The organism is Acinetobacter sp., assembly GCF_036659555.1.
Classification (GTDB): domain Bacteria; phylum Pseudomonadota; class Gammaproteobacteria; order Pseudomonadales; family Moraxellaceae; genus Acinetobacter.
Genome location: NZ_JAVXCI010000012.1, coordinates 1 through 46,284 on the forward strand (window position 1 = coordinate 1; position 46,284 = coordinate 46,284).

Genomic DNA, 46,284 nt, shown 5'->3' on the forward strand with positions numbered 1-46,284 from the left:
ATCCATGCCCATCCCCTGATTTATGCCCGCTGGCGCAAGGCGGGCTGTGCAGGCCCTATGGCCGGCTGTATGTGAATCTGGATGAGTCGGATGAGCTGGGCGCTTTTATTTTCAGAACGGCGGGATTCAACAGCATCCGCACTCTGGCTGCGCGGCTCAGCTATTACCATGCGGCGTCGGATGGGCTGCTGTCATGCCTGCCGCTGCAATTGATCTTAAGAGGAAAGTCCACAACACAAAGCTATCGGACTCCGGTGTATTACGTAGACTTGACGCTGCGTGACGGCATTAGCCTGCAGAACGCAATTATTTCAGCGAAGGAGATTGATCAGCAAAGTAAAGACGCAGGCTTTAATCAGGATGCTTTAGATCAGATGGCAAGGCAGGGTTATGATAATGCACAGTTTGAGGTGAATGCAGATGAGGGGTTGGATGTGGTGGAGGAGTTTTATGCGGATGAGCTTGTTGAGTCTGAACAAGTACAAGCTGAGCCCAAAGGCAAAGCAAAGCCTAAGTTCCATCGGGGGGAGGGCTTTGTACAGGATATTCAGCAAGATTTGCAGGGGAGTGTGAGGGCTGTGAATTAAAAATAGCTAAATATTTGAATAAAGTTATAACTAGGATTAAAGCGACATCAAATGTCGCTAAATCTTAATTACGAAGACATTATTGATGAGTTTAGTGATAGTGTTGAGTAATAAATCACCGTGAGTTAAATACAATGAAAAGAGATTGGGATGTAATTCGTAATTTGTTAATAGATATAGAGGCATTAACTTATTCAGATAGTTTTGATCTCGATACTCATGAACTTGATGATCCACAAGAAAAAATAAAATTGGAAATGGCGGACTTATTACTCGCTAAAGGTTTCTTTACTGGAGAACGGGTACCATATCTTGATGGTGGATTAGGTTTATATAATTTAAAGCTTACTTGGGATGGGCATGAATTATTAGATACGCTTAGAGATCAGAATGTTTGGAACCGGATTAAAGAAATTTCTAAAGAAAAAGGTGTCGATCTAACTTTCGAATCTATTAAGGTTATGCTTAGTTTAGCACTCAGTAGCTTATTGGTTTGAGTTATATCAGATTATGAAAAATATTAAATTTGTATGAATCTAAATGTGTTGTATGTATAATTATTGAACTCTTTTTTTGGATTTGGTATTGCTTTTTTAAATTCATTTAACTAACAGTGGTTTAAGTAAAGTGTGTTCTTTAAAAATAAGAAAAATAGTAGAATACTACGTGGATAAATAATTATCTAAATTTTGTCAATATCACATGGAGGAATTAAGCATGGCTATCTCAGCTTCGCAAGTGCTTGCATTAGTCGAAAGTCATGCAGAGGGTGATGATCATCGTTTTTATACTACAGTTCTGCAAATGGCAGCAAAAGAAGCAAGAGCAGGGCATAATAAAATAGCTCAGGATTTATCAGATAAAGTAAAAAAATATCAATTTAAGAAAAAAGTACATACAAATCGCTATGAGCAGGGCTTATCTACTGATAAGGACTTGCAAGGGCTTATTGAATTATATTTACCTCATCATCGTATGAGTGAACTCTTTTTAAATAACCAAACTAAGACTAGATTGAATTTGATTATAAAAGAGCATAGACAAAAAGATAATTTAAAAAAATATGAGCTTTCTCCTAGAAAAAAATTGTTATTTGTTGGACCACCAGGTACAGGGAAAACACTATCAGCATCCGTTTTAGCATCTGAGTTAAGATTACCACTATATAAAATTGTATTAGAATCTGTCATTTCAAAATATATGGGTGATACAGCGACACACCTCAAAACTATCTTTAATTTCATAAATCATAATCATGGTGTTTATCTTTTTGATGAGTTCGATGCGATTGGTTCTAATAGAACAGCAAAAAATGATGTAGGTGAGAGTCGTAGAATATTAAACTCTTTTTTAATCTTGTTAGAGCAACTTCAATCTGAAAGTATAGTTGTGGCAGCAACAAATCATCCTCAACTTTTAGATAGTGCGTTAAATAGGCGGTTTGATGATATAATATCCTTCGAATTACCAACTTTTGATGAAGTGAAAAGTTATTTAGAAAATAGAATCTCAATATTTCCTGATACTAAACTTGATTGGAAAACAGTAGTGGGTTTTACTTCGAATTTAAGTTTAGGGGACATAGAGAAAGCATTCGATGATGGCGCTAAAGATGCAATTTTTAATAATCAGGGGATCATTACTACTGAATATATTTGTAATTCATTAAGGCGTCGGAAAGAAAACAAAATGGAATAATTAATGAGTTTAGAGCATATTTACCTAAAATACTTTACTACAAATCAGGCATATAAGACAAAAGTAGGAGGAGGTAGTAGTAGACAGTTGCGTAGTCGGAACCATACAACCCATGGCGTGTTTCTTCTAGAAAGTATAAGTTCTGCTTTTCAACGTTTTAGTGAGGTACGAAGTGTTTCAACAATAAGCCCTTTGTTAAATCAAGATGATGGAGTCTATTTAGAAATTTATGGTGATAAAAATTCACCATTTCCAATTGAATCTTTAGATAATACCCAAATTCACTTCAGAAATATTCGTGAATCTGAAAGTGATAATAATTTAATGGCTACAGTCTTTATTCCAATGGATCAAAGACAAAAATTTATAAAAAAAATAGAAAAGTATATTGAAACAGCGGATGCTGATAGGCCTAAAAACTATATTCTAATAAATTCAATTGATCATATACGTTTAGCAACTTTAAAATCATTTTGGACAGATAAAAGAGATTTCCCAGAAAATATTGTTGAACCTATTTGGTTTGAATTATGGCTTCAGAATGATCGAATTGATGATGAAATAATAGGTAGGTTCTGTCGTGCAACAAATGCAGAGTTTAAGGGGCAGAAAATTGATTTGCCAAATACCAGTATTATTTTAGTAAAAGCATCAGTTCAAAGTTTAGAAAAATCACTATTTCTAATTTCAAGTTTATTAGAAATGAAGTATCCGACGACCACTGCAAATGATTTTTTAGATTTAGAAACTACTGAGCATAATGATTGGATCGATGATTTAGAATCAAGGGTATCAAGTTCAAACTCTTATGATATTCGAATCACCATACTTGATACTGGAATTAATTTTAATCATAAATTGCTAAGTCCATTTATCTCACAAAATAGTAGTTCTTCTTATGGCGATGATATTGTAGGCACTTGGCCACTGTATTCTATTTTAGGGAATCACCATCATCATGGTTCATTACAGGCTGGTCTAGCTATATATGGAAATTTGGTGGGCTGTTTAGAAAGTACTGATCCTTTATGTGTAAACTATTCTCTGGAATCAGGGCGAATATTGCCAGAATATGGTAATAATGATCCGTTACTATATGGATATGTGACTAAGAGTGTTTGTTTGGATTTAGAGATTAGGCAGCCAAATGCTAAAAGAATCTATAGTCTAGCCGTCACAGCAGAACCTACGGAGGGAAAACCGTCTTCATGGTCTGCTTCAATTGATAATTTTGCTTATGAAGAATCTAAAAGATTATTTGTGATTTCTGCTGGAAATAATCCTGAAATTTCATCAAGTTTAGACGCGTGGGATAATGCAAATCTTAGTAAAATACAAGATCCAGCTCAAGCATGGAATGCCATTACAGTTGGGGCTTACACTGAACTTTATAGTCTAAAAAATACTACTTATGCTGGATGGAGAGTATTTAGTGATATTGGAGAGGTGAGCCCAGCAACTTCAAGTTCGGTAAGATGGATATGGGGAAAAAATAGTCCTATTAAACCAGAAGTAGTATTCGAGGGTGGAAATTATGCTATCTCACCTTGTGGAACAGATTATGATTATCCAGAGGAGCTTTTGTTATTAACAACTTCTGGAGTAAGAAATGATTTGACTGTTCATAAAGATACTAGTGCTGCAACTGCGTTAGCAAGTAAATTCTTAGCAGAGATAACTCAAAAATATTCAGATTACTGGCCCGAAACACTCAGAGGTTTATTGATTCATTCAGCAGAATGGAATGATAAAATGAGAGACTATGCTGCTAGGACAAATGTTATGGTAGCTTTACGGACATTTGGTTATGGTGTTCCACATTTACAGAAAGCTTTGAATAGCCAAAATAATTCAGCAACCATAATTATTGAGCGTGAGATAAATATACTTAAAATTGACGAAGATGGGGAAATCAGATTTGATGAGTTACATCACCATAAAGTGCCTTTGCCAAAAGAGTTGATTTTGAGGGCTGCAGTAGAAAATCCAAATTCATTAGGGCGTTTGAAAGTTACTCTTTCGTATTTCATTGAGCCTAATCCAACAAGTAATAAATACGCTACTAAGTATGCATATAGATCATTTGGTTTAGGATTTAATGTAAAAAGTCCTGCACAAAGCGAAGAAAACTTTTTAGCAACTATCAATAGTCTAGCGGTTGATGAAAATTATACAGGTTCTCAGAACTCTTATGATGGGTGGTCATTTAAAGATGATCTTCGACGTTTAGGTTCAATTCATTCTGACTCTTGGGAAGGAGCTATTGCAGATCTTGTTTCAATGGATACTATAGTAGTGTTTCCTATTTACGGGTGGTGGAAGAACACTAAGTTTGTACGAGAAGACTATAAAGTAAGATATAGTTTAATAATAAGTGTGGAAAGTGATTCTGATATTGATATTTATAATGGTATACAGAGCCTTGTTGCTGTCGAGCAGCAAGCATCAACTTTAATTTCTGTTGAAGCGTAAGATTTCTTAAATGATAAAGTAAAGGTATTATGGGACTTTACTTTATCATCTTATTATTAATTAAGAATAATTGAACATTTTATATAATTTTTATTTTAAATTATATAAAATTACGCCAAATTTACACCATAAATTATTTTATAGAACTTAAGTTATTGATATTAAATTATTATTTTATTTTAAGGGTCCAATCCATCATCGGCGCAACGCTGATACGCGGTTGAAGTTTATTTTCAATGGTATTGAGATCAGTCATTAAAAAATCACGCCTTGATTAACTGTGGAGCTGGACAGAAATGCAGATTGCCCGGCACAGGGCAAGGAATTTGACCCGGAGGAGATGCGCCGCTGCAAAATCGGAGGCCATACTATCATAAAACCGCCAAATGCCATTCAGATTTCTTGCCCGCGGCCTGCGTTCAGGGCCGCATCCTAAAGGTGCAGGCGCGCATGCACCCGCTTGCCCGAATCATTTTTATTGGGTACGTGCAGCGCTTTATGCTGCGCTGCAGGAGGTTTCCGCATTTCTGCGTCAAAACAGGAAATGGTCAAAAGCTATGATTTTAAGCCGATCTGCTGCCGACTTTTTTGCTTAAAGCGCATTATCTGCAAGGCTTAATGAATTTCCGGCAGAACATTTTCCTTTTGCCGTGAATCTTTTATAATCCTGTCCGCCTTTATTTCGCTGCATCTGCGTCTCCTGAATTTTATGTCCCGATTTTCTGATTGCCTGCAGGCGCGCAAGTTCTGCGTACTGCTGGAATATTTGCCCGCCGCCAAACATGCCGCGCCGGCGCGCGCGTCATTTGCAGGCTGCCCGGCGTTCATGACGCTGGCCGACCGCGTGCAGGCAGACGATGACCCTGCGCCTTTAGAGGCAGCTGCGGCTTATCCTGAAGCTGCCGATCAGGTGCTGCATTACTCCGGCAAAGGCCGGGATATTGCGGATTTTGAAAAATTTCTAGGGCAGGCGAAAGCGCGGGGCCTGTGCAGCCTGTTGCTGCTGAGCGGCGATAAGCTTAAGCAGCATAATGACGGCCGCTTGCAGCCGGAGCTGCGCAGCCGTTATCTGGAGTCGGTCAATATGGTGATGGCCGCGCGCCGTGATCCTGATTTCAACATTGGCGTGGCTTTCAATCCCTTTAAATATGCCGAAGCGGAACGCGATGCGCAGTATTTCAAGCTGCAGAAAAAGCTGAAAGCCGGCGCAGACTATATTATTACGCAGCTGGGTTTTGATCTGGAGGCGCTGAAGCAGGCGAAGGATTTTTTAGCTCAGGAGCATTATCATCAGCCGATTTTAGCCTGCGTCATGCCTTTAACCTTGGCGCGCGCGCAGTTTATGCACCGGCGGAAAGTCGCCGGCATTGTGCTGACTCCGCATGCGCTGCAGCTGCTGGAGCGGGAGCAGCAGGCCGATGCGGCTCAGGCAGAGCGCAATGTTTACCTGCGTTGCGCCCTGCAGATCCTGATTTGCCGGCATTGGGGCTTTGCCGGCGTGCATGTGTCGGCCTGCCATAAAGCGTCGGAACAGCGCAAGCTGGAAGATGCGCTGCAGCAGCTGCAGGCGCTGAGCCTGGAAGAATGCCTGCAGCGCTGGCATGCCTTATGGCAGCTGCGCACAGGGCAGGAGCTGCGGCCGGAGGTGGCGGTATTTTCCAGGCGCGCGCCGGTTTCGCAGGTGCTGAAATATAAAAACCTGCATGCCATGCATGAACTGTTTTTCAGTTCCAGAGCGGCCAAAGGCATTGGCGGATTGATTTTCAATGCGCCGCTGTGGAATAAGCCGCAGGCCGAAGAAGCCTTGCTGAAAACTGAATTCATCAGCAAGCATGGCGCGCTGGGCTGCGAAAGCTGCGGACAGTGCCGGATTGGCGAAACTTTGTATATCTGCCCTGAAACCTGCCCCAAAGGCTTGGCCAATGGCCCCTGCGGCGGTTCAAGCCTGGACCGCTGCGAATTCGGCGACCGTGAATGCATTCATTCGGTCAAGGCGCGCTTAGCCAAAAGCGTGGCGCAAACTGAAATTCTAAAAGCCGAACTGATTCCCACGGTGGCGATTGAAACCCGCAGCACCAGCTCATGGAAAAACTGGTTTAAGGCGCCGCAGCTTTAAAGGCAGCGGCTTGATGGGAAATGCATTTGGGCTGCTTTTATACATCAGCAGCCCCTGCATATTACTGGTTCAGGCCGCCTTGACCATCGCACTTATAGATTGGGGCTTTTTCAATTGCGATATTATCCAGCGCGATTTTTGCCGTATTGCCGTCAGCATCGTAATGGTTTGCCCATTCTTCCAACTCAATAATTTCCAGCTGCGCTTTGCCTTTAAAGTGGCAGCCGGAATCCAGACCGACTTTGCTGATCCCCAGTTTTTTCAGCATTTGCCTGAATTCAGCGGCATTATCTTCAGCCATCGGGCTGTGCGGAACCGCTGTGAATACCTTGCCTGTAAGCTGATTGGGCCGGTTTGGCCCCAGTAGCTTGATCTGCAGGATTTCCCCTTCCATGTCATGATAAAAATATGAATATTCAACATTAGACTTGGAGCCATCCTGCTGTGATTCATATCTCACCATTTTGGCGCCATCTGCAAAGTTTTGAGCTGCGGCAAAAGAGCTTATGACAGAAAGTGATGCGAACAGCAGGCTATTTAAAATTTTCATTCAGGTTTCTCATGTTTTATCGGGCTGATAATATTTATATTGTTGAATTTTATCAATTGCTTATTTTTATTTATTGTTGAAATTGGCTTTTGCTGCGCTGAAGCAATAATGCGCCGGCTCCAGCGTTTTGATTTTAAAAGGCAAGATTCCGCCGTGAAGGGCTGGAAAGTTCAGGCGTTTATGGCAAAACACTTAAAGTGATCGGCATTAAGCCATCCTTTTTAAGCCCAGGCTTCCATGTTCAATGGGTGATTTTAATGATTTTAGATTCAGCCAATTGCGGATTGCGCTGGCGGTCATAATAGTCAAAGCAGATTCTCTGCTGCGCGCTGAAGCGCGGCAGGCTGGCTTCAAAGCTGAAATGCCGGACATAGCGTGAGCTGTCCAGCTGCACGGCGATGCGTTCAAAGCTTTTGGAATGGCGGTTTTTTTGCACGGTATAGCGCTGTACTGCGCCGCAGGCGGAGAAAGGCATCAGCGGCTTTGGCTGTTCCCAATGCAGGATTAAGCTAAAAAGCATAAAGCTGGGGGGCAGGTACAGATAGGGCAGAGTTTTGGCTGTTTCAGGATGCTGAATTTTAGCTGAAATATAGAAACGGCCATATAAAGGCAAGCCAAACAGGCAGAGCAAAGCGGTGAGCGTCAAGGCTGCGGTCATTGCGGTATCGCTATGGATCATTCAGTAAAGATTTCAATTTAAGCATTTTTTTATCGTTTCAGCATAAAAAACAGCCCCATTGCTGGGGCTGTGCGCAAATTTTTCTTCTAGGGGTTTTTTATTGATTATTATGCGGCTTCAACCGCCTGAGCTTTGGCCAGAAATTCAGCCTGCGCGCTTTCACCTTTCCAGCAGCTTTCTTCCGCAAATTTAAGTTCGCGTTTCGGGCTACTGCGCAGGCAGCCTGAAATATGAGTTTGAAGCGGCATAGGATTGCCTGGAATTGCTTAAATTAGATTGATGCATTTGGCGGGGTAATGATTGAATAATTTTTATAATGAGGCAAGCTAATTAATTTCACTATTTGGTGAAATTTTCTCAGTTTGAGCGTGTTGGCTCATTTCTTGCAGCGCAAGGCAGCCGGCGGCCTGCAGCACAGTGCTGTTCAAACCATTGAAATAATTCAGTAAATTAAATTCTTCTGCGCTTTTTGCCCGGCTCAGTGCAGTGTTTTAGATTGAGCATTGCGCATAAATTGGTTAAGCTGCAGAAGAAGAAAAATAAGTAAATGAGGGTAAGCGATGCTGCTCGAGGAAATATTCAAAAGCAAGAAAGCCGAAAATACAGATGCATTCAATTTGCGCATTCACCGCGGCTTAAGCTGGCTGAGAAAAGCCGGCGATCTTGATGCGGATCTGGATCTGCAGTTCATCAGCCTGTGGGTTGCATTCAATGCCATTTATGCGCAGGATTTGACGGTTTCTCAGGACAAGCAAAGCCTGCGCCAGTTTCTGCACATGATTTGCCGGAAAGACGCGGACGGCAAAATCTACGGCATTTTATGGGAAAAGTTCAGCCAGCCGGTGCGGGTGCTGCTGGATAATCAGTATGTTTATCAGGGCTTCTGGGACTACCAGAATCAGAAAATCAGCGCCGCAGCCTGCAAGGAAGGCCTGGAGCAGGAAAAACGCAAAGTGCATCTGGCGCTGAAAAATAAGGAATCCGCCGATATCCTGCTGGTGCTGTTCAGCCGGCTGTATACGCTGCGCAATCAGCTGGTGCATGGCGGCGCAACCTACAGCAGCTCAGTGAACCGCAAGCAGCTGCAGGACGGCTGCCGGATTTTAAGCGCGCTGCTGCCGGTATTTATTCTGGTGCTGCTGGAAAACGCGCAGACTCTGGACTTGGGCAAGCCGTTTTATCCTGTGGTGCAGGTCAGCTGAACGGCTGGGCAGACGTTTCGGAATGCAGGTGACCGATTAAGGAATGTTAATGCTGCGCCTGCCTTAAATGATAGCGCTGATCCAGCAGGGTGAAAAACGCCGCTGCAATCACCAGCGCTAAACCGCTGAGGCAGGCTGCCGTCCAGCCACCGTGATGCCATGCATACACGCCCAGCGCCGAACCGCAGGCGCCGCCGATAAAATACATGGTCATGTAAATCGAGTTGATGCGCGAGCGGGCAGCTGGGTTGAGCTGGAAAATAATATTCTGGTTGCAGCTGTGCACAATGGCTAAGCCTAGGCTGATGGCGCCGTAGCCCAGCGTGTAGCTGAGCAGCGAGTGCCCGCCGATATACAGCAGCAGCCAGCTGGCGGCCAAAATCAGGCAGCCGGCCCAAGTCAGCCTGGCGTTATAGCCGCGGTCTGCCCATTTGCCAATCCACTGCGTGGACAGCGCGCCAAAGACTCCGGCTAAAGTCAGCACGCCAACCCAGACATCCGCCAAAGAAAACGGCGGCGCAGTCAGCAGCATGGCAATGGTTGAAAACAGAATGCTCATGGCGGCGAATACGCATCCGCCAATCAGCGCGCGGTACACCAGCCGGCGTTCCTGCCGCAGCAGCTGCGCCATGGATTTAAAGATGCTGCCGTAGCTCATGCGGCTGGTGCTGACGGCGGGCAGGCGGCGCATTAAGATGCCTGCAAGCGCAAGCATTAATGCAGCGCTGACGATATAAATCACCTTCCAGTGGATTAAATTGGAAAACAGTCCGGACAGGCTGGTGGACAGCAGGATGCCGACCAGCAGGCCGCTCATCAGGAAGCCGACTACCTGGCCGATTTTTTCCGGGCGCACGGCCAAGGTCACTAAGGGAATCAGCACTTGCGCCGCCACTGAAAACAGGCCGGCAATGATGGTGCCGATCCACAGCATCGGCAGGTTGACTGACAATGCGCAGATGCCTAAGCCGGCAGCTGCGCCCAGCATCAGCAGGGGAATAAACTTGGTTTTATTGACAATATCGCCCAGCGGCACAATAAACAGCAGGCCCAGCGCATAAGATACCTGCGCAAAAGTCACCGTCAGCGCAACTTGCGATTGCGGCGCGCCAAAAGACTGCTGAATCGAGCTGATCAGCGGCTGGCAGTAATAGTTGGCGCCGGCGCACAGGCCGCAAGCAATCGCCATCAGCCAAAGCAAAGTTTTATCTGAGCTGATATCGGTCGGGGAATTCATATTGATCCTTGCTGAGGGGTTAAGCGCAATAAGCCGCTGCTTCAATTTCAATCTGCATGCCGGCTAAAGCAAGGCAGGGCACAGGAATCAGCGTGCATGCCGGAAAAGCGCTATTTTTCCATAAATCCTGCATGTGCTGAATCAGCATTTGATGCTTTTCCGGGCTGTGTCCGGCAATTAGAATCCGCAGTGTGGCAATATCCGGCAGCGCGGCGTCCGCAGCCTGCATCGCCAGCTGCAGATTGGCAAAGGCCTGCTGCAGCTGCAGCGCGAAATCATTGCACAGCAGGCCCTGCTGATTTTCACCGCCTTGGCCTGCAATATGCACGATTCTGCGGAAATTGCGGGCAACAGCGATATGGCTGTAGGCGTACGGTTCCGGATTATACAGGGTATTCGGGCTGAATAGCTGTATGCAGGGGGGCGGCGCAGAGGCCTTATGGTGCGGCATGGTTTATCCTGAGCAGGTGTGGAATTTCTGCTAGTATCAAAGCTCAAGTTAACTTGAGGTCAACAGCAAAATGCAGGAAAAAATAAATTCTTGGCTTAGCATTGGCGATTTAGCCTCCCGCAGCGGGGTCAGCGTAGCTGCGCTCAGGTTTTATGAGGAAAAGCAGCTGATCTGGAGCACCCGCACTTCCGGCAATCAGCGCCGCTACCCGCGCGCCATGCTGCGCCGCATCGCCATCATTAAAATAGCGCAGCAGGTCGGCATCAGCCTGCAGCAGGTGAATGAGGCCTTTGCTGCCCTGCCGGAACAGAAAGCCGCGGCCAAGCCGGACTGGCGCAGGATGTCGCAGCGCTGGCAGCAGCAGCTGGATCAGCAGATTATTCATTTGCTGCAATTGCGCCAGCAGCTGGATCAATGTATCGGCTGCGGCTGCCTGTCATTGCAGCAGTGCCCGCTGCGCAACCCTGAAGATCAGCTGGGGCTTGAGTCGGCCGGCGCGCATTTTCAGGAGGTGCTGATGAACTTAAAGGATGTGCCGTTCAGGCTGCCGGATGATGATCAGGATTAAAGTTTCCTGCGCCTGCATGCGGCAGGGGCTTTAATCCGGGCGGGCCAGTTTGTTTTTGGATAAGCTGATCATCAGCACGCCCATGATGTTTAATAGGCAGCCGAACCACTGCCAGCCGTTCAAATGCTCATCTAAAAAAACCACGGCCAGCAGAATGGTTAGGACTGGGCCAACCGAGGCAATCATCGCCGACTGGGCCGCGCCTAAGCGGGCGATGCCCTGCATCAGCAGAATGGTCGGCAGCACCGTGACAAAAAGCCCCAGCGCTGCGCCGTAAGCGAAAACGCTCAGCGGCAGCTGCTGCATCAGCTGCAGCGGCGCCGGCACGGCCAAAGCAAAATGCGCCAAGGTGCCAATGCAGGCAATGCTCAGCGCTAAACCGGTAAAGTGCCAGGAGCCGAATTTCAGCATCAGCCTTGGCGACATCAGCAAATAGGCTGCAAAGGCCACCGCGCTGGCGAAGACCAGGCTTGCGCCCAGCCAGAAATCGCTTCCTTGCGGGCTGCTGCTTTGCTCCTGCAGCATCACAATGACCGTGCCGCCGTAACTCAATGCAATCGCAGCCATGCTTTTCAAGCGCAGCTTCTGCCTATAGATAAAGCTGGATGCAATCACTGTCAGGGTTGGATACAGAAACAGAATGATCCGCTCCAGCGAAGCGCTGATATGCATCAGTCCCTGAAAGTCCAGCCAGCTGGCCAAGTAATAGCCCATTAAGCCGGACAGCAGCAGCAGGCCCCAGTCCTTGGCTCGAATTGCGCTGTAGTCCTTGCGGCTGAGCCAGCTGATTAGTAGGAAAAACGGCAGCGCGCTGGCCATGCGCAGCGCCATCAGTACCGTGGCGTCGACCTGCGGCGACAGCGCGTAGGCCTGCTTAATGAAAATCGCCTTAGTGCTGAATAGGAAAGCGGCGCAGATTGCGCAAAGCGAACCTGTTTGCGTACGGGTCAGGAGGAGCTGCATGGCCGGGTCATTCCTGCAGAAGCGTCAAGTAAGATGGCCAGATTATAGGAAGCATGGCTTAAAACTTGAAATGTAAAATAAGAATAGGGGCTATTCCAAAAAGGCATGCTGCATTATTGGCTGCTATTTGAGCGAATGAGCGCGCATTCAGCCGGTTTTTTTCATGGATGCCTGCCGGCCCGGCTTTTTTAAGCGCGCCGCAGCGCCGCCCTAAGCCGGTTTTCAGCATCAGCGCGCTGCTTTTTGCACTAAAAAGATGCGGAATCAGCCATTTGAGGCCAAACAGCGCCGGGTTCATCATGGTGCAAAATATTCAAAAAAATATTTTTTAATTAATTTTTCTGCAAATCCGGCTGAATCCGCAGATAAATAATGCGGATGAAGCGCGCCAAAGCATGCCGCCGGGCGCAAAATGCCGCAGCCGGATCTAACTGGCTGAAATGACCCAAAGCCTGAAATTTCCGGTCAACTGCAGCCCTGCATGAGGGGAATGCATTTTGTCAGAGCAGCCAATGCCGGCTTTGGCGGTTTTGAAATACACTGAATTGCGTGGCAATCCGCGGCATTTCCGGCCGGATTCAGCCAGCGCGCCGCGCCGGCGCCTGCTGTCAGAAAGATCAACCGCTGCCCGCAAGGCAGGCGCTTTCCAGCGCGGAGAAGGCGTTCCAAGCCTGAAATCCGGCTGAAAAGGCGGATTATGCATAAAAAATATTCATAGCATTAAAAATAAAAATGAATAAGTTGAATATCTCATCATATTTTTTATGAATCATCAGTTCAAAATGTGGGTATTTATTAAATAAATATTGGGTGGTAATTTAAAACAGTTCAATTAGAATCCAAAAATTCAACGAGAAACACATCCTGAGGGGAAGCATCGTTTCAACGCTGCTTGCTGAAGAAAAACTAGCTTGAGGAACGCTCATGCAGATCGGAATTCCAACCGAAACTGTCGTCGGTGAAAATCGCGTCGCTGCGACGCCTGAGACAGTAAAGAAGTTGATCAGCGCTGGTCATAATGTGGTTATTGAAGGTGGAGCAGGGGTTAAGGCTGCCTACATCGATAGCGCTTATGAGCAGGTTGGCGCCAAAATTACAGATGACGCCTATGCCGGCAGTCAAATTGTTTTGAAAGTCCGCGCCCCGAAGGGTGAGGAAATTCAAAAGCTTGCGCCGAATACAGCAGTCATCGCAATGTTTGACCCATACCGCAATCCCGAGCTGGACCAGTTTGCTGCGCAGCAGGTGTCGGCATTTGCGCTGGAGCTGCTGCCGCGCACCCTGTCGCGCGCGCAGAATATGGACGTGCTGTCTTCTCAGGCCAACCTGTCCGGCTATAAATCTGTGCTGCTGGCGGCTGCGGAATATCAGCGCATGTTCCCGATGCTGATGACCGCTGCAGGCACGGTCAAGCCTGCCCGCGTGGTGATCATGGGCGTGGGCGTTGCCGGACTGCAGGCGATTGCAACCGCCAAGCGCCTTGGCGCCGTGGTTGAAGCCACCGATTTGCGCCCGACCGCGCGCGATCAGGTGGAGTCACTGGGCGGAAAATGGCTGGACGTGCCGATGTCGGATGACGAAAAGCAGAAAGCTGCCGACGCCGCCAAAAACGGCTACGGCTGGATGCCGGGCGAACAGTACATCAAAGATCAGGCCATCATTGTGGATAAAGCGGTATCCAATGCGGATATCGTGATTACTACAGCATTGCTGCCGGGCCGCGATGCGCCGCGCTTAATCAAAGCGGAAACCGTGGCCAAAATGAAGCCGGGTTCAGTCATCTTGGATATGGCGGTGGAAACCGGCGGCAACGTGGAAGGCTCGAAATGCGGTGAAACGGTCATGACGGCTAACGGCGTGAAAATCCTCGGCATTCCCAATATTCCATCGACCGTTTCGACTGAAGCTTCGGCGCTGTATGCGCGCAACGTTTTGAATTTCCTGGATACGCTGTTTGATGCAGAGAAAAACTTCGCATTGAACCCGGAAGAGGAAATTCAGAAAGCCCTATTGGTCACTCACGGCGGCCAAGTGCTGCTGAAGCGCGGTTAAGGAGCGTCATCATGGTTGAAACTATTACGATTTTCGTCTTAGCCATCTTTGTGGGCTATTACGTGGTTTGGGGCGTAACGCCTGCATTGCATACCCCGCTGATGGCGGTGACCAATGCGCTGTCATCAATCATCGTGGTTGGTGCAATGATTCAAACTGTAGGTATTCCGGGCATTGTGGATGCTAGTGTGCAATTCCAAAGTGTTAACATCGTGAGCATCTTAGGTGCGGTTGCAGTGTTTTTAGCAAGCATCAATATTTTCGGCGGCTTCGCAGTAACAGCGCGCATGCTTGAAATGTTCAAGCCAAAGCAAAAGAAAAAAGAGGGCTAAGATATGGAATTTATTCGAGAATATGCGGATTGGTTCTACCTGATTGGCGCTGTCCTGTTTATCTTGACTTTGCGCGGCCTGTCTGGCCCGAAAACCGCGATTCAGGGCAACCGCTACGGCATGATCGCCATGGCGATTGCAGTCATCACCACATTCTTTGTGGCGGATCATCCTGTGATTTGGATGATTGGCGGCGCAATGGCGCTGGGTGCGGTTGTCGGCATTGCCCGCGCGCGCACCGTGCCGATGACGCAGATGCCTGAAACAGTCGCATTGATGCACTCATTGGTGGGCCTGGCTGCGGTATTGATTGCGATTGCTGCAATTCTGCATAACAACCAATTGACGGCGCTGTTTGCTGAAAATGGCGCTGCGCTGACGGCTGCCGGCGTACAGCATGCGCATATGAGCAGCGTGCATTTATTTGAACTGTTTGTCGGCTGTTTTGTCGGCGCGATCACCTTTACCGCATCTGTCTTTGCCTATGGCAAGCTGGCTGCTAAAAAATGGGCAAAAACCATTTCCGGCGCATGGGTGAAGCCTGTTCAAGCTGTTATTTTCCTTGCCATGCTGTCCTGCGGTGTGTATTTCTTCACCACAGGCAACATGAATGCATTCTGGGCAATGACTGTACTTGCACTTGCATTCGGCTGGGTGTGGATTGCGCCAGTCGGCGGCGGTGATATGCCGGTGGTGGTATCGCTATTGAACTCATTCTCTGGCTGGGCTGCGGCAGGTATTGGTTTCACGCTGGAAAACAACATGCTGATTGTTGCTGGTTCACTGGTCGGTTCTTCAGGTGCGATTCTGTCTTACATCATGTGTAAAGCCATGAACCGTTCAATCATCAACGTGCTGTTCGGCGGCGCGATGGGCGGTGCAGCCGTAGCTTCTGCGGATAAAGGCGAGCAGGCGCAGCGTAACCACCGTTCCGGTTCAGCAGATGATGCGGGCTTCCTGATGTCAAATGCAGACAGCGTGGTGATTGTGCCGGGCTACGGCATGGCGCAGGGCCGCGCGCAGAATGCGGTGAAAGAATTGTGTGAAATTCTGAAAGAGCAGGGTGTAAAAGTCCGCTTTGCGATTCACCCAGTTGCAGGCCGCATGCCGGGCCACATGAACGTATTGCTGGCTGAAGCAGATGTGGCCTATGAAGACATCTTGGAAATGGATGAGATCAACTCAGACTTCCCTGCAACAGATGTGGTGCTGGTGATCGGCGCGAACGACGTGGTAAACCCTGCGGCGAAAGATGATCCAACCTCGCCAATTTACGGCATGCCGATTCTTGAGGCGCATAAGGCGCGCACCATTATGGTGATCAAGCGCTCAATGGCGACCGGCTATGCAGGCTTGGACAATGACTTGTTCTACAACGAAAAAACCATGATGATCTTCGGCGATGCCAAGAAAGTCGTGGAAGACATGACCAAGGCCATTAACGGCGGCGGGCACTAAGATCTGAAAAGAATTTAAAACCATCCTTCGGGATGGTTTTTTGTTTATGGCAATCGAATCCCCGAAAGGCTGTCAGCTTTTTATGCGGGTATGCTCTGAAGCGTTGGGATACTGTGTATTTTTATAAAAAATTTAATGTCCGTTTCAATATGCATTCTTTCTGATGCTGGTATCAAATACTTGCAAGATACTGTATTTAATATTTTTTAAATGAATTGAGCAGTTTGGGGCTGTATTGTTTTGATTCAAAACAGCTGAATTTAAATATTTTGCTTATCAAAATATCATCAAAACATAGCTGAAATATAATAAAGATAAAGAGAAAAAATTGTCAAAATGGCGGTATCGCATGGCTGCAGGTCAGGCGTGCTAATCAGTCGAGGGAGTTGGCTTATGTTATTTATTGTCAGGTACAGTATCTGTTCAGGAAACCGCAATGCGGCAATGGAGCGCTTTCTGCAGACTGGAGGAAAAGCGCCTGCCGGTGTGGAAATGTTGGGAAGATGGCATGCTGTGGCGCAGCGGTCAGGCTTTGCAGTCCTTGAGGCGAACGATGCAGAGCTAATACAGCAGTGGGCAATGGAGTGGAACGATCTTCTTTCTATGGAGATTTGTCCTGCTTTAACTGATGATCAAATGGGGCCGCTGATGTTCGCTGCGCTCGCAAAGAAAGAGCATACATAAGGAAGCCGGATTGCTTTGTAGAGCGTGCTGCAGGTCACTAAGATTGTCAATGCTGAAAACCCATCCTTTAGGATAATGCCGGTCAGTTAAGCAATTGGCTGGCATTTTTTAAATTTTAGAGCCTTTAAAATAGATTTCTTTCATAAATCCACAAGCGGCCATTCATTGGCAGTCAAATGAATATTGAAAGCTCCTTCCCTTGCGCCATCTATGGCTCAGGGAGACTTACGCAGTATTCAGCGCAAGTCTTCTTGAAAAGGAGAGGGAATTCCCATTGTGAATTCAATATTGTTTAAAAAATTTCAGCTGTCCAGTATCGGCGTGCCTGAAAAAGAAAAAGCCAGTCAGCTGCCGCGCTGACTGGCTTTGCCCGCTGCGGGGCTGTTTCATGCCGCAGGCCAATTAGCCGGCTGCAGCATCCAGCACTGGAATTTTACCAATCTTCGCCTGCCAGATTTTCGGCGCAGTGGCGTGAATGGAGGTGCCGTTCACATCTACAGCCACAGATACAGGCATGTCCTGCACATTGAACTTGTAGATCGCTTCCATGCCTAAGTCAGCAAACGCCACCACTTCCGCTTCACGGATGGCCTTAGACACCAGGTAAGCTGCGCCGCCTACTGCCATCAGGTAAGTCGCTTTGTTGTCTTTAATCGCTTCAACCGCCGCAGGGCCGCGGTCGGCTTTGCCGATCATGCCGTACAGGCCGGTCGCTTCCAGCACTTGACGGGTGAATTTGTCCATGCGGGTTGCGGTTGTCGGGCCGGCAGGGCCAACCACTTCATCACCGACCGGGTCGACTGGGCCCACGTAGTAAATGAACTTGCCTTTCAGATCGACAGGAAGCTCTTCGCCGTTATCCAGCATTTCACACATGCGCTTATGGGCAGCGTCACGGCCGGTATAAATTGTGCCGTTCAGCAGCAGCGTATCGCCCGGCAGCCAGGAATTCATTTCTTCCTGGGTGATATTGTCCAAGTCAACACGTTTAGATGTTGATGAATCCCAAGTCACTTCCGGGTAGTCAGAAAGCTTAGGCGCTTGAATGTGCGCAACGCCTGAACCGTCCAGCTGGAAATGCGCGTGGCGGGTGGCGGCGCAGTTCGGAATCATGCCGACCGGCTTGCCTGCCGCGTGGCAAGGGTAGTCTTTGATTTTAATGTCAAGCACAGTGGTTAAGCCGCCAAGGCCTTGTGCGCCAATCCCCAAAGCATTGACTTTTTCGAAGATTTCGATGCGCAGCTCTTCCATTTTGCTTTGCGGGCCGCGGCGCAGCAGCTCGTCCATGTTGATTTCTTCCATGAGCGCTTCTTTGGCAAGCATCATGGCTTTTTCTGCCGTGCCGCCGATGCCGATGCCGAGCATGCCCGGAGGACACCAGCCTGCGCCCATGGTTGGCACAGTTTTCAGCACCCAGTCCACAATTGAGTCAGACGGGTTCAGCATGGCCAGTTTAGATTTGTTTTCTGAACCGCCGCCCTTGGCCGCTACAGTAATATCGACTTTATTGCCCGGAACAAGCTTGTGATAGATTACAGCAGGGGTGTTGTCTTTGGTGTTCTTGCGGCCAAAAGCAGGATCAGCCAGCACAGATGCGCGCAGCACGTTGGTATTTTCCAAATAGCCTTGGCGCACGCCTTCGTTGATTGCGTCGTCCAAGCTCATGGTCAAATCAAATTTAACATCCATGCCCACTTCAACGAATACGTTGACGATACCTGTATCTTGGCAGATCGGGCGGTGGCCCTCTGCGCACATGCGGGAGTTGATTAAAATCTGCGCGATCGCATCTTTAGCGGCTTTGTTTTCTTCACGGTCATACGCGCGGCTCATCGCTTGGATGAAGTCCTGCGGGTGATAGTAGGAAATAAACTGAAGCGCATCTTTAACCGATGTGATCAAGTCATCTTGCTTGATAATAGTTGTCATACAAATATCTCTTGAGCGGGCTGATAGCTAGCGGGCTAAATTATAAGGCAAAAAGCCGAAGTTGTGGGCGTTTTAGCGCGCATGTTGGCTAAAGGTATAAAGGTCAGGAAAATACTGGATAAAAATGAATCCTGCGGCCGTAAGGCCCGGCTTTCAGTTTTTCCCATCTGCGGGGGCGGATAGCCCAAGCGCTGTTCTTTCTCAAAGGCCCGCAGGCGGGAGCAGCTAAAGCGTCAAAACAAGCCTGAATTGATAAAAAGCTGCCGGCTTTATTCAGTGCTTTTCCCAATCAAGCGGAGGGCAATAAAGTTCCGCCTCAGCCGCTGCATTGGATCATGCTGGCTTAATTTGGCGGTTTTGCTTTAGTTTTCAGTTTAAAAATTATTATAATCATTGGCTTATAAATATATTTCAAGATTAGAGGGCGATATGAAAAAATTATTGGCTGCCTGCAGCCTGCTGCTGGCCTCACCGGCTTATGCTGCCGACTGGACGCCGGTGTTTAAGGCATTTGAAAAAAGCTGCTTTGGCGAAAATAAAGTGCTGCAGGCGGTAGATAAAAAGCTGGTCGATTTTAAGCATTCCAAAAATGCTGCCGAAGTAGTGGCGCATAAGGATGCGAAAGCCGGCAATTACGCGCATGTGCCTTTGCCTTACCGCAAAGACATGCAGCCTGCGGTGGCGAAGCCATTGGCTGTGGATGAGGACTTTTATTCAGGCTATACGCAAGTTTATGTCGGCTTAAATAATGCATCGGCCTACGGCTTGCCAATTTCCGGATACAGCCGGTATTCCGGCGCGGACAATGGCGTCAGCGGGAGTATAGTCCACTTCAAGCCGATGGCTGCGCAAAGCTTTAATCAGCTGAAAAAAATCCGCTTCCAGGAAGATGAGGAAATGGGCTTTCAGGGGGCAATCACCCGCAATAAAAAAGGCGAAGTCTTTTTAGTCTGTGACCACAGCATGTAATTGACTGCAGGCTGCTGAAAAAGCCGAGACACCCCGAAGGGTGCCTCAAGTTGCGCATCTGTTTCAGGCAGGCTTTAAATCTCGATTTGGCTGCCTAACTCAACCACCCGGTTGGTCGGAATCTGATAGAAATCGCTGACCGGGCTGGTGTTTTTCTGCATGGCAGCAAACAGCTTGTCGCGCCATGTGCCCATTTTACTCGACGCATTCGGAATCAGCCTTTCCCGCGAAACAAAGAAGCTGATGTCCATTAAGTTGTATTCCAGCCCTAAGCGTTCAAAAGCCTTGCGCAAGGCTGCCGGCACATCCGGCTGCTCTTTAAAGCCGTAGTTTAGGCGTATTCTGTAAAAGCCCTTATCCAGTGCTTCGGTTTCAAAGCGCGCTTCTTCGCTGATATAAGGCACTTCGGCAAAATTCACCGTCACCAGCAGGTTGCGTTCATGCAGGACTTTATTGTGCTTTAAATTATGCAGCAGCGCGTGCGGCACAACCCCCGGGGTTCCGGTTAAAAACACCGCATTGCCGCTGATGGTCTGCGCGGTATCGCCCAGATATTCAATAAAGGTGTTCAGCGGCAGCGTATCCTGCTGCAGCTTCGCCTGCAGCTGCTCCCGGCCTTTTTTCCAGATCATCATCAGGCTGAACACGGTAATGGCGATGACCACGGGCACCCATCCGCCGATTAAAATTTTCAGCGTGTTTGAGCTGAGCAAAATCAGGTCAATGAAAATGAACGGCACAATAAACAGCAGGACTTTCCAGGTTTTCCATTTCCAGTAGCTGTAAGCCAGGAAGCCGACCAGCAGCGTATCGCAGAACATGGTTACGGTTACGGCCAAGCCGTAGGCTCCGGCCAGGCGGCTGCTGCTTTCAAACAGCAGCACCAGAATAATAATCGAGATGAACAGCAGCCAGTTTAACAGCGGAATATAGATCTGGCCGATTTCAGAGTCAGAGGTATGCTGAATGTTCAGGCGCGGCAGATAGCCCAGCTGAATGGCCTGCTTGGCCATGGAAAATACCCCGCTGATCAGCGCCTGCGAGGCGATGACGGCGGCGGCTGTCGCCAGCGCAATCATCGGGTAGAGCAGGGCGGAAGGAACCAGCAGGTAAAAGGGGTTGGTGATTGCCGACGGGTCACGCAGCAGCAGCGCGCCCTGGCCGGCGTAATTCAGAATCAGGCAGGGCAAAACAATCAGGAACCAGCCCAGCCGGATCGGGAAAACTCCAAAATGCCCCATGTCCGCGTACAAAGCTTCCCCGCCGGTCACGGTCAGCACCACAGCGCCCATGACAAAGAAAGAAATAACCGGATTATTGACTACAAACAGGATGGCCCAGTGCGGGCTGAGCAAGGCTAAAATAAACGGGCTTTGCATGATGCTGCTGATGCCGAGCGCGCCGATGGACAGGAACCAGATCAGGGTGATGGGGCCGAAAAATTTCCCCATCACGGCGGAGCCATGCTTCTGCACAAAAAACAGGCCGGTCAGAATGCCGATGCTGATGGGAATAATGAACTGGTTAAAAGCGGTTGTGGCGATGGACAGGCCTTCTACCGCGGACAGCACTGAAATGGCCGGGGTAATGATGCCGTCGCCGAAAAATAAGGATGCTCCGACAAAGCCTAAAACAATAATCGTCATTTTCCTTCTGCTGGACAGCCCTTCCTGGCGCAGGTTCAGCGCAAGCAAAGCCATAATCCCGCCTTCGCCATTGTTGTCGGCGCGCATGATGACGGTGACGTATTTCAGCGAAACAATCAGCATGATGGTCCAGAAAATTAAGGACAAAATGCCTAAAACATTGACTTCATTAATCGGCATGCCGTGCGTGGCATGAAAGCTTTCCTTCAGCGCATATAAGGGGCTTGTTCCGATATCCCCGAAAACCACCCCCAATGCAGCTAAAGTCATTGCGGGCAATGCGGGCTTACTGGCTTTATTTTGCATGATATGAAAATCATAAGTAGAAATAATCTTTTAATCTTATCATCAGCGCGGGGGCGAAGTTGCTTGTGCGTAAAAAACCATAATTTCCATAAACTTAATAGTTTTTGTTGCTGATTTGTTAAAAAACACAATCAAAATCATCGGCTTGCTCAGGCGCAGCCGGCCGCTTCATCTGAAAATCTCCATCCGCGCCGGCAGCGGCGGAAAATAGCCGGGCCTGCCGCCGGAAATCTGCGCAAAAAAAACCACCCAGTCTTCCGGCTGGATGGCGAGTATAACGCTTAAAGCTTTAACGCATTAGGATGCAGCCTGCTGCTCAGACTGAATGGCGGTCAAGGCGATGGTGAAGACAATGTCATCGACCAGCGCGCCGCGCGACAGGTCATTCACCGGCTTGTTCAGGCCCTGCAGCATCGGGCCGACGCTGACCACGTCGGCGGCGCGCTGCACCGCTTTATAGGTGGTGTTGCCGGTGTTCAGGTCAGGGAAAATAAACACATTGGCGCGGCCGGCGACTGGCGAATTCGGCGCCTTAGAGCGGCCGACGCTTTCTACAGAAGCGGCGTCATACTGCAATGGGCCGTCAATCAGCAGGTCAGGGCGGCGCGCCTGGGCAATGCGGGTCGCTTCGGCGACTTTTTCGACTTCTGCGCCGGCGCCTGAAGTGCCGGTTGAATAGGAAATCATGGCGATGCGCGGGTCAATGCCGAAGGCTTTGGCGGAATCCGCAGACTGGATGGCGATTTCCGCCAGCTGTTCTGCATCCGGGTCCGGGTTGATCGCGCAGTCGCCGTAGACATACACTTCATCCGGCAGCAGCATGAAGAATACTGAAGAGACCAGCGAATATTCAGGCGCGGTCTTAATCAGCTGGAAGGCCGGGCGCACAGTGTTGGCTGTGGTATGCACCGCACCGGACACCAGCCCGTCGACTTGATCTAAGGCCAGCATCATGGTGCCCAGCACCACAGTATCCTGCAGCTGTTCACGCGCCTGCAGCTCGTTGATTTTGCCCTTGCGCAGCTCCACCATTTTTTCGACATAATTGTCGCGGATCAAGTCCGGATCAATCACTTCCAGGCCATATGGCAGCTCAATGCCGCGCGCTTTCGCGACTTCAACTACAGCTTCGGGCTTGGCCAGCAGAACGCACTGCGCAATGCCGCGGGACTGGCAGATGGCGGCGGCCTGCACGGTGCGCGGCTCATCGCCTTCAGGCAGCACAATGCGCTTTTTGGCCGCAATGGATTTCTGCACCAGCTCATGGCGGAATGCCGACGGCGACAGGCGCGGCTTGTACGAGCCGTTAATCAGCAGGGTCAGCCAGTCAGGGTCAATGTGGCTGGAAACAAAACGCGTGACCTGTTCCGCGCGCTCAGTATCATCCACAGGAATTTCGTTGCTTAAATTGGCCAGTTCCTGCGCGGTTTCAAAAGTGCTCAGCGGCGTGTGCGCAATCGGCAGGCCCTGCTTGATGGCGGTCTGGCAGAAATTCAAGACTTGTTCATTCGGCTGATGGTGCTCAGTCAGCACTAGGCCGGCCAGCGGAATGCCGTTGCTGTTGGCCAGGCTGCTGGCCAGCAGCACATCAATGCGGTCAGAAGCGCTGATGATCAATTCACCGGCGACAAATTTATGCAGCTCATGTTCAATATTTGAGGCAATCAGACTGCTGTGCAGCACGCGGCGCTGCTTGGCTTCACCTTCATTAATCCAGTGCGCGGAAATATGCGCAGCCAGGTCAGACATGCGCGGCACGCTCAGCGTGTTGCTGAATGGCACCAGGCCAATGACCGGGAAAGCTTCAGTGCCGATATTGGCATTGCGCTTTTTCAGTTCCGCAGTAAAGCTGTTGATGTCGCTGATCAGGCGCAGGTTCGGATCAAGCGTGACCGGCACTTGCGCGGAATCTTCCGGCAGGCCTTTGGTGCGCATGAACAGCACGCCCGCGGTGCGCGCATTGCCGGCGCCGCCGAAATTGCGCAGCTGCGCTTCAATTTTTTCCGCAGCCGCTGCAGGGCTGCGGATATCGGCGGTGCTGACCATCAGCACTTTGGCGTCCAGCGCTTTGGCCAGATCGGCATTCAGCTGCGAGGCAAAGGCATCGCGGCTGGTTGGAACCAGGCCTTCAACAATAATTAAATCGTGCTTCTTGGCAATTTCACGGTGCAGGCGCACAGCATCTTCCAGCAGCTCGTCATTTTCATCATGGCTCAGGCGGCGCGTGACGGCTGCATGGCTGATCGGCTCAACGGTTTCATTGCTGAACAAATGGCGGTACAGGGCGGTCGTGCGGTCTGCAGCGGCATTCGGCTCTTGCGAAAACGGCTTCACAAAGCCGGCTTTAATGCCCCGGCAGTCAAGCGCGTAAATTAAGCCTAAGCATGCAGATGTCAAACCTACACTTTCCCCAGTAGGCACGAGTAAAATTGTTTTCATAATGCGTCTAAATTTAAAAGTAAAATATTGAACTCAATGGCGTGCTGGAAGCTGCTTAAGCAACAGCTTCCTGCTCCGCATCAGACTTTTTTGCAGCGGCAGCAGCCTCTTGCTCCACAACGTACTGTGTTTCTTTAGCAATGCGGCCTTCTTCATCGGTCGGTACGACCCAGATCTGCGGGCCTGTGCCGGCATCAATGCGGCCTTCGGTGCCGCGTTTCAGGCTGTCATTTTTCTCTTTGCTTAAGCTGAAGCCGAAATGCGGCAGGTAGGCCATGGTTTTTTCACGGATATAAGCCGAATTTTCGCCAATGCCGCCGGTAAAGAACAGGCCGTCCAGGCGCGGCAGGCCGCAGCTTAAGCCAGCCAGTGATTTCGCCAGGCGGTAGCAGAACACTTCAATCGCCAGCGCAGCGTCTTCATTGCCCTGTTCAGAGGCTTCAATCAAGGTACGCATGTCATTTGACAGATTATCCGACAGGCCCAGCAGGCCGCTGTCTTTGTTCAGCATGCGGTCAATTTTATAGACATCCCAGCCCAGGTTGGATGCCAGGAAGCTGTGCAGGCTCGGGTCAACATCGCCGCTGCGCGTGCCCATGACAATGCCTTCCAGCGGCGTTAAGCCCATGGAGGTGTCCATGCTTTGGCCGTTCCAGATGGCGCAGGTTGAGCTGCCGTTGCCCAAGTGCGCAGTCAGCCAGCCGCCTTGCTTCAGGCTGCCTGCCAGTTCTGAACCGCGTTCAGAAACATAGGCATGGCTGGTGCCGTGGAAGCCGTAGCGGCGCACGTTGTGTTCAGTGTAAAGGAATTTCGGCACGGCATAGCGGTAAGCGCGCGCAGGCATGGTCTGATGGAATGCGGTATCAAAGACTGCAACTTGCGGCAATTCAGGGAACAGGCGCATGGTGGCGTCAATGCCGACCAGGTGCGCAGGGTTGTGCAGCGGCGCCAGCGGGGTGGCAGCGCGGATGCGGTCAATAATTTCAGGCGTCAGCCGTTCCGCTTTGGTCAGCGTGCCGCCGTGTACCACGCGGTGGCCGATGGCTTGCGGGTTGTAGTGGGACAGGCGCTCAAGAATGGTTTCCAGGGCCTTTTCATGGCCGGCATTTGGAATAGCCAGTTCCAGTGCTTCACCGCCTGCGGTGATGCCTTTAATTCGGGCCTCAGCTGAACCTAAGTTCTCCGCCAAGCCAAAGATACGGTCTTCACGACGTTCAGAAACCAACGCATATTTAATTGAAGAAGACCCGCAGTTAATTACTAATACTGATGTAGACACGTTTTCTTACCCGAATTCTAATTAAATTATTTATCCATGATGTGATCTGAACGCTGTGCTTGTTGGCGCAATTTAGATCAGTAGCTATGTTTTAACACGTGCGGTTTTTCTGTCCTAGATAGACTTTAGCAGATTAGACTTAAGCACTATCGACCCATTTGACAACAATAATTAAAATTTATCAGTTTCGAGTTTCCATTTATTAATAAAATAGTACTCTAGAATTCAATGCTTTGAAGCCCTGCATTCAACATAGCATGCTTCATTGCGCTGCGCACTGGAAAACCATAAAAAAATTATGGTTTTTGGTATTTGATTTCTGACCAGCGCACAATCACATAGGCAATCAGCGCCACCATGAAAAACACCAGCATCATCCAGGCCAGGCCCTGCAGGGTTTCAATCACCGTCCGGTAAATCTCCAGAACCCAGCGTTCCGGCGTCAGCTCAATCACAATTTTTTTGTCATTGTCGGCATAGGTCAGCGGGGTAATGTATTTTTCCATGTCATAAATGCGGATGCCCGATGAGGTGCCCACCACCATGCCGGCAAACTTGGTGTATTTGGCCCAGGCGTCATGAATCGGGTCATGAATGATGCGCGCCAGAATGGCCTGAATGGAACCGGAAAATACGCGCATCACAAGAAAGGATACGCCCAAGGCAAGCGCGAACGTGCTGATCATCAGATAATAAAACATAAAAGCTCCTGAGCTGTTGTTATTGTTGAGCGCAAGTGTAGGTGAAGCTTTCATTGAATCAGGTTTTGAAGGGAATTTCTGCAGCGAATCCGTTCAGCTCCGCGCGGGACTGAACAGCTTCTATCTTTTGGGTGATTACTGGCGGATTTGACCGTCGCCGAACACCACCCATTTCTGCGAGGTTAAGCCTTCCAGCCCGACTGGGCCGCGGGCGTGGATTTTATCGGTTGAAATGCCGATTTCAGCGCCCAGGCCGTATTCAAAGCCGTCGGCAAAACGGGTGGAGGCGTTGATCATCACCGAGCTGGAGTCCACAGCGGCAAGGAATTTGCGCGCCAGCGTGTAGTTTTCGGTAATGATGGCGTCGGTGTGATGCGAGCCGTATTGATTGATATGCGCAATCGCTTCATCAATGCCGCTGACGACTTTAACCGCCAGAATGGGGCCAAGGTATTCGGTATACCAGTCTTCCTCAGTGGCAGGCACTGCGCTGCTGCCGAGAATGCGCCGGGTTTCAGCGCAGCCGCGCAGTTCCACCTGCTTTTCCGCATACAGTTCGGCAATGTCCGGCAGGAATTTCTCCGCCACTTTTTCATCGACCAGCAGGGTTTCCATGGCATTGCACACGCCGTAGCGGTGAGTCTTGGCATTCAGCGCAATCGGCAGGGCTTTTTGCAGGTCGGCCTGCGCTTCGACATACACATGGCAGTTGCCGTCCAGATGCTTAATTACCGGCACGCGCGCGTCATTGCTGATGCGCTCGATCAGGCCCTTGCCGCCGCGCGGAACAATCACATCCACATATTCAGACATGGTGATCAGCTGGCCGACGGCAGCCCGGTCAGTGGTGCTGATGACCTGCACAGAAGTTTCAGGCAGGCCTGCCGCTTTCAGGCCGTGCTGAACCGCGGCTGCAATCGCCCGGTTCGACTCAATCGCTTCCGAACCGCCGCGCAGGATAATCGCATTGCCGGATTTCAGCGCCAAAGAGGCCGCTTCCAGCGTCACGTTCGGGCGCGATTCGTAAATCATGCCGACCACGCCCAGCGGCACGCGCATTTTGCCAAGCTGAATGCCGGAGGGGCGGTAGGCCATATCGGTAATTTCGCCAATCGGGTCAGTCAGGCCGATGACATCCTGCAGGCCCTGCAGCATGCCTTGAAAGCGTGCGGGGCTGAGTTCTAAGCGATCCAGCAGGGCGCTGTCCAAATTATTGCTGTGCGCCTTCGCCATATCCAGCTGGTTGGCCGCTAAAATGGCAGCCTCGCTGTTTTGCAGCGCCGTGTGGATTGCGGAAAGCGCATTGTTTTTGGTCTGGGTAGAAGCGCTGGCTAACACGCGGGATGCTTGGCGCGCCTGCTGTCCCACCGTTTGCATGTATTGTTCAATAGACTGTTGCATAGCGGTTTGATCACTTAGAAATTTCAATTTGATATTAACAGCCTATAACTGCACAATGAAGCATCAGGATTGAATTTTAGGCAGAAATTGAAAATCCTGTTAACAATTTGCAATCGTTTTCTGCGCTAAAAGCGGATGAGTGGCGGCATTAGCAGTTGCTTGTAAAAACTTCTCCTGTATAGAATGATGCGACACTGACATTGACGTCATGCCAATAACAACGAAAGAGCAGGATGCTTGCTGCAGGCAGCTCTCATTACTTTTCTGCACAATAAAAATAAGGCAGAAATGGAGGAAAGGAACATGAATTCCATTATCCAGATGGATACAGGCGTGCAGGATGCCAGCGCGCATTGCAATTTTTTTGACTTATATGATAAAAACAGCTTTAAGCAGCCTGCGCGCACCGCGTGGATTGACGGCTGGAAAATTGAATACATGGCGATTGCCCGGCCGGACACGCTGCATATGACGCCGATGCTGATTATCGGCGGGGCATTTCAGAATTTCAATTCCTACAAATACTGCGTCGAGCAGCTGTTCGCTGCCGGCCCGATCATCCTGATTGACTTGCCGTCTATGGGCGCCAATCAGCAGATCTGCAATGTCGAGACCGGCGCGTCCGCAGGCGCGCTGGAGCTGGAAGATTTGGCCGGCATGCTGGGCGCATGGCTGGACATGGCCGGCCTGCGCAAAGTTGCAGTTTTGGGCATGTCTTTGGGTTCGGTGGTAGCGTCCTGCCTGGCGCATCAGCGCCCAGAGCTGGTGGCGCGCATGATTTTGATGGGCGTGATGCAGAAAACCCGCAAAAGCTGGCGCATGCTGCTGGAAGAGTCGCTGCATCTAATGCAGGAACAGCGCATGGATGAATTCGGCCAGGCGGTGATCCTGTATCTGGTCAATCACGCCAAAATGGATCTGACCCGCATGTCGCCGACGGCCAAGCGCCTGTTTTTCCGGCAGATGGCGGAATTTACTGCGGCCGAGCAGGAGCGCTATGAGATTAACTGCCGCCGCCTGCTGCGCCTGAGCAACGTGCCGATTCCGGCATGCGATGTGCTGGTGGCGTGCGGGCAGTATGACAGCTTTACCCTGCCGCATGAAAACGCCAATTTCGCCCTGCAGTGCCCGAATATGCAGTTCGCGATGATCGCCAATGCCGACCATGTGCCGCAGCTGCAGCGCCGCAAGGAAACCATGAATCTGTTTGCCACTTATTTGCGCGGCGAATCCATTCAGGCGCTGGACGGCATTATTGCCATGAGCCGTGAGCAGATGGCGCAAATTGAGCGCCGCGGCGAAGAACGCATTGGCGTGCTGCAGCCGTTCAGCCAGTTAAGCCACCGCCATTCAGATTTAAGCATCAAAGTTGAAATTGAGGATATGAACTATTTCGGCGTGCTGCTGCAGGTGCAGGAAGCGGGGCGGGCGCAGCTGGCAGCGCAGCATCCGCGGGATTTGGCGCTGCATTTGGCCGATGAAGAAGGCAGCTTTAAAATAGAGTGCCTGATCTTTGAAAATTCCGCGCATCAGTTGCGCGCGCTGTTCAAGCATGGCAGTTTTGAACTGGCGGAGCGCCTGCTGCGGTTTGTGCAGCGCCAAAAGGAACAGATGCTTCTGCTGGAAGCGGTGTAGTTTTTCCAGCGCCAATCCGCTTTAAAGCAAAAAAACAGCGCTAAGAACGCTGTTTTTTTACGGACGCATGAATCACCCAGACTAAATCGCCGCTGTGCTCATCCGGGTTTTGAAAGGCAATCAGGTTGCTGCCGTCATTATTCTGAAAAAATGCCGTGGGCTGAATTACTTCAACGCTGCTGAAGCCGGCATTGCCGAAAAAGGTCTGCACCTCCAGCGGGTTGATAAAATGAAAGGTGAAAGAGCTGCGTGACATGACTTTCAGTAGCTTGCTGCTGGTCCAGATGAAGTTTGCCAGCTTATTCTTCACCGGTTCAGGGTAAATATCGGTCAGGTAATGCAGCGCCTTAAAGTCCTGAGCGTATTCGGTAATGCCCTGCAGCAGCTTGTTCAGCAGGGTTTTATCAAAGTAATTAATCAGGCCTTCGCTGATCACCGCCAGCGGCCGGGCGGGATCAAAGCCCTGAAAAATCCGCTCAAAGTCCTGAGTGAAAATATCCGCAGTCAGCACCTGCGGCGCCTGCTGATCCAGCTTTTGCAGGGCTTGGGTTTTAATCTCCGCCATTTCCGGCAAATCCAGCTCGCGGTAATCCAGCTGCGGAAATTTCTGCCGGAAGTTCCAGCTGCGCGGCGACAGCCCGCAGGCGATTTCCAGAATCTGCAGATCCGGCTGCTGCTGAATCAGCTGGGTCAGCTGGTTGTCAATAATGCGGTGGCGCTGCCTGAGCGTGGTGCGCATGCTGCCGCCGACATGCTTTTCTGCCCAGCTTTCCAGCGGGTGCAGCATTTTGGCCAGCATTTTCCCCTTGCTGGTGGCGAATACCGGGTGGGAAATGCCCATGCTGTACCAAATATAGCCAGTATAGTGCGCGGTAAATGAAATATGGCGGTGTTCGGACAGGTCTTGAGTCATGGCAGCTGAACCTTGGATCTTATTTTAGTTTTGATATTGGTGCAGTAAAACCGCTGTTTTGATCATCATAATAAAAAAGGAACACCTTGTCGTGTTCCTTTTAAGCGGATCAGTGCATTTATTTATTCAGGCGCTGATTGATGCTTAAAGTCCAGAATTCGGTCACGGGTTTGCGCCCATGCCGGGCCTAAGTCTAAATTCTGGCCGACTTGAATGTTGGGGATATTGCCGCGCATGCGTTCCAGACGCAGCTGATTCGGCAGCGGCAAATCGGCAATGCCTTCCAGCGCAGCGCAGGCTGATTCGCGGCTGTTGCAGACCAGGCCCATATCGCAGCCGGCGCGCAATGCCGCCTGAATGCGGGCATCGGCGCCGCCGGCCACGCAGGCTGCCTGCATGCTTAGGTCATCGGAAAATAAAACGCCGTCAAATTTCAGCTCCTGGCGCAGGATTTTTTGAATCCAGTAGGGAGAAAAGCCGGCCGGGTTCGGGTCAACCTGATCATAAATTACATGCGCAGGCATCAGCGCATCCAGCTGCGGCATCAGCTGAATAAAGCTCTGCATATCTTTTTGGTAAATTTCATCATAAGGGCGCGAATCGACGGCGGCAGCCACATGCGAATCGGCTTTGACTGAGCCGTGGCCCGGGAAGTGCTTGCCGGTCGACGCCATGCCGGCGCGCTTCATGCCTTTCAAAAAGGCGCTGGCCAGCGGGATAATGTCCTGCATGCTTTTGGCAAAGCCGCGGTCGCCAATCACATCGCTGACATCATTCAGGTCTAAAACCGGCGCAAAGCTGAAGTCGATGCCGACCGCCAGAACTTCGGCCGCCATCAGCCAGCCGCACTGTTCAGCCAGTTCGGCCGCTTTTTCCGGTTCGGTTAAGTACAGCTCGCCAAAGCGCCCCATGGCCGGCAGCGGGCTGAAGCCATTTTTCAGGCGCTGCACGCGCCCGCCTTCCTGATCCACGGCAATTAAAATGCCGGGGCGGACTTGGCGCATATGGTCGGTCAAGGCACGCACCTGCTCGGGAGATTCGATATTCCGGCCAAATAAAATCATCCCGCCGACTTGCGGAGCCTGCAATAGTTCAATATCTTCTTGAGTCAGCTCTGTGCCAGCAATGTCGAGCATTAATGCGCCAATCATATTCGGGGTCCGTATTGGAATTTTTAAGGAAAAACAATACCTGAATTCTGCAATGTTTTGCTACACTTTGTCAGCACAGATTATGATAAAACTACACGACATAAACAGATTAACTCATTTAAGATTCTGAAAATATTCACATCAAACTGAAAAGTGACAAGGTTATTTGGTTCACAGACCAAGGAAGCGCGACATATTTATGAAACTTCAAACGATAGCTTGCGCCGTTGCTCTGGCAACCGGCGGTTTATTTTTTACCCATGTTGTAAATGAAGCGGCGGCTGCTGAAAATACCGCCGCTGCTTCAGCGGCAATTCAGCCGACACAGGCGCAAGCGTTGGTTTCCCGCCAGCTGGCAACTCTGGTGGACCGTCAGCACTACTTGAATCAGCGTTTGGACGCCAATACTTCAAACCGCATTCTGGAGTTTTATTTAGACAGCCTGGACCCGGAGCATGCGCTGTTTCTGGCCGCTGAAGCGGCGGATTATAAAAAGCGTTTCGGCTCCAGCTTCGGCGCCAGCCTGAAGGCCGGCAATCTGTCCGGCCCCTATGAAATTCACGCCCAGTACCGCGAGCGCTTAAAGCAGTTCTACAGCCACATGCTGGCGGAGCTGAAAAAGCCGCAGAATTTAAACCAGCCGGACGCCTTTATTGAAACCGACCGCGAAAAAGCGCCGTTCTTTAAATCCGAAGCGGAACAGCGCGCGCACTGGAACAAGATGCTGGTGTCGCAGCTGATCAATTTAACCATCAGCAAAGAAGAAGAACTGGCCAAGCAGAAGGCGCTGAAAGACAATCCTGAGCTGGCGAATGGGCAGGACTTGACTGGCCCTGAAGACTTGACGCCGGTTCAGACCTTGACCAAGCGCTATACCCGCCAGCTGGAACGCATCAGCCGCCTGAAAAGCGATGACGTGCTGGACAAAACCCTGAATGCGATGATGCTGACTTACGATCCGCACAGCAATTATTTCCCGCCTGTGGACGCGATGGAGCTGAACCGCCAAACCACGCTGCAGCTGGAAGGGATCGGCGTATCCATCCGCCCTGAGCGCGGCAACGAAGACTACACCAAAATTGAAACCATTGTTGAAGGCGGGCCGGCCAGCAAATCCGGCCAGGTCAAATCCGGCGACCGCATTATTGGCGTAGCGCAGGACGGCGATAAAATGGTTGATGTGATTGGCTGGCCAAGCAATGAAATTGTCGGCCTGATCCGCGGCAAGCGAGGCACCAAAGTGACCTTGCGCCTTTTGGGCGCGGGCGCTGCCATGAGCCAGGCGCGCAATGTCGCGATTGTGCGTGACGTGATTCAGGAAGAGGATGCCGGCGTGCGTTCCCGCACCGTGGAAATTGAGCGCGGCGGCAAAAAGCATAAATTCGGCGTGATTGAAATTCCATCATTCTATTTGAATTACCGCGCGCGCCGCGCCGGAACCGATTACCGCTCGGTGTCTGAAGACACCAACAAGGCGCTGAAAGCGCTGTCTGCGCAGAAGGTCGAAGGCATTATTGTCGACCTGCGCAACAATCCGGGCGGTTCGCTGGAAGAAGTGGCGCGCATGCTGGGGCAGGTGATCAAGTCCGGCCCTGTGGTGCAGATCCGCGACGGCAACGGCAATGTCAGCGTCTTTGAGGATGATGACGGTGGCGCGCAAACTTATGGCGGGCCAATGGCGGTATTGATTAACTTGGCGTCAGCCTCGGCCAGCGAAATTTATTCCGCGGCCATTCAGGATTATGAGCGCGGCATTGTGATCGGCAGCACCACCACAGGCAAGGGCACGGCGCAGGTGCAGCTGGACTCTCTGGCTTATGGCCAGGCGACGCTGACGCAGCGCAAATTCTACCGCGTGACCGGCGGCAGCACGCAGAATAAAGGCGTGGTGCCGGACATTAAGCTGGTGGACATTTACAATGAAGAATTCGGCGAGCGCAAGGCGAAAAACGCCCTGAAGTGGGACACCATTCCGACTGCGCCGTTTAAGCGTGAAGGCTCCATCCAGAACTATGTGCCGGATTTGGCGAAGTCCTCGCAGCAGCGCGTCAGCATTGACCCGCAGTTCAAGTATCTGGAGCAGCGCACCGCCCTGCTGAAGCAGGCCGATGAGCAGAAGCAGGCCGTGCTGGATTTGCAGAAGCGCAAGGCTGAATTGCTGGATATGGAGCAGAAAACCCTGGATGCTGAAAATGCCCGCCGCAAAGCGACCGGCTTGAAGCCGTATGCCAACTGGGAGAGCTATCAGGCTTCACTGGATGCCTTGGTGGAGTCGCGCGCGAAGCTGAAGGCCAATCAGCGTCCGGCGCTGCCCGAAGACGAAGCTTTTGTGGCCGAAGCTGCCGGCGTGCTGCTGGATTACGCCACGCTGCAAGGCAAAGTGAAGGGCGCGCCTTAAGCATTTCCGGCGCAGGCCAGATCAAAAACCAGTGGGCTGCGGCTGACTGGTTTTTTTATGCCTGCAGGCTCATGCACGGCAGCGGAAATGGCGCAGGGCCGGCTGCTGTTTTCTAATTTAGTGATTGATCTTCATCTTTTTTTTATAAAAACGCCGGGCCGCCGCAAAACCCGGAAGAAATGCTTGACCAAAGCGGAAGAGTATTAGATTCTAAGTTCATTATTTGTTTTGCCGAAAAAATCCTCCAGCGCATTTTTTAAGGCAGTAAACCCGAAAAAAACCGGCCAGTTCAATGTGAATAAAATAATAGCAGCTTATGCGGAGTCTTTTTTATGACTCAGATGCCATATGATTACACGCTTGTATTCGGCTCGGTCATTGCCGCACTGCTGGCATGTTATTTTGCTGTTTCGCTGGAACAGATTTTATTCCGCGGCGCGCGGCCGAAATATGAAAAACTGATCTTAATCTGCAGCGGCGCGCTTTTAAGCGCGGCCATCTGGAGCATGCATTTTTTTGACCTGCTGGTCAGCCATATGCCGGGCGTGCAGTCCTTTGACTACAGCCTGACTTTTGCCTCCTACCTGATCGCTTTCGCCGCTTCGACTGTTGCCGTCTGGCTTACCACGCGCTTTACCCTGCCTTTGCCCAGGCTGATTCTTGGCGCCGTGCTGATGGGGGCCGGCATTGCCGGCATGCACTATGCCGGCATGCTGGGGATGAGCGTTGAAGGCTATGCGCTGCGCCATGATCCGCTGATTGCGGTGTGTTCGGTGCTGATCGCCATCGGCGGTTCGGGGCTGGCCTTTCTGCTGGCTTTCCGCAACCGGCATGCGCGCAAATACAGGACTGCGGTTAAGTTCGCGGTGGCGCTGATCCTGACGCTGACCATCGCCGCCATGCATTATACCGGCATGGCCGGCATCCGCTTTGTGCCGGTGAACGCCGTGCATCTGCAGCTGAAGCTTGAATCCGGCCATGACCTGCAGCTGCTGACCGTGCTGTTTGTCACCGGGCTGGTGCTGGCGGTGGCGTTTTGCGTAGCCTTGCTGGAGCGGCGCCTGGAAGAGCGCAGCCGGCAGCTGTCCAAGGCCAACAGGGAGCTGGCGAATCAGGCCGTGCAGGACAATTTAACCAAGCTGCCGAACCGGCTGTTTCTGGCGGAATATGCACATTTTCTGTTTACCGGTCACAGCAGCAGCCAAGAGCCGATTGCATTTCTTTATATTGACTTAGACCGCTTTAAGGCGGTGAATGACGTCTTTGGCCACCATATCGGCGATCAGCTGCTGATACAGCTGGCCAACCGCCTGCACCGGATGCTGGATGGCCAGTCCAAGCTGCTGCGGATTGGCGGCGATGAGTTCCTGATGGTGCTGGAAAGCGCCAGCGCGGAACAGGCGGCGCTGGCCGCTGAAAAAATTCTGGCATTGATTCAGGACAGCTTTCTGATTGCCGGCAAGGAAATCAATGTTTCGGCGAGTATCGGCATCGCCATGTATCCCGAGCATGGCAGCAGCCTGCAGGATTTGCTGATCAATGCGGACGCGGCCATGCTGACTTCAAAATATCAGGGGCGCAGCACCTATTCGGTCTTCTGCTATACCGCAGATCAGCAAGAGGCGAAGAGCCAAACCCGGCTGATCAATGACCTATATAAAGCGGTTGAAGATCAGCAGTTTGTGCTGTTTTACCAGCCCAAGTTCAAATCCTGCGGCCTGACCATCTGCGGCGTGGAAGCGCTGATCCGCTGGAAGCATCCGCTTCTGGGCCTGCTGATGCCGAATATGTTTATCCGCGGCGCGGAAAAAACCGGCCTGATTATCCGCATGGGCTACTGGGCGCTGGAAGAAGCCTGCCGGCAAATCAAGCTGTGGGAAAAGAACTATCCGCAATTCCTGCCGGTTTCGGTCAATCTGTCGGCGATACAGTTCGAGCATAAGCACCTGTTTTCCACCCTGGAGGAGCTGCTGAAAAAGCATCAGGTTGACCCCAGCTATTTGATGATTGAAATTACTGAATCCACCGCCATGCATCATGTTGAAAACAGCATTCGCACCTTGCAGCGCCTGCGCCAGATGGGCATTAAGCTGGCGATTGATGATTTCGGCACCGGGCATTCCAGCTTTCTGTATTTAAAGAACCTGCCGGTCGATGAGCTGAAGATTGATAAGGAATTCATTCATGATTTAACGCCGCAGTCCAAAGAGGAAATGATTCTGGAAAGCATTATTCAGCTGGCGATTAAGCTGGGGCTGATGGTGACTGCGGAAGGCATTGAAACGCCGCTGCAGGCCGAAATCCTGACCCGCCTCGGCTGCCAGCAGATGCAGGGTTACCTGCTGGGGCTGCCTGTGGATTCCCGCCGCCTGGAAAAGGCTGAAACCGGCAGCGCAGCCCGCGCATTTCACTGAGCGGCTGGCCCGCTTGCGGCTTAGAAAGGCCGTATCCCGTATTCCGCGCCTTGCCGCAGCAAAAAATATCCGCCGCAGGCGCAGCTGAATTGTTAATGGCCTCACAGAATTAAGAAAGTTTCTCTTTTTATTAATCTATTTTTCTGTGAGATGAGCATGGCTGGCGCGGGCAGGCTCATGCCAGCGCAGGAATATCCATCTTCATGCTGTTTTTCATTCGGCTGGGCTTGATTTTTATTTGCCGGCGCAGCATTCCGCACAATCAGGCGATTAATAAGCATCAAAAAAAGATCTTTGAAATCGTCAGATTTGCGCTGTACTTCAGCTTATTCGCTGTTCCGCTGGCCGGCCTTATCCAGCCTGACTGAAACTTTCACTGTCTTATCGTTCAATCTGCAGCCGGCGCCGCATAAAGGCTGCACAGGCGGCAATACCCAGCCCCGGCATGGGTTCAAGGCGCGGCTGAATCCAGCCCATTTACGCCGCGCAGCATTCCGCGCCCGCGCTTCCAGCGGCAGGCCGGCGAAGTCTGTTACTTTTAGTTAAAGCATTTAGAATTCTGCTACAATACCGCCAATTTTTTATCTTGATCAGATCTGATCTTTTGCACTGCGGGTCTGCAGTAGGTATCTTTCCATGAGCTTTAAACAAGAATTGGCGGCGCAGGTCGCGCAGCGCCGCACCTTCGCGATTATTTCGCACCCCGATGCCGGTAAAACCACCATGACCGAAAAACTGCTGCTGTGGGGGCAGGCCATTCAGGTTGCGGGCATGGTAAAAAGCCGCAAGTCAGACCGCGCTGCGACATCTGACTGGATGGAAATGGAAAAAGAGCGCGGCATCTCGATCACCACCTCGGTCATGCAGTTCCCGTTCAAAGACAAAATGATCAATCTGCTGGATACCCCGGGGCATGAAGATTTCTCGGAAGACACCTACCGCACGCTGACGGCGGTGGATTCAGCGCTGATGGTGATTGACGGCGCAAAAGGTGTCGAAGACCGCACCGTGAAGCTGATGGAAGTCTGCCGCATGCGCGACACGCCGATCATTTCATTTGTCAATAAAATGGACCGTGAAATCCGCGAGCCTTTAGAGCTGCTGGATGAAATTGAAAACGTGCTGAAAATCAAATGCGTGCCTTTGACTTGGCCTTTGGGCACAGGCCGCGATTTCGCGGGCGTATTCAATTTGATTGAAGAAAAATTCTATGTGTATAAAGCCGGCTTTGGCTCGACCATCACCGAAATGGAAGTGCGTGACGGCTATGACTATCCGGATCTGCGCGAAAAAGTCGGCGAACTGGCCTGGGCCGCTTTTGAAGAGTCGCTTGAGCTGGTGCAGCTGGCCAATGAGCCTTTAGACCGTGCGGAGTTTTTAGCCGGGCGCCAGACGCCGGTGCTGTTCGGCACAGCCTTGGGCAACTTCGGGGTTGACCATGTGCTGGACGCATTTTCAAATTATGCGCCGGAGCCGAAAGCGCATCCGACTGCCGTACGCAAAGTTGAAGCGACTGAAGAAGGCTTTACCGGCTTTGTATTTAAGATTCAGGCCAATATGGATCCGAAGCACCGCGACCGCATCGCGTTCATGCGCATCTGCTCAGGCAAGTATGAAAAAGGCCTGAAAATGAAGCATGTTCGCCTGAATAAGGACGTGCGCATCAGCGACGCCTTAACTTTTCTGGCCGGCGACCGCCAGCATCTGGAAGAAGCATGGCCGGGCGATATTATCGGCCTGCATAACCACGGCACCATTCAGATTGGCGATACCTTCACTTCCGGTGAAAGCCTGCAGTTTACCGGCATTCCGCACTTTGCGCCGGAAATGTTCCGCCGCGTGCGCCTGAAAGATCCGCTGAAATCCAAGCAGCTGCAGAAAGGCCTGAAAGAGCTGTCTGAAGAAGGCGCGACGCAGGTTTTCATGCCGCAAAACAGCAATGACCTGATTGTCGGCGCGGTCGGCGTGCTGCAGTTTGAAGTGGTGGCCTACCGCCTGAAAGAAGAATACAAAGTTGACTGCATTTATGAGCCGGTCAGCATCAACACTGTGCGCTGGGTTGCCTGCAGTGACGAGAAGAAATTCAACGAGTTCAAGAAAAAAGCCCATGACCAGCTGTCCGTGGACGGCGGCGGCCACCTGACTTATCTGGCGCCGAGCCGCGTCAACCTGCAGCTGATGCAGGAGCGCTATCCGGATATTCAATTCCGCAATACCCGCGAGCACTAAGCCGGCGGAGACGCAGAAAAATACAGCAGCTTCAGATGAAGCTGTTTTATTTTGTGGTAAATTTACGGCAATTTAAGCCTGTGCATTCAAAACATTATGACCTTGATTAAGGGCGCAGCTGCGCTTTCACTGGCCGGCATGGCGCTGCTAATGAGCGCCTGTGATAATTCCAGCAAACCGCAGCCGCCGGAAGCCGAACAGAAATCTTCAATATTTGAGTCTGAAAAAGCCGATGTGCTGCCTTATCTGAATATTCAGGAGCAGCCGGCCAAAGTTGCGGTGCCGTTCTGCGAAAATAAAAACTGCATCGATCTGGGCATTCAAACGGTGCATACCGCCGATGCATGGCTGAATGCCTGGATTGAGCGCAATCAGGCGCTGGCGGTGCAGGATCAAATCGGGCAGAAGCAGCAGATGAGCCTGCAGCAGGCCATTGACGCCTATGTGAAAAAATCCGATGCCTGGCAGGATGAATTTAAAGCCAACCGGCCGTATTCCCTGACCATGTATACCCGCATTCCCTATCAGCGCAATCAGTACGTGCTGCTGCAGGTTGGGGTGAATACTGTGCAGGAAGACCGCAAAGTCAAAGACCGCCATTACTTTTTTGTGGCCGACCGGCGCGCGCAGAAAAATGTCATGCTGCTGGAGATTGTTGACGCCGGACAGCAGCTGAACATGAATGCCATTGTGCAGCAGGCCTATGCCAAATGGCTGAAAGCGCAGGATGAAGCGGTGCGCGCAGCTGCGCCGGAAAAACTTTACTGGGGGCAGGCGGACTGGTTTTTTGATCAGGAAGGCATCGGCCTGCATTACCGCACGCATGAAATCGCCAAAGGCGGCAAGCAGCTGGACATTTATTTAACCAAGGCGCAAACACAGCAGGTCTTGAAAGCTGCCGTATATCAGCATATGTTCTAGCAACAGGGCATTGAATATGGCTTATTCCCGCATGCGCTAAGCCCGATCTGAGAGACAGGTAAATTAATGTTAAAGCATAAAAATATTTGGATAATGAGTACGCTGGCTGCGGCCATCGCATTGAGCGCCTGCCAGCCGCAGCAGGCTGAACCGCAGCCCGAAGCTAAGCCGGCGAAAACTGAGGCGCCGGATCAGCGCATGAAGCTGACGGGCGATACGGAAAAGCTCAGCCTGAATATGCCGGACTGCGACGGCAACAGCTGCCCGGAAATTTCCATTGAGCGCCTCAGCAGCAATCAAAGCTTTATTGACGGCTATATTGATCAGGAAATTTTAAAGCAGCTGAGCCTGATTTTATCCGCCGCGCCGGAACAGGAACAGGCGCAAACTGCGGCCAGCGAAGCCGCTGCCGCTTCTGAAGCCAAATCCAAACTGGCTGCGGTGGAAACGCCCAAGCTGAAGCTGGAAAAGCAGGCCGAGCCGTATATGCAGGCGTTCATCAAGCTGGATAAAGAGCTGAAAGCCCTCAGCTCGGCGCAGCGGATCAGCCTGATGATCAAGCCGAAAATACTGAATGCCGGCCAGCCGCTGGCAACTGTGGTTTTGAACAGCAGCACGTATTTGGGCGGCGCGCATGGTTCTTCCGCGCAGCAGTATTTCAATTTTGACCTGCAGCAGAAAAAGCTGATGCAGCTGGGTGATATTATTGCGCCGCAGCAGAAAGCTGCGCTGGAGAAAAAAGCGCATGAGGCTTTCAAGGTCTGGGTGATGGATGCCAAACTGGCGGACAGCGTAGAGGAATATGAACAGGTGTGGAAATTCAAGCTGACCGGCAACTATTATCTGGGCAAGGATGGCCTGATCCTGCAGTATGCTGAATATGACATTGGGCCTTATGTGGTGGGGCTGCCGCGCTTAACCATTGCGTATGATCAGCTGCAGGGCATATTAAAGCCGCAGTATTTCCCCGCCGGCGCCGAAGCGCCAGCGTCTGAAGCCAAAGCGGCATCCTGATGCTTAAAGCGCCTGCCTTGCTGGACACTCATACGCATTTTGACGTGCCGGATTTTGATCCGGACCGCGAAGCGCTGGCGCATGCCGCCCGGCAAGCCGGGGTCGAGGGGCTGGTGCTGATCGGCTTTGTGCAGGAGCGTTTTGCGGATTTAATCAGAACCCATCATTTTTTAAATGGCCTGGACAATGCGCCGAAGAGCTATCTGGCGCCCGGCCTGCATCCATTTTATATTGAACAGCATCAGGACAGCCATCTGCAGGATTTGGAACAGCTCCTGCAGTCTGAACCGTGCGCGGCCATTGGCGAAATTGGCCTGGACACCTTTTTAAAAGAGCATAAGCAGCCGGAAACATTTGCCAGGCAGCGGCGGTTTTTCGCAGCCCAGCTGGAGCTGGCCAGACAGCATCAGAAGCCGGCGCTGCTGCATATCCGCAAGGCGCACGCTGAGGCGCTGCAGATGCTGAAAGCGCAGCGCTTTGCGCAGGGCGGGATTGCGCATGCCTTCAGCGGCGGGGTGGAAGAGGCCAAGGCTTTTGTCAAACTGGGCTTTAAAATTGGCGTGACCGGGCAAATCACCAATCCCAACGCCAAAAAGCTGCATGCGGCGGTGCAGGCGCTGGGCGCGGCGCATCTGGTGCTGGAAACTGACTGTCCGGACATGGCGCCCTTATGCTGCCAGCATGGCGCTGAGCGTACGCGCAATACGCCGGCAAATTTGCCCTATGTGCTGCAGGGCCTGGCGCAAAGCCTGCAAATGGATGAAGTTCAGCTGGCGCATCAGCTGTGGCGGAATTCGCTGGATGCGCTGCATTTGACAGCTTAAATTCCGCATTTTTGATTTGCCCTAAAAAAGGCGCATTATGCAATTTCTAAAATGCTTCAGACTTGGCATTATGCTGTTAAATTTTATCGAGCGAGATTCTCATGGCACAAGGACTATTGGCAGGTAAGCGCTTTTTAATTGCGGGCATTGCAAGTAAATTATCCATTGCATTCGGTATTGCTCAGGCATTGCACCGCGAAGGCGCTGAGCTGGCATTTACTTATCCAAATGAAAAATTAAAAAAACGTGTCGATGATTTTGCTGCGCAGTTCGGCTCAACGCTGGTTTTTCCATGCGACGTCGCTGTAGATGCGGAAATTGACACGGCATTTGCCGAACTGGCAAAGCACTGGGACGGCTTGGACGGCGTGGTGCATTCCATCGGCTTTGCGCCGGCGCACACTTTAGACGGCGACTTCACCGAAATTACCGACCGCGAAGGCTTTAAAGTTGCGCATGACATCAGCGCCTACAGCTTTATCGCCATGGCCCGCGCAGCCAAGCCGCTGCTGGCTGTGCGCCAAGGCTGCCTGCTGACCCTGACTTATCAAGGCTCTGAGCGCGTTATGCCGAACTACAACGTGATGGGCATGGCGAAAGCCTCTTTGGAAGCCGGCGTGCGCTATTTAGCCTCCAGCCTGGGCGCCGAAGGCATCCGCGTCAATGCAATCTCTGCCGGCCCAATCCGCACATTGGCTGCTTCAGGCATTAAATCGTTCCGCAAGATGCTTGACCTGAATGAAAAAGTTGCGCCATTGAAACGCAACGTCACCATTGAAGATGTCGGCAACGCGGCTTTATTCCTTTGCTCGCCTTGGGCCAACGGCATTACCGGTGAAATCATGTATGTGGATGCAGGCTTCAACACCGTCGGCATGAGCGCAGACCTGATGCTGGATGAGGAATAATGTCCTCCTCCCTTTTTAAAGGGTGAGAAACATTGTTTCGCAAGGGAGGGATTCATTGGGTGATTCATATCTGCAGGTTGATTGATTCACTTTAAGAATCTCCCCAGCTCCTCTTTTGCAAAGAGGGGCTTAAAATAAAAAAGACCGCAGTTGCGGTCTTTTTTATGGCTTGAAAGCGCAGCGTTTAAGCTTGACCTTCAACAGCTGCAGTTTGAGCGCGCTCTAGGTTCGCTTCAAATTCAGCATCAAAATTGATTGGCGTGAGCAGCAGCTGCGGGAAGCTGCCTTTAGTCACCATGTCATTCACCGCTTCGCGCAGGAACGGGAACAGAATGTTCGGGCAGTATGCGCCAAGGATGTACGGCAGGCGCTCTTCCTCAACAGCGTCAATCAGGAAAATGCCGGACTGCGTGACATCAACAATAAAAGCCGTATCGCCGGCGTTGTTGGCCTGCACCACAACTTTCAAAGACACTTCAAAGTGGGTTGGATCAATTTTTTCAGCCGAAGATGAAAGATTGATGTTCAGCTCAGGCTGCCATTCTTTGGTAAATACTTGCGCCCCAGGCACTTCAAAAGAAATATCTTTAGTATAAATGCGCTCTAATGCCAATTGCGGTTGAGCTTGTTGTTCTTCACTCATTCTTTAATCCTTAATTATGAAGATGTAATGTTATTGCGGCGGTTAAGCCAGTAATTCATCGAGCTTGCCTTCACGCTCTAAGGCGTAAAGCTGATCAAAGCCGCCAATAAACTGCTCGCCGATAAAGATTTGCGGCACGGTGCGGTGATTGGTGCGCTGCATCAATTCAGCGCGCGCTTCAGGCGCTTCGTTGGATAAGTTGATTTCTTTATAGGCGACGCCTTTGCGCTCAAGGAGCTGTTTTGCGCGGACACAGTATGGGCATACAGTGGTTGAATAAATTGTAACTTCAGCCATGTTTTTTCTCCTTTAGCGTATTATTTGCTTTTGACCAATGGCAAGCCTTGCGCTTTCCAGTTGCTGATGCCGCCGTCCAGGCGGTAGGCATCGGCATGGCCGACCTGCTGCAGCGCTGAACCGGCCACTTGGCCTAAGTTGCAGATGAAGACCAGCGGGCGGTCAGACGTTTTCAACTCTTCAACATGCTTGGTGATTTGGCTATACGGAATATTGCGGCTGCCGCTGATGTGGCCTTCGCGGAAATCTTTTGCATCGCGCAGGTCAATCAGCATGGCATTTTTCGCTTTAACCAGAATCCCCAGAGACTGCGGTGAAATTTTGCGGCCATTGCGCTGGCCTTCTAGCAGGAAGAACAGCACCACTAATACAGCAAGTGTGCCAAATAAAAAGGGGTGATTCCCCATAAATCCGAACCAACGTTCCACAAGTCACCTAATCACAATTCAAAAACTGCCAAGAGTATAGCTGATAAATATGGTGATCAAAATCACTGCTTCAAGGGCAGCGCCTGAATAAAAACTAATTTTTTTGCTGCGCCTCGGCAATTTCATCAATCAGGCGCAAATAGCTTTCCAGGCGCCGGGGCAAAATTTCCCCTTTAGCGGCTGCTTCACGCAAGGCGCACTGCTTTTCATGCTTATGCGTGCAGTTCCTGAACTGGCAGCAGCCGAGCAGATTGAAAATTTCCGGAAAGCCGTGCTGCACGCTGTCAGCATTCAAATGCCACAGGCCAAATTCGCGGATGCCCGGCGAATCAATCAGGGCGGCATTGCCGCCAAAGGCAATGAGGCGGGTTGATGTGGTGGTGTGCTGGCCCAATGCCGAGTTTTCAGAAATCACATTGGTTTTCTGCGCGGCTTCAGGAACGATGGTATTGATCAGCGAGCTTTTGCCCACGCCGGACTGGCCGACAAAGGCCACAGTTTCGCCTTCCAGGCGCGCTGCCAGCGCGGAAACATCGCCGCTGGACTGGGTCTGCATGACTTCATAGCCAAGGTCTTTATATTCCTGAAAAATGCCCAAAATCGGATCATTTTCCTGAACCAAGTCCATTTTGTTCAGCACCAGCAAGGCGGGAATATCGGCATTGGCGCAGGCCACCAGATAGCGGTCAATCAGGCTGGGCGCAACTTCAGGAAAGGAGGCGAAGACAATCACAATCAGGCTGACATTGGCTGCCACCGGCTTGACTTTGTGGTAGCGGTCAGGGCGGGTCAGCAAGGACTGGCGCGGATGGATGGCGGTAATAATGCCCAGTCCGGTATTCGGGTCGGCCTGCCATTTGACCCGGTCGCCGGTCACTAAGGCTTCCAGATTGGTGCGGGTATGGCAGCGCCAGACGCTGCCCAGCTCAACCGGCTTCCAGAACGGCTCAGGTTCGCCTGCGCCAACCTCAGGCTTTTCAGGATGGGGATTCGGAACAGACAAGGCCTGAACTTCCAGCTGGCGGCCGTAATGCTGCACGACCAGCCCTTCAAGATCATTGGAGGTATCAACTTCTTCCTGACGGGATTTGTGCTGTTGCTGAATGCGGCGCTGCTGCTGTTCGGTCAGGCGGCGCTTACGGATTAGAGCCATTCATATCCTAAAAAACCATGAAAAGGAGAAGGCAAAAATAGCATGAAGCAGGGGCTATTTACAGCGCGCGGCCAATAAATTTGCTACTATTGCCGCTTTACAGCCTAATTAAGATTGCACATTTATGAGCAGCACGCCGGATACCCGCCTGATTTGGATTGACCTTGAAATGACAGGTCTGGATACCGATAACGATCAGATTATTGAAGTTGCCACCATTGTGACCGATGACAACTTGAATATTCTGGCGGAAGGCCCTGTTTTGGCTGTGCATCAATCAGACCGCGTACTGAACGCCATGGACGAATGGAACACCCGGCAGCACGGCCAGTCTGGCCTGATTGAGCGCGTGCGCCGCAGCAAGCTGACCGCGCAGGACGCCGAGCAGCAGACGCTGGACTTCCTGAAAAAATGGGTCAACCCGAAATCTTCGCCAATGTGCGGCAATTCGATCTGCCAAGACCGGCGCTTCCTGCACCGCTTAATGCCGGAAATGGAGCAGTATTTCCATTACCGCAATCTGGATGTGTCTTCGGTGAAAGAGCTGGCGAAGCGCTGGCGCCCGGAAATCATGAGCGGGCTGAAGAAAAATGCCTCGCATCTGGCTATGGATGACATCCGCGATTCAATCGCGGAGCTGAAATATTACCGCCAGTATTTCTTTATCATGAATAAAGACTGATTTTCAGCAGCATAGGAAAGAGGCGCAAAGCCTCTTTTTTATCGCCTATGCTTTAGCGGGCAGGGCATCCATTTCAGCGCCGAATTTGCTAAAATAGCGCGCTCTCCCTGCCGAAGATTAAGCTGAAGAATGACTGAACTGCTCCAAGATGATGAATATGAACGCCGTTTTGCCGGCGCAGCCAAAATTTACGGCGAGGGCAGCTTTCAGCATTATGAGCAAAGCCATGTCATGGTGATCGGCATCGGCGGCGTCGGCTCCTGGGCGGCGGAGGCCTTGGCCCGCACCGGCATTGGCGAATTGACCCTGATTGACATGGATGTGGTGGCGGCCTCCAACATTAACCGCCAGCTGCCGGCCATGACGGCAACGCTGGGCCGGGAAAAAATTGAGGTCATGGCGGAACGCTGCCGCGAGATCAACCCGAGAATTAAAATCAATCTGATTGATGATTATTTAACGCCGGAAAATGTGAATGAACTGCTGGCCGGCGCGCCCGACCTGATTTTAGACTGCATTGATGACGTCAAAGCCAAGCTGGCGCTGATGCTGCATTGCCGCTTTAACAAAATTCCGCTGATTGTGTCCGGCGGGGCAGGCGGCAAGCTTGATCCGCTGAAAATCCGCGTGGCGGATCTGTCCAGAACTGAACAGGACCCGATGCTGGCGAAACTGCGCGCGCAGCTGCGCAGCAAGGGCATCTGCAAAAAGCCCAAAGAAAAATTCGGCATTACCTGCGTGTATTCAACGGATAATCCTTTTTCCAGCGCGGAGGTTTGCGCCAGCGCCGGCCTGCGCTGCGGCGGCTACGGCTCTGCGGTGGTGGTGACGTCCAGCTTCGCCATGATTGCCGTGTCGGAGGCGCTGAAAAAACTGGATGCAAAGCGTATGAAAGCTTGAAGCAGCGCGCAGTTTCTAAAAAACAAAAGCGCCGGTTCCGGTGCTTTTTTTCAGC

General features: G+C 51.0%; 42 protein-coding genes. 24 read left to right on the forward strand and 18 right to left on the reverse strand.

Annotation, left to right across the window (positions count from 1 at the left end; all coding sequences use genetic code 11):
* From RSA72_RS02950 to RSA72_RS02970, 5 genes are all read left to right on the forward strand, one after another.
* Window positions 1–587 (forward strand): recombination directionality factor (locus tag RSA72_RS02950; RefSeq protein WP_443098346.1); only part of this gene is annotated, 587 nt, incomplete at its 5' end.
* A gap of 134 nt (window positions 588–721) precedes the next feature.
* Complete coding sequence (locus tag RSA72_RS02955) at window positions 722–1,084, forward strand: DUF2513 domain-containing protein (protein WP_332632728.1); 363 nt, start codon at window positions 722–724, stop codon at window positions 1,082–1,084.
* Window positions 1,085–1,304: 220 nt separating this feature from the next.
* The gene (locus RSA72_RS02960; protein ID WP_151504817.1) at window positions 1,305–2,285 is read left to right on the forward strand and encodes an AAA family ATPase; all 981 of its coding nucleotides are present in this window, start codon (window positions 1,305–1,307) and stop codon (window positions 2,283–2,285) included.
* A gap of 3 nt (window positions 2,286–2,288) precedes the next feature.
* Window positions 2,289–4,757, forward strand: a complete 2,469-nt coding sequence (locus RSA72_RS02965) for a S8 family peptidase (RefSeq protein WP_332632733.1) — start codon at window positions 2,289–2,291, stop codon at window positions 4,755–4,757.
* A gap of 709 nt (window positions 4,758–5,466) precedes the next feature.
* On the forward strand, window positions 5,467–6,873 hold the full coding sequence (locus RSA72_RS02970) for a methylenetetrahydrofolate reductase C-terminal domain-containing protein (RefSeq protein WP_332632735.1): 1,407 nt from the start codon (window positions 5,467–5,469) through the stop codon (window positions 6,871–6,873).
* Between the two features lie 61 nt (window positions 6,874–6,934).
* Here RSA72_RS02970 and RSA72_RS02975 read toward each other — a convergent pair whose 3' ends face one another.
* From RSA72_RS02975 to RSA72_RS02985, 3 genes are all read right to left on the reverse strand, one after another.
* A complete protein-coding gene (locus tag RSA72_RS02975; RefSeq protein WP_332623390.1) occupies window positions 6,935–7,336 on the reverse strand; it encodes a hypothetical protein in 402 nt (133 codons plus the stop codon).
* Between the two features lie 328 nt (window positions 7,337–7,664).
* Entirely contained in the window at window positions 7,665–8,102 is a 438-nt protein-coding gene (locus RSA72_RS02980; protein WP_332623389.1) for a hypothetical protein, read from the reverse strand.
* 107 nt (window positions 8,103–8,209) lie between these two features.
* Window positions 8,210–8,350, reverse strand: coding sequence for a hypothetical protein (locus tag RSA72_RS02985; RefSeq protein ID WP_332623387.1), 141 nt, complete (start codon window positions 8,348–8,350; stop codon window positions 8,210–8,212).
* Window positions 8,351–8,662: 312 nt separating this feature from the next.
* Between RSA72_RS02985 and RSA72_RS02990 the strand changes: the two genes are divergently transcribed.
* Entirely contained in the window at window positions 8,663–9,304 is a 642-nt protein-coding gene (locus RSA72_RS02990; RefSeq protein ID WP_332623386.1) for a hypothetical protein, read from the forward strand.
* Between the two features lie 46 nt (window positions 9,305–9,350).
* On the opposite strand, the gene RSA72_RS02995 is transcribed toward RSA72_RS02990, so the two are convergent.
* Together RSA72_RS02995 and RSA72_RS03000 are read right to left on the reverse strand one after the other, a co-directional pair.
* Window positions 9,351–10,541: an MFS transporter gene (locus RSA72_RS02995; RefSeq protein WP_332623385.1), complete on the reverse strand. Its 1,191-nt coding sequence runs from the start codon at window positions 10,539–10,541 to the stop codon at window positions 9,351–9,353.
* Between the two features lie 19 nt (window positions 10,542–10,560).
* The gene (locus tag RSA72_RS03000; protein WP_332623383.1) at window positions 10,561–10,992 is read right to left on the reverse strand and encodes a RidA family protein; all 432 of its coding nucleotides are present in this window, start codon (window positions 10,990–10,992) and stop codon (window positions 10,561–10,563) included.
* A gap of 70 nt (window positions 10,993–11,062) precedes the next feature.
* Between RSA72_RS03000 and soxR the strand changes: the two genes are divergently transcribed.
* Window positions 11,063–11,560, forward strand: coding sequence for a redox-sensitive transcriptional activator SoxR (gene soxR, locus RSA72_RS03005; RefSeq protein ID WP_332623382.1), 498 nt, complete (start codon window positions 11,063–11,065; stop codon window positions 11,558–11,560).
* Between the two features lie 30 nt (window positions 11,561–11,590).
* On the opposite strand, the gene RSA72_RS03010 is transcribed toward soxR, so the two are convergent.
* Complete coding sequence (locus RSA72_RS03010; protein WP_332623381.1) at window positions 11,591–12,523, reverse strand: DMT family transporter; 933 nt, start codon at window positions 12,521–12,523, stop codon at window positions 11,591–11,593.
* A 497-nt stretch (window positions 12,524–13,020) separates the two neighbouring features.
* Between RSA72_RS03010 and RSA72_RS03015 the strand changes: the two genes are divergently transcribed.
* The 5 genes from RSA72_RS03015 (at window position 13,021) to RSA72_RS03035 (ending at window position 17,049) form a co-directional block, all read left to right on the forward strand.
* Window positions 13,021–13,209 carry a hypothetical protein gene (locus RSA72_RS03015; protein WP_332623379.1) on the forward strand — a complete coding sequence of 63 codons (189 nt, stop codon included), beginning with the start codon at window positions 13,021–13,023 and terminating at the stop codon, window positions 13,207–13,209.
* A 238-nt stretch (window positions 13,210–13,447) separates the two neighbouring features.
* Window positions 13,448–14,575 (forward strand): Re/Si-specific NAD(P)(+) transhydrogenase subunit alpha, encoded by a 1,128-nt coding sequence (locus tag RSA72_RS03020; protein ID WP_332623378.1) that lies wholly within the window; start codon window positions 13,448–13,450, stop codon window positions 14,573–14,575.
* An 11-nt stretch (window positions 14,576–14,586) separates the two neighbouring features.
* Window positions 14,587–14,907: a proton-translocating transhydrogenase family protein gene (locus RSA72_RS03025; RefSeq protein ID WP_332632737.1), complete on the forward strand. Its 321-nt coding sequence runs from the start codon at window positions 14,587–14,589 to the stop codon at window positions 14,905–14,907.
* Between the two features lie 3 nt (window positions 14,908–14,910).
* Complete coding sequence (locus RSA72_RS03030) at window positions 14,911–16,365, forward strand: NAD(P)(+) transhydrogenase (Re/Si-specific) subunit beta (RefSeq protein ID WP_332632739.1); 1,455 nt, start codon at window positions 14,911–14,913, stop codon at window positions 16,363–16,365.
* Window positions 16,366–16,758: 393 nt separating this feature from the next.
* Window positions 16,759–17,049, forward strand: coding sequence for a DUF3303 domain-containing protein (locus RSA72_RS03035; protein ID WP_332624589.1), 291 nt, complete (start codon window positions 16,759–16,761; stop codon window positions 17,047–17,049).
* Between the two features lie 402 nt (window positions 17,050–17,451).
* On the opposite strand, the gene RSA72_RS03040 is transcribed toward RSA72_RS03035, so the two are convergent.
* Window positions 17,452–18,978 (reverse strand): fumarate hydratase, encoded by a 1,527-nt coding sequence (locus RSA72_RS03040; protein ID WP_332624587.1) that lies wholly within the window; start codon window positions 18,976–18,978, stop codon window positions 17,452–17,454.
* Window positions 18,979–19,407: 429 nt separating this feature from the next.
* Between RSA72_RS03040 and RSA72_RS03045 the strand changes: the two genes are divergently transcribed.
* Window positions 19,408–19,947, forward strand: coding sequence for a hypothetical protein (locus tag RSA72_RS03045; protein WP_332624689.1), 540 nt, complete (start codon window positions 19,408–19,410; stop codon window positions 19,945–19,947).
* Window positions 19,948–20,021: 74 nt separating this feature from the next.
* Here the strand turns inward: RSA72_RS03045 and RSA72_RS03050 are convergent, their stop codons facing one another.
* The 5 genes from RSA72_RS03050 to RSA72_RS03070 form a co-directional block, all read right to left on the reverse strand.
* Entirely contained in the window at window positions 20,022–21,899 is a 1,878-nt protein-coding gene (locus RSA72_RS03050) for a potassium transporter Kup (RefSeq protein WP_332632741.1), read from the reverse strand.
* Between the two features lie 297 nt (window positions 21,900–22,196).
* Window positions 22,197–24,338: a phosphate acetyltransferase gene (pta, locus tag RSA72_RS03055; protein ID WP_332621465.1), complete on the reverse strand. Its 2,142-nt coding sequence runs from the start codon at window positions 24,336–24,338 to the stop codon at window positions 22,197–22,199.
* A gap of 55 nt (window positions 24,339–24,393) precedes the next feature.
* Window positions 24,394–25,617: an acetate/propionate family kinase gene (locus RSA72_RS03060; protein WP_332621466.1), complete on the reverse strand. Its 1,224-nt coding sequence runs from the start codon at window positions 25,615–25,617 to the stop codon at window positions 24,394–24,396.
* A gap of 296 nt (window positions 25,618–25,913) precedes the next feature.
* A complete protein-coding gene (locus tag RSA72_RS03065) occupies window positions 25,914–26,318 on the reverse strand; it encodes a hypothetical protein (protein ID WP_332621468.1) in 405 nt (134 codons plus the stop codon).
* Between the two features lie 135 nt (window positions 26,319–26,453).
* Window positions 26,454–27,719, reverse strand: a complete 1,266-nt coding sequence (locus tag RSA72_RS03070; RefSeq protein ID WP_332632743.1) for a glutamate-5-semialdehyde dehydrogenase — start codon at window positions 27,717–27,719, stop codon at window positions 26,454–26,456.
* 303 nt (window positions 27,720–28,022) lie between these two features.
* Here RSA72_RS03070 and RSA72_RS03075 point away from each other — a divergent pair, with 303 nt between their 5' ends.
* Complete coding sequence (locus RSA72_RS03075; protein WP_332621471.1) at window positions 28,023–29,354, forward strand: alpha/beta fold hydrolase; 1,332 nt, start codon at window positions 28,023–28,025, stop codon at window positions 29,352–29,354.
* A 40-nt stretch (window positions 29,355–29,394) separates the two neighbouring features.
* On the opposite strand, the gene RSA72_RS03080 is transcribed toward RSA72_RS03075, so the two are convergent.
* Together RSA72_RS03080 and nagZ are read right to left on the reverse strand one after the other, a co-directional pair.
* Entirely contained in the window at window positions 29,395–30,267 is an 873-nt protein-coding gene (locus tag RSA72_RS03080; protein WP_332621472.1) for a class I SAM-dependent methyltransferase, read from the reverse strand.
* A 122-nt stretch (window positions 30,268–30,389) separates the two neighbouring features.
* Complete coding sequence (gene nagZ, locus RSA72_RS03085; RefSeq protein ID WP_332621474.1) at window positions 30,390–31,418, reverse strand: beta-N-acetylhexosaminidase; 1,029 nt, start codon at window positions 31,416–31,418, stop codon at window positions 30,390–30,392.
* A gap of 199 nt (window positions 31,419–31,617) precedes the next feature.
* Here nagZ and RSA72_RS03090 point away from each other — a divergent pair, with 199 nt between their 5' ends.
* From RSA72_RS03090 to RSA72_RS03125, 8 genes are all read left to right on the forward strand, one after another.
* Entirely contained in the window at window positions 31,618–33,816 is a 2,199-nt protein-coding gene (locus tag RSA72_RS03090; protein ID WP_332621475.1) for a carboxy terminal-processing peptidase, read from the forward strand.
* Between the two features lie 332 nt (window positions 33,817–34,148).
* Entirely contained in the window at window positions 34,149–36,230 is a 2,082-nt protein-coding gene (locus tag RSA72_RS03095; RefSeq protein ID WP_332621477.1) for a putative bifunctional diguanylate cyclase/phosphodiesterase, read from the forward strand.
* Between the two features lie 203 nt (window positions 36,231–36,433).
* The gene (locus tag RSA72_RS03100) at window positions 36,434–36,598 is read left to right on the forward strand and encodes a hypothetical protein (protein WP_332621478.1); all 165 of its coding nucleotides are present in this window, start codon (window positions 36,434–36,436) and stop codon (window positions 36,596–36,598) included.
* A 268-nt stretch (window positions 36,599–36,866) separates the two neighbouring features.
* Window positions 36,867–38,459, forward strand: coding sequence for a peptide chain release factor 3 (locus tag RSA72_RS03105; protein WP_332621480.1), 1,593 nt, complete (start codon window positions 36,867–36,869; stop codon window positions 38,457–38,459).
* 96 nt (window positions 38,460–38,555) lie between these two features.
* Window positions 38,556–39,380 carry a hypothetical protein gene (locus RSA72_RS03110; protein WP_332621482.1) on the forward strand — a complete coding sequence of 275 codons (825 nt, stop codon included), beginning with the start codon at window positions 38,556–38,558 and terminating at the stop codon, window positions 39,378–39,380.
* 66 nt (window positions 39,381–39,446) lie between these two features.
* On the forward strand, window positions 39,447–40,394 hold the full coding sequence (locus tag RSA72_RS03115; RefSeq protein WP_332621483.1) for an RsiV family protein: 948 nt from the start codon (window positions 39,447–39,449) through the stop codon (window positions 40,392–40,394).
* Window positions 40,394–41,218 carry a TatD family hydrolase gene (locus tag RSA72_RS03120; RefSeq protein ID WP_332621485.1) on the forward strand — a complete coding sequence of 275 codons (825 nt, stop codon included), beginning with the start codon at window positions 40,394–40,396 and terminating at the stop codon, window positions 41,216–41,218. The genes RSA72_RS03115 and RSA72_RS03120 overlap by 1 nt, the downstream gene beginning before the upstream one ends.
* A 101-nt stretch (window positions 41,219–41,319) precedes the next feature.
* Entirely contained in the window at window positions 41,320–42,126 is an 807-nt protein-coding gene (locus RSA72_RS03125; RefSeq protein ID WP_332621487.1) for an enoyl-ACP reductase FabI, read from the forward strand.
* A gap of 184 nt (window positions 42,127–42,310) precedes the next feature.
* On the opposite strand, the gene secB is transcribed toward RSA72_RS03125, so the two are convergent.
* From secB to rsgA, 4 genes are all read right to left on the reverse strand, one after another.
* Complete coding sequence (gene secB / locus RSA72_RS03130; RefSeq protein ID WP_332621488.1) at window positions 42,311–42,769, reverse strand: protein-export chaperone SecB; 459 nt, start codon at window positions 42,767–42,769, stop codon at window positions 42,311–42,313.
* 42 nt (window positions 42,770–42,811) lie between these two features.
* Window positions 42,812–43,066: a glutaredoxin 3 gene (grxC, locus tag RSA72_RS03135; protein WP_332621489.1), complete on the reverse strand. Its 255-nt coding sequence runs from the start codon at window positions 43,064–43,066 to the stop codon at window positions 42,812–42,814.
* Window positions 43,067–43,086: 20 nt separating this feature from the next.
* Window positions 43,087–43,494, reverse strand: a complete 408-nt coding sequence (locus RSA72_RS03140; RefSeq protein WP_332632745.1) for a rhodanese-like domain-containing protein — start codon at window positions 43,492–43,494, stop codon at window positions 43,087–43,089.
* Window positions 43,495–43,588: 94 nt separating this feature from the next.
* On the reverse strand, window positions 43,589–44,647 hold the full coding sequence (gene rsgA / locus RSA72_RS03145) for a ribosome small subunit-dependent GTPase A (protein WP_332621491.1): 1,059 nt from the start codon (window positions 44,645–44,647) through the stop codon (window positions 43,589–43,591).
* Between the two features lie 124 nt (window positions 44,648–44,771).
* On the opposite strand from rsgA, the gene orn reads away from it, so the two are divergent.
* Entirely contained in the window at window positions 44,772–45,329 is a 558-nt protein-coding gene (orn, locus tag RSA72_RS03150; RefSeq protein ID WP_068907836.1) for an oligoribonuclease, read from the forward strand.
* A gap of 129 nt (window positions 45,330–45,458) precedes the next feature.
* Window positions 45,459–46,229 carry a tRNA threonylcarbamoyladenosine dehydratase gene (locus RSA72_RS03155; RefSeq protein ID WP_332621493.1) on the forward strand — a complete coding sequence of 257 codons (771 nt, stop codon included), beginning with the start codon at window positions 45,459–45,461 and terminating at the stop codon, window positions 46,227–46,229.
* Window positions 46,230–46,284: the final 55 nt, after the last annotated feature.

Coding starts and splice junctions, on each gene's coding strand:
- RSA72_RS03065 (WP_332621468.1), bottom strand. CDS start 26,318: ATGTTTTATTATCTGATGATCAGCACGTTCGCGCTTGCCTTGGGCGTA.
- RSA72_RS02980 (WP_332623389.1), bottom strand. CDS start 8,102: ATGATCCATAGCGATACCGCAATGACCGCAGCCTTGACGCTCACCGCT.
- soxR (WP_332623382.1), top strand. CDS start 11,063: ATGCAGGAAAAAATAAATTCTTGGCTTAGCATTGGCGATTTAGCCTCC.
- RSA72_RS02970 (WP_332632735.1), top strand. CDS start 5,467: ATGTCCCGATTTTCTGATTGCCTGCAGGCGCGCAAGTTCTGCGTACTG.
- RSA72_RS03020 (WP_332623378.1), top strand. CDS start 13,448: ATGCAGATCGGAATTCCAACCGAAACTGTCGTCGGTGAAAATCGCGTC.
- RSA72_RS03000 (WP_332623383.1), bottom strand. CDS start 10,992: ATGCCGCACCATAAGGCCTCTGCGCCGCCCCCCTGCATACAGCTATTC.
- RSA72_RS03070 (WP_332632743.1), bottom strand. CDS start 27,719: ATGCAACAGTCTATTGAACAATACATGCAAACGGTGGGACAGCAGGCG.
- RSA72_RS02985 (WP_332623387.1), bottom strand. CDS start 8,350: ATGCCGCTTCAAACTCATATTTCAGGCTGCCTGCGCAGTAGCCCGAAA.
- RSA72_RS03030 (WP_332632739.1), top strand. CDS start 14,911: ATGGAATTTATTCGAGAATATGCGGATTGGTTCTACCTGATTGGCGCT.
- RSA72_RS03075 (WP_332621471.1), top strand. CDS start 28,023: ATGAATTCCATTATCCAGATGGATACAGGCGTGCAGGATGCCAGCGCG.
- RSA72_RS03120 (WP_332621485.1), top strand. CDS start 40,394: ATGCTTAAAGCGCCTGCCTTGCTGGACACTCATACGCATTTTGACGTG.
- grxC (WP_332621489.1), bottom strand. CDS start 43,066: ATGGCTGAAGTTACAATTTATTCAACCACTGTATGCCCATACTGTGTC.
- RSA72_RS03095 (WP_332621477.1), top strand. CDS start 34,149: ATGACTCAGATGCCATATGATTACACGCTTGTATTCGGCTCGGTCATT.
- orn (WP_068907836.1), top strand. CDS start 44,772: ATGAGCAGCACGCCGGATACCCGCCTGATTTGGATTGACCTTGAAATG.
- RSA72_RS03125 (WP_332621487.1), top strand. CDS start 41,320: ATGGCACAAGGACTATTGGCAGGTAAGCGCTTTTTAATTGCGGGCATT.
- RSA72_RS03155 (WP_332621493.1), top strand. CDS start 45,459: ATGACTGAACTGCTCCAAGATGATGAATATGAACGCCGTTTTGCCGGC.
- RSA72_RS03050 (WP_332632741.1), bottom strand. CDS start 21,899: ATGCAAAATAAAGCCAGTAAGCCCGCATTGCCCGCAATGACTTTAGCT.
- RSA72_RS03090 (WP_332621475.1), top strand. CDS start 31,618: ATGAAACTTCAAACGATAGCTTGCGCCGTTGCTCTGGCAACCGGCGGT.
- RSA72_RS03045 (WP_332624689.1), top strand. CDS start 19,408: ATGAAAAAATTATTGGCTGCCTGCAGCCTGCTGCTGGCCTCACCGGCT.
- RSA72_RS03040 (WP_332624587.1), bottom strand. CDS start 18,978: ATGACAACTATTATCAAGCAAGATGACTTGATCACATCGGTTAAAGAT.
- RSA72_RS03035 (WP_332624589.1), top strand. CDS start 16,759: ATGTTATTTATTGTCAGGTACAGTATCTGTTCAGGAAACCGCAATGCG.
- nagZ (WP_332621474.1), bottom strand. CDS start 31,418: ATGATTGGCGCATTAATGCTCGACATTGCTGGCACAGAGCTGACTCAA.
- RSA72_RS02960 (WP_151504817.1), top strand. CDS start 1,305: ATGGCTATCTCAGCTTCGCAAGTGCTTGCATTAGTCGAAAGTCATGCA.
- RSA72_RS02965 (WP_332632733.1), top strand. CDS start 2,289: ATGAGTTTAGAGCATATTTACCTAAAATACTTTACTACAAATCAGGCA.
- secB (WP_332621488.1), bottom strand. CDS start 42,769: ATGAGTGAAGAACAACAAGCTCAACCGCAATTGGCATTAGAGCGCATT.
- RSA72_RS03105 (WP_332621480.1), top strand. CDS start 36,867: ATGAGCTTTAAACAAGAATTGGCGGCGCAGGTCGCGCAGCGCCGCACC.
- RSA72_RS03115 (WP_332621483.1), top strand. CDS start 39,447: ATGTTAAAGCATAAAAATATTTGGATAATGAGTACGCTGGCTGCGGCC.
- RSA72_RS03100 (WP_332621478.1), top strand. CDS start 36,434: ATGCTGTTTTTCATTCGGCTGGGCTTGATTTTTATTTGCCGGCGCAGC.
- pta (WP_332621465.1), bottom strand. CDS start 24,338: ATGAAAACAATTTTACTCGTGCCTACTGGGGAAAGTGTAGGTTTGACA.
- RSA72_RS03110 (WP_332621482.1), top strand. CDS start 38,556: ATGACCTTGATTAAGGGCGCAGCTGCGCTTTCACTGGCCGGCATGGCG.
- RSA72_RS02990 (WP_332623386.1), top strand. CDS start 8,663: ATGCTGCTCGAGGAAATATTCAAAAGCAAGAAAGCCGAAAATACAGAT.
- RSA72_RS02975 (WP_332623390.1), bottom strand. CDS start 7,336: ATGGTGAGATATGAATCACAGCAGGATGGCTCCAAGTCTAATGTTGAA.
- RSA72_RS03025 (WP_332632737.1), top strand. CDS start 14,587: ATGGTTGAAACTATTACGATTTTCGTCTTAGCCATCTTTGTGGGCTAT.
- rsgA (WP_332621491.1), bottom strand. CDS start 44,647: ATGGCTCTAATCCGTAAGCGCCGCCTGACCGAACAGCAGCAGCGCCGC.
- RSA72_RS02955 (WP_332632728.1), top strand. CDS start 722: ATGAAAAGAGATTGGGATGTAATTCGTAATTTGTTAATAGATATAGAG.
- RSA72_RS03010 (WP_332623381.1), bottom strand. CDS start 12,523: ATGCAGCTCCTCCTGACCCGTACGCAAACAGGTTCGCTTTGCGCAATC.
- RSA72_RS03080 (WP_332621472.1), bottom strand. CDS start 30,267: ATGACTCAAGACCTGTCCGAACACCGCCATATTTCATTTACCGCGCAC.
- RSA72_RS02995 (WP_332623385.1), bottom strand. CDS start 10,541: ATGAATTCCCCGACCGATATCAGCTCAGATAAAACTTTGCTTTGGCTG.